Source organism: Microcoleus sp. S13_C3 (genome assembly GCF_036700905.1).
Lineage (GTDB): Bacteria > Cyanobacteriota > Cyanobacteriia > Cyanobacteriales > Microcoleaceae > Microcoleus.
In genome coordinates this window covers 3,715-48,402 of record NZ_JAUBPT010000051.1, presented here as the reverse complement: position 1 = coordinate 48,402, position 44,688 = coordinate 3,715, and the positions used below count along the sequence as shown (strand labels likewise).

Below are 44,688 nucleotides of genomic sequence, written 5' to 3'. Positions count from 1 at the left end.
TTCTGAATTATCCGGGTTTTTGGCTTTTTCGGTATTCTATTTTATCGTACTTCAACTTGAAGTGCGGAATGTGGGTTTTTGGAGAGTGAAAGATATCGTATGAGCCAATACGCTTGGGTGAGTGCTACAAAAACAGATCGTGCGTAGGTTGGGCGGAGTGGAACGAACCCTCGGTTTCACTCCGCCCAACATTTTCGCTACAATTTTCCACGGGCCCAAGCGTATTGTCGTAGGAGCTGGTTAATTGGGGTTGCAATAATAGTGGGAAGATTTTGATTTTTTTTGTAATGGATCCATGAGCCTGAATGCGTGTATTTTCAAAGCAGGCGGGACGCCTAACCCTACTCACCACAATAATCCTCAAATTGTGCAACGCCGATGAATTAATATCTTTAATTCACGTCCAGAGTTCGCTAAACCGAAGGTTTTACCGTCAAAAACGACTTTTTTAAACAATAAAAATGGCGCTCAGCGTATTCTTATTTAAAAACCATAAAATATCGTAAACGAGGCAATTTAAGGGAAAATTAAACCAGTTAAATTTGGAATTTAATCGCGTAGGCTTAGCAGCTTAATTTAAAGCTAATTTTAACTTTAGTGACCAGCCAAGAGGGCTATATCGAATTGCTATCTACGGCAAATGACTCAGGAAAAATCGCCTTATAAAATCGGGTAAGCTGTTGTTCATTTAAATTGCATATTTCGAGTCCCGATCAACAATCGTCAAATCCTCTCCCCCTCTCCTCTTCTCCCCCTCTCCCTCTCTAATACCATAGGCAATCTAGATGCAACACAGCTTATGCAGAGTTAATTTTTTTTATGTCTCTTTGGGGGCGATTAGGAGCGATCGACGGATGAAAGACTGTTTAAAGTTGTGCTGTTTTTAAATTATTAGCAGTGACAGATCTGCTAGGAATTATACAAAATGAGCCGTTACTGGCAATTCTGGCGGAGGAGCGATCGCCCCCAATGAATTCAGGAAACAGATTCACCGCCACACAGCACTAAATATCTGGGTTCACAAGCTGCGAGTCTTCGTTAGCCCGGACATCACAAAGCGGCCTTAATTAACACAAATAAGGGCTTGGCAAGAAAATCCAAAAAATATTTCCTTGAGAAACCAGAATAAAAACTTGCTCGCTTATTGTAGCCCCGGTAACAACACGTATGCCTAAAGTTATAGTCCACAGCCAAGTCTAGGGGACGATCTAAATCAATAGGGTGGTGCGGCGGTGTCCGGGTGTTAAGAGGGGCGATCGAAGAGGAATGTTACCGGAGCGATCGCTTCCCAATCGGGGAGTCTAAAACCTAGGAAGGCAAGGAGTTGGAGACAATGCTGAACTTTTTGAGTTCAGGAAAGCAGCGTTAGCACTAAACTCTGCCGTATGGTGGAAAGCGAGCCAGATTTGTAACAGTTCTTAACTATAAATAATTCTGCCAAAACTGCTAGCATAGTGACACTTTTGCTAGCAAAAACAGATAAAGTAAATAAAGTTGGCTAACTCTAGACGCCCCGATCCCCAGGATGGGGATGTTGAATCAATTTGATTCATACCAAGTGGTTTTAGAGTTACAATCGGAAGCAAAGCATCGCTATTTAACTGAGTTCTTTACTTACTTTTACTTTCAGCTATGAACGTGGATTTTATCAAAGCCCAAGTCAGGTTGCTACAGGGTGCAAGTTCATCGGAGCGAGAAACCCTTATTAAAAACATCGGCGTCTGTGCTGGCGTGATCCGACCGGGAGAGTACGTGACTCCGCAACGGAAACACGCTATCACTCTCTGGCTGCAAACAAATGCGGTTCGCCTCCGGCTTCCCCAACTTCCTCTGGACTTATCAGGCCAAAAGCCTTAACAGGGAAGTAATCAAGAGGTAGCGACAGAATCAAAGAAATTAGTCAATCTTACCTAAAAGTGCATTTTTATTGAGCTGTACAGGATCAATGAAACACGATTAAGATTGAAAAAATGTTTGTAGGGAAAGTTGGGCTCGAAAACACGCCTGTGGACAAGAAGCGGCCGACCGCTTTGATAGAAACAGGAAGTGAACGTCAAACCTGCTCTAAAAGTAGATTTGAGTAAGTTTCACAGAAAGGATTATTCTGCACAACTATAACCTGGGTTATTTGCTTTTAGATTTGAGATTCACGATTTAGCTGGTATTGGATAAATAGGCTATTTGTGGATCGCCTGAAAAATTATCCTATTCAATAGGTATAACTAATTACAGGGGCAGTCATTGAACTGCCCTTACTTTTGAACCCCGATGCGAAACTGCTGCAAGTTACAATAAACGCATCTACTTGCAGATAGAGTTTAGGTGAAGTCTCATGTAAGCTGCTGTGGCTCTATATTATCTGGTATGTTCTAGAGAAGGGGAGAGGGGGAGAGGATTTGACGAGCTTTAATAGGGAATTAATATCATCAAACAGAACGAGTTATAGCAATCTTTGCAGGAGTCGTACAAAGATGTAGGGATAGTGCCTTTCTTTGCCTACCCCGGCCTCATGGGGGCAACCACAGGGGGTTTGCCCCTACAAGAATTACACACAGGATTTAGGATGGCTATATTACAATTCACTTGCTTTCTAATATATTTTTCCACAAAAATACTGTGAGCAAAAAACAAAAATTTCCTTATTTAGTTGGTTCCCGATGGACTTCACACCAAAAAACTTGGGGGTGGCGACACTTTCAAGTCGTCAACCGAAAAAATGAAGGTAAATGGGTATTTGCAGAAATGGTGGCGGCTTGCGATCCAAATGTGCGTTTTTGGCTCAACGCCGCACAGCTCAAAGACCGATCGCTCTGGCAAGCTGGATGGCAGTCTACGCAAGAATTAGAGGAATTAGAAACTGCAGACTAAAAGACAGGGCTGTGGGGTAGAGTCAGCGGAACTTCCGTCGCCTGCTGCTATCGTTGCGATCCAAACCAATACGGAGTGATATCAATTCCGGTTGCACTCATACATGATTGTTGACTGTTGACTGTTGACTGTTGACTGTTGAAGGAGGGGTGGAAAAACTCAATGGTTGAGTATTAACTGTTAACTCGATTTTATTATTTTGATGCAACCGGAAGCGATATGAGACTTTTTCGGTGTTGAAAAATCTTTTACATAACTACAAGTTCTGGAAACCCTTATGTAGCAGCGTTTTTGCTTAAGTAAGTCGGTGGGAAAAATCATCCGTATGTAACAAAACATTAAGTACGGCGATCGCAACTCAATTTAATGCGTTTTGTAGGGTAGTTTCCTTTTTTCCTCTAGGGCGTGTCCTAAATTAAGCCAAATGACAGAAGCTGCTAGATAAATTGCACCTAATAAGTTTGCAGCGCGTTTGTCGTAGCGGGTTGCGATCGCTCGGTACTGCTGAAGATTGACTAAGGTCGATCGTCCCATATTTCCAGCGGCACAGGGCGCAACCTTCCCGCTACTTCTACACTCGGCCAATTCGGATCAAAAGTTAAATTTTCCAAGGTTCCATCGCTGTGAATTACAAACGTATCCTCAATTTTTGCTCCCGACAAACTCGGATTCCAAGCCACAGCCATATTTTCTGCCAAAATATCTGAAGTAGCCGGATTCGCCACAATTTCGCGCGCCAAATATCCGGTAGTTCCGCCTTGATGGTGTTCCCGAATTGCTTGAGGATATCCGTGCTCTTCGTAAGCAGTTTTAAGGGTATCATAAACCGCATTCAGCGTTACTCCCGGTCGGCAAAAATTTAGCGTCGCTGCTTCAATTTCTCTGACTTGTCGGTGCAACTCTGAATGCTTTTCCCCAAGAAAATCGAAACAGACAAATCTAGTTAAATTTGCATACAAACCCCCTCCCCTCGCGCAAAATACTAACATTGCTTGTCGTCCAATTTGTTCGGCGGTTGCTGTGGCGTGGCGGTACAGTGGCAAACGCCTTTCTCCAGCAACTAATGTCAGGGCTGGATGCAAACCTCTCGCCCACAATGCCTCTGCACCGGCTCCCGCTAGCTGATATTCTGTCCATGTGGGTTTGGCGGCGGAAAGTACCTCTGTCATCGCTTCGCTGGCTAAACGCCCGACTCGCCGGTATCGCTCTAATTCGCTTGACATCATTGTCTGTTTGCGAGACTGTAAAGATGCGATTATTGGCATTTCTTGGGAATTTGGCCGATCGCTCATGACGTTACCGCCACCAGTAATTTTTTTGACGAAAGCTTCGCGCTGTGCAACATCAGCCCAAGGATAGATGTGCATTTGAAAGTTGGTTGGCAATTCTTCATCTTGCAAGCGTTGAGCTTCGATTTCATCGGTGAGAACCCAAGCGTTTTCGGCGGTAATTAATATTTCTGCAACTCCGGTTTCTGCGGTTAGCAATACTGTATGGGAACCGCCGGCTGTGGCCCATGCAAACCAGTCAGTGCCTCGCAAGCGAAGGGCGATGGCTTTTGTTTCGGTTAAGGCTTTGCGGATGAATTCGAGTTTGCTTTCAACTTCTGGGTTTAATGAGTTTATCATATATGAAATAAGGAAGAAGGAAGAAGGAAGAAGGAAGAAGGAAGAAGGAAGAAGTAAACTCCCCCCTGCCCCAGTAGGGGGAAGGAAGAAGGAAGAAGGAAGAAAATCACTGATTTTAGTTAACATTTGCTAAATCTAAAATCTACAATCTCTAAAATCTAAAATCTAAAATCTAAAATCGATAGATACTGCTTGCAATTCTTTAGCTTTTTCTTCGGGTAAAGCGTCGTTGGCAAACATTCCGGCGGCGAGTTCGGTTCCTGCTAGGTATTTTAATCGATCGCTCGATCGATAGGGCGGATAAAATTGGGCGTGCAAATGCGCTTCTGGATGGGGTTTCCCGTCTGTGGGCCCTTGAAACCAAGCCATCAAATAAGGGAACGGGCGATGCCACAAACCGTCGTATTTGAGGGTGACTGTTTTTAAGGCTTTAGCGAGTGATTGGCGCTGTTTTTCCGTCAAATCGATAAATGTAGCAGCGGGGGCGATCGGGGCAATCCACACTTCGTAAGGGTAGCGGGCACAAGCGGGGACAAAGGCGATCGCCTCTTCGTCTAAATAAATAATTCGCTGGTTGTCGGAAATCTCTTTTTGAATCAAATCTTGCAGCAAACCGGTACTATTTTTTTGATAGTAAACCGATTGACATTCTAACATCCGTGCCGGCACCGGTGGCACGAACGGATAAGCGTAAATTTGACCGTGGGGATGGTGCAAAGTTACTCCGACTTCGACACCGCGATTTTCAAAGGGCAAGACGTATTCAATTTCGGGATTGCTGCCAATAACGGAAGTGCGATCGGCCCATACTTCTAACAATAATTCCAAATGAGTTAACTCCAAAGAACCCAAGGAAGCCAGCGGATCTTGAGTGAAAACAACGACTTCGCAAATGCCCTTAGCAGGCAAAGTTTCTACAATATTTGCAGGTGCGTTTTTTGCTTGCAAAGTCATCGAGGGAAAGCGGTTGTCAAACACTGCTACATCGTACTCTCCCGGCGGCAATTCTGTCGGAAACTTAGGGTTAATGGTAGCTGCCAGCGGGTTGTATTCCGGTGGTGGCATGAAAGTTCTTCCCTGACGGTGGCTGGCGTATGCTACCCATTCCCCTCGCAAAGGATGCCAGCGAAAGTGCGGGTTCGCCTGTACCGGTTCATTGCTGGGACTTACGGCCGCGATACCTTCTGGGATTGGGTAGCGGCTGTACAGTGTGAGTGGGCGGCCGTCTGGTTTTAGCAATTTTTGGGCGTACATTTTTTGTAGGGGCGGGCGATCGCGTTTAATATATGTTAGGAGTATAACTTCGTGCTTTGAGCATCCGCCCCTACCTAAAGTCGCAAATTATGTTAACAAGTTTAGTTGGCAGTACCAACCTCAGCCGATCGTCCGCAAGTCGGCCAGGGGTTGAAACCCACGGAGTTTTTAGCTAAAGAGCTCGCTATGAGGACTAATGAGTTCTTGAGTCATATCTAAGACGACTTTAGCTTTGACAGGACTTACGCAGACCCACTATATATAGTTTGCCAAAAAAGGAATCTCCTTTTTCTCTGATCAAGAGTTAGCCTAACGAGATTACAAACTTGATGGCTCAAAAAATCACCAATTCTCCTGTTTAACAATATCTAGCAGTAGGAAAGGATACTGGTCAGACTAACTATTGCAGGAGAGATGAGTCAGCATTAGTTTTTTTAATTAGGGCTAAAGTCCTGACTACGATCGCAATTCCCAATTACCCACTATATTTATCGATCGACCATTCGATCAAGCTTTTCCTTAACCAACAAGTCTAACAACGAGCGCAACAGAAACAAGCCACCGAATCCAGAAACCGCAAAAGCTGCGATCGCCCCCGTTTGATATCCGCCCACTAGCAGCACTGCACCCGACAAAAACACAAAACCAGTCAAACAAGCGAAAATTAGAGTTTTCAAAGCTAAATTAATGCGTTTCAAGGCTCTTTCGCTCTCTAGATTTCGCACTCTAATTTGCAGTTCGCCCTCTTCAATTCGCTGCTCCAAACGCTTGAGAAAAACTTGCGATTTGCTCGGCTGCCGTAACTTATATGTAATAAAACTTCGCGCTTGCCTTGCCAATTCTCCGATCGCACTTCCCCGCCCCTTGCTCACCGCAATACTCTTGACAAAAGGCTGAGCGGATGCTAGGAAATTGTAGTCAGGGTCGAGAGTTCTAGCAATGCCGTCGAGAGTCGTTACCGACTTGACAATAAACATCATTTCTGCAGGCAAGCGAAACGGTTGCTGCTCGAACATGATGTAAAGTTCGTTCTTAATTTCATTAAAAGCTTGAAAGTCGATCGGCTTATCAATAAACTTATCCAACAGAAAAGCAATCAACCTGCGTACCGGCATCATATCCGGCATCCGCTCAACTAAGCCGATCGTAATTAAAGTATTGAGTACCTCGTCAGTATCCTTTCTCATCACAGCAAAAAAAGTCTTGACCATTTGGTCTTTAGCCAGAGACTTCACCTCCGCCATCATCCCAAAATCGTAAAAAATCAAGCTACCATCTTCTGTCACCGCCAAATTTCCCGGATGCGGGTCAGCTTGAAAAAAACCGTCAATTAACAACTGTTTCAAATAACAGCAAATTCCGAGTTGATTGAGTTTCACAATATCGACTCCCATCGCCTCTAAACTAATGCGGTCGTCCACTTTAATACCGGGTGCGTATTCTAGAGTTAGCACTTTTTTAGTAGTGTATTGCCAGTAGACTTTCGGGACAATAATCTGAGGATATTCTCGAAAATTATGGCTAAAGCGATCGGAATTTTTACCTTCTTGCAGGTAGTCAATTTCTTGATATAAAATCTTAAAAAACTCGTGATAAATAGATTCCAGGTCATATTTGCGCGTCCCAGGCAAATAGCGATCGCAAAAACGCATCACTTGGCGCACCGCCTTCACATCCAAATCAAATAAACTTTCCAAACCCGGACGCTGCACCTTTACAATCACATCTTCCCCGGTGTGCAGCCTTGCTTTGTGCACCTGTCCCAGACTCGCAGCAGCAATTGGCGACGGATCAAAATCGCGGTACAAAGCATAAATATCCTTGCCTAACTCTGATTCTACAAGAGCGATCGCCTCTTCGGAACTAAACGGAGGAACCCGATCCTGCAACTGTTCGAGTTCCTTCACATACTCAAGCGGCAGCAAATCCGCCCGAGTCGAGAGAGACTGGCCGATTTTAATAAAAGTCGGGCCTAAATTCAGCAAAGTATTGACCAACCAATGAGCGCGAATTCTCCTAGTATGAGGCGAATTATTTTGCAGCAGTGCGTCCCACCACAAAAAAAACATAAACTTTCCCGCCGCTGCAAAAATGTCTATTTGCCGTGCCAGTGGCGAATATTTAGAACGTTGCCAACGCAGGGTTTTAGGTGCAGCTTTTGTGAGCATAATATTGGCGATCGAATTCCATGCACCGTGACAATTTTTAGGGACAATCCAGGACGCACAAACCCGCTGGTACGAAAAGACGGGTTGCAGGCCTTTGAAACAGTTAAAAAACTCAGTTTCTTTGGTCTATACTGCCTAATATCATCTCCGGCTATACAATTATAATTAAGTTCCTAGTCAGTAATGCAAGTCCTGATTAATTCATAAATAGAGGACAGTCGTACTCACTACAAACACGCGCTAATTACGGGTCAATAATCAGACATAATATAAGTTCTGGGGAAAATCAGCAATCTAGAACCGGCAATTTAGACGGCGACCAGAGAAACAATTCAAAACAGAGCACTTGGTAGCGTTTACGACATTTCCAAATCTCCCTCTTCGGGCAAGTCTTCTCGTTTCGCCTGTTCGCTGCCAATTCCCAGCACATTCTCAACCGAACTATTCTTCTACATTACAGAGTTCCGCTGCAAATTGCGGCAGAGTCAGAGTAAAAGATGTGCGCCACAAATTGTCAGCTTCTGAACTTTCGACCGGACAGCTAGACACATCAATAGTACCATTCAAGTGCTGCACTAAACACTTTACCAGAGCTAGACCCAAACCCGTACCTGCGATAGCTTGGTCAGTAATGCCAGTGCCACGGCGGAACTTTTCAAAGATGTGGGGCAAATCAGCCGCAGAAATGCCGGGCCCGAAATTAGAAATGCTCAGGACAATATAGCCGGCTGCCTCAGACACCTCCAAAACTACCGCCGTTCCAGAAGCCGAGTATTTTCCAGCATTCGTCAGCAGTTCCAGCAGTACCCGATTGAGAATGTCCAGGTCGGTTTCCCAGCAAGGGGTCAACTTGGGCAAATCCACCTTGAGAGTCAATTGCTTATTCGCCCATTGTTTTTCAAAATCCCCAGCTAAATCTTGAAATAAACCGTTGATATCGATTTTTATTTGAGAAATCGGGACTTGCTGAGGCTCAAACTGCTTGAGGGCCAGCAAATCGTTAACCAGAGCAGTTTCCTTAGAACACTGCTGCTCTAGAATGTCGAGATACTTAGTTCGATTCGCTGACGGCTGTTCAGCTTGTTTGAGCATCAGAATCGCCAGCTTCATGATGGTTAAAGGGGTACGCAACTCGTGACTCAGAGTGCTGAGAAACTCGTCTTTAATCAGCTTCAATTTCCGCATTTGCTCTAGCTGATTGGCAGATTGTTCGTACAGTTTCCCCTGCAGCTCGAGACTTTGCTGCAACTGAGCGGTTCTGTCTAAGACTACGCTTTGCAATTCCTTAAGCCTTTGAGTTTGGATAATCATCTTGCTCACTTGAGCGCTGACTGATTCGAGAACTTCTAATTCTTCCGGGTTCCAAGTGCGCGGCTCGCAGTGCTGCAAAACTAAGAAACCTAAAACTGTTTCCTGGCAGCTACCGCCCGTGAGGGGAACCAGCAGCAAGCCGCGAATGCCTTGGAGTTTCAAAATTTCTGTGGCTGCTTCTTGTTCTTTGCCGATTAATTCGCCTGCGTCAACGAGGGCTAGGGGTTTGGGTGCGCTGTGGAATGCTTGGTGGCACAAATTAGATTCTGACAGCCAAAAAGCGGGAGAGTTATTGGGTTTTGAGTTGGGGATTTGGGATTGGGAATTAGCAGTTTTATCCTTGTTTTTTGTTTTGGGTGTTGAGCTTTTTTTTCCGATCGCGCTTTGTGATATTACCTGTTTGTTTGGATATTTTTTTACAACATATTCGCCAACTAATTCGACTTTCGCTTTGGGAGTGTGATTGGGGGAGCGAGTTGTAAATAGAGGATCTGTATATTTCAATAGGAGGATTTGGCCTCTATCTACTTCCAGGGTATCGACGGTATTTTCAATAACTTGCTGCAATATTCGATCGACTTCTGAATTTGTGTCGATCGATGCAGCAACTGACCTGAGTAGATTTTTGTATTTAGCTTGTCGCTGTAACTGTTCGTTTAAGCTGGCAATTTCTTGAGTTTTTTGAAGGTGAGAAATCGCGCTGCCGATCGCGTCTGATGCGGATTCAAGGCGCTGCCGATCGGCTACCGACCACTCGTGAGGTTGCGACTTACCAACAATCATCATGCCATTTACAGCCCCTCCAAATCGCGCAGGCCCTGCCAAAATTGCCCGAAAAGGCAGCGCAGTCACAGGGGCATTGGACGATGAAGTTGCCGGAATATCAAGATAGTCGGATATCGTCACTATCTCGCCGTCTGCTAGGACATTTGCCCAAACGGGATGTTCGAGTGATATGCTAGGCGGTTTTAATCTGGTGGTTTGGGGGTGTTCCGGTGTTTCAGTGGAATCGGCAACACCAGCCACATAGAGAAAATCACTGCTATTTTGCCAGTAAGCATTCGGATGTACTACTTTCTGGTCAACCACAGCAGTAACCAAACAGAAATCTGCCTCCCATGCAGCCCCCAAAGTATTGGCTATTTGCAGCAGCAGGATTTCTCGATCGAAGCTGGTGGCGAGAATTTGGCAAATTTGTCGCCCGATAAGGGCAGGATCGACCTGGAACTGCATAAGACGATCCAGAAATTTTGGGACTGATACTGGTTGTGAGATTTGCGGTAAATGCAAAGTGCAAGACTCTGACGGCGATCGGTCGATCGAAGTAAACTCTTGACTTCCCTGGCGATCGATCATGTCAACCAAGCCTTTATTCTAAGATGTTTGAGTCGGCTCCCGCTGCAAATATGGAACCTCTCCATAACTGTCGGCTTGACGGTTATGAGGCTGCTTTCTGTGTTTGTGCAGCCGATCGGCGGGTCGATCGATATGTGAAAATATACCCTGATCTGACCGGGTTCTATTTTCCTGTTTTTTACCCTGCGATCTTTACGGGATGAACTTTACCATCCTTTACCGGATGATTATCAATCCCATTCCCGCTAATTTTGACCCCCTCGCATCTAGGATACCCGCCACGTGATTCATCCGTCCAAAAATAAAAAACCTGTATCCGATGAAACTTGCCGAACGTATTTATCCGTGGGGTCGCCTCTAAAATCTAAAATCTAAAATCTAAAATCGATTGACGGTTATTAGTAGTATGAAGTTTTTCTAGAGACCGCTTAGTGACACCCATCTCCTGACCCTGTGATGTTTCCTCTTTAAGTTTGTGATCTTAACAAATTTTATTTTGATACACATCGGCCGATCGAGTAACGCCGATCGCAAAAATTCAAAATCCCCAAATTATGACTCATAACGCCGGCTGAGAGTTTCCGAGTTTTTACTCAACAACTCATTTTTCACAACACCTAGAGCAGCGCGGCGAACTCTCTTGTTAAATTTATTTATTTTGTGCTTCCTGTTGGGCTTTATCGCTATTTTCGCGGTAAAGTGCCGTCCGGTTCTGAGCCGTTGTGTAGCGGGGATGCTTGGAAGGCACAGCGGCCATCAAATCGGAAGCTTGCTGCCACTTAGCAGCTACGACTAACCAATCCTGGCGAGATTGAGCGGTTTTGCCCTCGGTGGCTGCTTGTTCGGCTACTCGCACTGCTTGGGCAAAAGAGTCAACAGCAGAATTAACAGTCTCCTTAGAAATTTTCAAAGCAGGTTTTGCCTCCGAGGGAGGGGCACTGGCAACTGCTTGGGTGCTGGCTTGGGTGCTGTTTGGCACTTGGGAATTAAGTCCTTTGTAGATGGCGGCCGCTGCTGCAAGCAACAGCACACTCAAACTGATGCCGCCGACGATACCGCGCTGAAATTGCCGCGGTTGCTGCATCGATCGAGGTATAGCCATTCTCGGCAAAGCCCGCTTGCCTGCCACAGCTTGGCGTTCGTGATGGTTGCTCAGAGCTAAACGCTTGAACAAATTCGGCTTTCGGAGTTTAATTTCTTGAGACCACAACAGTTGATTTTCGGGATCGCGGCTAATTTCTTCCAGCCACAGCAGTTGGTGTTCTCGGACAAGCCGGCTGTTGATGTTGACTCGGCGAATATTGTGGGGCGAAATGCGTTCCAAAATTTCTCGGACTCGATCAACCAAACTAGACTCTTCGAGCAGTTGGGGCGTTGCAGCTTCGCACAGCAGTTGCAGCACCCCGTCGGCAAACACGGCTCTGGCCCTTACCCCTACCTGTGCCAGTTCGTCATTAAGGATTTGAATAATCGATGCAACCGAGCCCTCGCGAGCTTGTCGAGCAATGTCATCTATTGGATTTGCCATAAAACTATCTTGACGCTTAGCAATCTGTTAATTGTTAACCCAAAGTCTCGGATCTAATTTTTACTCATCAGAAAATTGGGTAGAAACCTCGTCCTTTTAGGACGGCTTTATCTTACAATATAATTGGTCAACGACCCACCCGAGACGATGGATCAAACAGCCTATACGAGCGAAGTTCAGCCCGAGGTGCTGGCGGCGAAGCAAAATCGGTAGACCGGGATGCATAGGATAGGGCAATGGTAAACATCCCTAGAATCAAAAACGAAGAAGAATTCCGTTTGGTATTCGACACGTAAAAACCGCAGGGCTTGCGGGGTTAGTCTGTGGAGCGAACATAAGACCAAATCTCTTTTAGGGTGGAGGCAGTTGCGAAGAAGCAGAAATTCAAATCGTGAGGTTTGGGAATCCCCGTCCGCGACGGTCGGGGTGGATGTCAAACAGGTTATCACTGACACTGCCAGGTTAAAATGAACAGATGCAAATCTTGCATACCGATCCACTTAAAATTATCACCACAGCATCGAACGAGGCTAACAGGAAATAAACTATGGGTAAAGTAATTAGCGGTCAAATTTTTGTTGTAGACGACAACATCGATACAGATCAAATTATCCCGGCCGAATACCTGACCCTGGTTCCCTCGAAGCCGGACGAGTACGAGAAACTAGGAAGTTACGCTATGATTGGGTTGCCCGATCGCTACGGTAAGTTTATCGAATCCGGTGAACAGAAAACCAGGTATCCGATTATCATAGCGGGCGAAAATTTTGGCTGCGGTTCTTCGCGGGAGCACGCTCCGATCGCTCTGGGGGCTGCCGGCGTCACAGCGGTGGTAGCTTTGTCTTACGCACGCATTTTCTTTCGCAATTGCTCGGCTACTGGCGAATTGTACCCGATCGAATCAGTCGATCGGCTCTGCGACTTGTTTGTAACGGGCCAAGAAGTGACGATCGACTTTACAGCAGAGGTAATTGTCAACCACACTCTCGATCGAACTTTCTCGCTCAAGCCGTTAGGAGAAGTAGGGCCAGTGATTGATGCCGGAGGGTTGTTTGACTACGCGCGCCAAACGGGAATGATTGCGGCTCGCTCTTAACTGTTAAACCCCCTGCAATGTAGGGTGCACGCCCGGGGGCACCTTACAAATATCTCCCTGCTCAAACCCATGCAATGTAGGGTGCGTGCCAATTTTCTCAAATCGAGTCAATAAAATTCAATAAAATACGCTGGTGAGCAATCCCAAAAGGTCGCACATCTCCTGACTGCTCAGAAAAGCATTTTCCCGCCCGAATCTGCTCCGGTGTCAACAACTTCATATCCCAACCCTCAAGCAAAACTAAATCCTTGACATCCGCACTAAGTTGTGCATGAAAAACGTGGCGAACCACATCTTGTTCGACATCGCAACAGAAAAAAGAAACACTTGCAGGAGCATAGCCAATTTCCTCTGATAATTCCCGCAAGACAGCCACTTGGGCAGTTTCTCCCGGTTCCAAGTGTCCGCCAAACAAAGCCCAATGTCCGGGATACCTGATATGAGGAATATCGTCTCGCAACTGACAGAGAAACTTGCCGTCTTGGTATAAAATCGCGATCGCAACGTGAATTTTAGTCATTAGTCATTACTCATTAGTCAGTAGTCAGTAGTCAGTAGTCATTAGTCATTACTCATTAGTCATTAGTCAGTAGTCAGTAGTCAGTAGTCATTAGTCATTAGTCATTAGTTATTAGTCATTAGTTATTTAACAGGAATACACGGATTAATTATCGAGTATGCCTCAGATATTAAATAAATAAGGAAGAGGGAACCAAGAGCAATTATCAAATAACAAATAACAAATAACAAATAACCCATGCCTATTTCCCCTTGTCTGAACTGGGAGTGCGCCTTAATTGTTCCATTTCCTCAACATAAACTTCACCTAAATCTTTTCCGGCCAATTCCTTCAGAGTAATACTCTTGTAGCGGACTTCTCCCTTGAGCAACACTTCATCGCCAAGCTGGGGCAAATCTTGCTTGGTTAAAATCCAAATACTGCCCGTACCATCCTCAAGTTGATAAGCCGCATTCCCTACAAACGGAGCGCGATTTTCTACCTTTCCCCGGAGATAAACTTCAGCATCCACTTGCCGCTTTTGTTGAACGTCGCCAATGCTAGCCACATTAAAACCAAGATTGAGTTGAGACATGGGTAAATTGCCGCAACTGAAGAAACCGCTGGCGAGGATTAGCGACAAAGAGCTGGTACAGAATCTTTGAACCCAAACTTGCTTATTTGCAGTAGTCATTGGTCAACTCATTTGAGATGTGAGATACGACTTACTTTAACAGAATCCCCAGAATCGATCGCAAGTAAGAAATTTCTCTAGTGGAGTCCTTGACGGGGATTAAGCTAAAATCTAAAATCGTCAGCCCCTAACCCAGAGTCTACAATGGATGCCAAAACTGCTCAAATACTAGATGGCAAAGCTTTAGCGACAAAGATTCAAAGCGAGCTGAGCGATCGAGTCCGCGCCCTACAACCCCAAAAGGGGCGTCCTCCGGGACTTGCGGTGCTGATGGTGGGGGACAACCCAGCTAGTGCAGCCTATGTTCGCAATAAAGAGCGAGCCTGCGCTAAAGTTGGCATAGCTTCCTTCGGCCAGCATTACCCCGCAAACGCTACTCAAGCGGAACTAGAACTTGCAATTCGTGCACTCAACGAGGACGATCGAGTAGATGGCATTTTAGTTCAATTACCGCTACCAGAACACTTAGATGCAATTTCGCTGCTGTACCAAATTGCTCCCGATAAAGATGCTGACGGACTTCACCCTGTAAATTTAGGCCGTCTCGTGCGCGGGGAGGAAGGTTTGCGGAGTTGTACTCCAGCCGGAGTGATGCGGTTATTGCAGGAATACCAGATTGATTTAAAAGGAAAAAATGCCGTTGTTTTGGGCAGAAGTATTTTGGTAGGTAAACCGATGGCGCTGATGCTGTTAGAAGCCGACTGCACTGTTACTGTAGCTCATTCGCGATCGCAAAACCTAGAATCGATTACCAATCAAGCCGATATTTTAATAGCCGCAGTCGGCCGCACAGAAATGATTACACCTAATATGGTCAAACCTGGATCAGTAGTAATTGATGTCGGTATTAACCGCGTCATCAATCCAGACGGTACGAGTCGTTTGGCCGGAGATGTTGATTTTAATGCTGTTAAAACAGTAGCCGAATTTATCACGCCGGTACCGGGAGGAATCGGGCCGATGACTGTTGCAATGCTTTTGGAAAATACCGTTTCGAGTTATATTGAATACGGTTCTAATTGAATTATGACCCACTTGTGAGCCAGTATTGGCTCAAGTAGGGTTAGTAATCTACCAACACACACAGATTTTAACTATGGCTTTAAAACCCGATCCATCAGGGGCATTGCGCTTAATTGGCGACAACACCTCGGAATTAATTGTAATTTCTCCTGGAGCTCTAACCAATTTCCCTTTAGGAGCTTGGTTACTCGATGGCAACGATACAGTATATGATAACTCAGGGGGTAGCGAGTTAATCCTGGGAAATGAAGGGGAAGATATTCTCGTAGGTTTTGACGGCAATGATTCTTTATTTGGGGGAAAAGGAAGAGATGGGCTGTATGGAACTTTTGGAAATGACTGCCTCAGTGGTGGTCTAGATGCTGATTACCTTGGTGGACAAGCTGGCGATGATATTTTATTTGGGGGTAGAGGCAATGATGTTTTATCCGGCGCAGGAGGGGATAACACTCTGGTTGGCGGCTTGGGCAGAGACTTATTAAATTGTGAGTTTGGCAATAATTTATGCGTTCTGGGAATAGATCCTGCCAATACAGATATCAATTCTAGTGATCTGATCGCAGGTTTTGATCTTAATTTAGATCGCATTGGATTAGCGAGTAACTTAACGGTCAATGATATAGTGTTGGAGCAGGTACAGGATGTGACACTAACATTGAGGCGAGAGTTGCCACAAGTTATACTACAATCCATCCCTCCAAATGAGCTCAGCGAATTTAGCGGCTCTGCTTCAGGAACTCTAATCAGAGTCAGGAATTCTAACGCGATTTTAGGTTTTGTAGAGGATGTAACGCCTAATGAACTACAAAGCAGGATTGTTTCCGTTCAGGGTTTCTAAATTCAAGACAACCAGTGGAGACCTAAAAAACTTATCATATTGTTAGCCACAAATTAACTCCTGATATTTACAGGACTTACGCAGAAACGCTAGTAGTAGGGTGCGTATTTCGCACCTTACTACTATGAGTCGTGTAAAATTTGACTGTGTAGCCTAAGTCCTGTAAAATTATTTACTCTTTGAGTCCGCATCGGCGGACTAAAGTTGGTGTAGTAGCGATTTCATGCTCGGATCTAAATCACTAATTACTAAAATTTAGCGTGATAAATTATTGATAGCAACAACGCGAATTCGGCGTTGTCAATCCAGACGGTACGAGTTGTTTTGCCCCAGATGTGGACTGTGATGCTGTTAAAACAGTAGCCGGATTTATCACGCCGGTGCCGGGAGGAATCGGGCCGATGACTGTTGCTATGCTTTTGGAAAATACCGTTTCGAGTTATATTGAATACGGTTCTAATTGAATTGGTGCCAACTTGTGAGCCACTATTGGCTCAATTAGTAGGGTTAGTAATCTACCAACACACAGAGATTTTAGCTATGGCTTTAAAACCGGATGCGTCAGGGACATTGCGTTTAATTGGCGACAACACCTCGGAACGAATTCAACTTTTTTCTGGAGATATAACCAGCTTCCCTTTAGGAGCTTGGGCGCTTGATGGCAACGATACAGTAGATGGCTCAGGGGCTAGCGAGTTAATCCTGGGAAATGAAGGGGAAGATTTTCTCACAGGTTTTGCAGGCAACGATTCTTTATTTGGGGGAAAAGGAAGAGATGCCCTGTATGGAAATGAGGGAAATGACTGCCTCAGTGGTGGCCTAGATGCTGATTTCCTTACTGGAGACGCTGGCGATGATATTTTATTTGCGGGGAGAGGCAATGATCTTTTAGGCGGCGGAGATGGGAATAACACTCTGGTTGGCGGCGTGGGCAGAGACTTATTAAATTGTGAGTTGGGCAATAATTTATGCGTTCTGGGAATAGATCCTGCCACTACAGATATCAATTCTAGTGATAGAATCGCACGTTTTGATCCTAATTTAGATCGCATTGGATTAGCGAGTGACTTAACGGTCAATGATATAGTGTTTGAGCCGCTACAGAATGTGACACTAACAGTTAGGTTCGATTTGCCGCAAGCTTTACAAGCATTCTTCCCTCCAGCTTTTCTCAGCGAATTTAGCGGACCTGTTTCAGGGACTCTAATCAGAGTCAGGAATTCTAACGCGATTTTAGGTTTTGTAGACGATGTAACGCCTAATGAACTACAAAGCAGCATTGTTTCCGTTCAGAGTTTCTAAATTCAGGACAACCAGTGGTGGCCTGACAAACTGATCAGAAGTAGGGTGCGTCGCTATGAGATGGTATATCGGATGTAAATTACCCAGCACGCTCCCTGAGTACAGGTACAGTGTGGGCTTTCAATAGCCCTGAAATGATCTTGCACATTGCAAAACAATCTCGAACCTTCGGGCTTATTTACGAAAGCCCCAATAGCAGCAATATTCTTACTGCCGTTTAAGTCGGCATCACCTTTCCATCCACAATGACCACAAGCAAACTTTTTACCGTTTCTATAAGATTCACCCTGTAAAGGGTGAATATGATTGCATTTGTGGCACATTTGGCTAGTGTATCTAGGCTCCACAAACAAAATCTTTACGCTATGCTTTATAGCTTTGTAGATCAGGAATTGGCGCAACTGAAAAAATGCCCAGCTATTGAATCGTCTCCGCTCTTTTTTTGAGCGTGGCTGCTGATTTGTGCGCTCCCTAATTCCCGTCAAATCTTCCAAAGCGATAACTTGATTTTTGTTCTTAGCCTTGGTTACGATACGGTGACTGATAGTGTGATTTACCAAGGTCTGAAAGCGCTTTTCCTTACCCGACAACCGTTTCAACAATTCTCGACATCTACGCCGAGAGCAACGCGAGCCTTTCGTGGCTGTTCGCTGGATATTTGCTCTCAACTTGGCATAATGATTTCTAACTTTGGTAATTTGTTTACCGCTAAATGTATCTCCATCAGAAGTAACTGCTATATCAGTCCTGCCCAAGTCACAACCTAAAACTTGATTGCAAGGTGGAGGCTCTGCGGGTTGAGATTCAAGCTGAATATTAAGATAGTAACTGCCATTTTTGCGTTTGCACAAAGTAGCAGTCTTGGGGTTTTGACTTTTCAGCAATCCAAGCTGGTAGTTTCCGATAGCCAATACAAACCGTTCCCTACCACCAGTAGTGGTCAAACTTACTGTCCAATCTTTTTCCCTAAAAGAAAAGATACGGGTATCGTAAGTGACGCTAGTAGGAGCAAATTTGTTAACAGGCTTCCCATCTTTTTTAGCTGTTTTTCTGTTGCCAGAAACCCGTCTAATAGCATGGATTGCGAGCTGTGCCGAAAGTCCAAACATATCTCTGACATCGTGATATACCTGCATATTGCATCGCCAATTCATTTGTCAGAGTTGGCGGCACAGTTTTATTCACGTATTCACAAGCATTCGCAAACGCCTGAAGGGTTGCATCAATTTTGATGAACTGCTCAGGCGTTACTTGAAGTTTGCAAGATACTGTCAGGACTTGTTTCATGACAAGATTGTATTACGTATCGAAGAAATTCTGTTGTGTTTATAGATAATTTGTTCAGCTCTTGAGCCTCACGCGCATTCCTCCCGACACTCAACGGAGTACCGTTAGAGTGCGGGACTCCTGCTGTTTTAGTTGAATATTTAAGGGTGGCGACGCATCCTACTGCTGTTAATCAACCTTAATGTCGCATTCGCTCGTTTAACCGCCCTCGGAACTTGGCTGTATTCAGCGGGATGGCTCTTAATGCTGTCAATCAAACAACCACTCTCAAGCGTAGCTTACGACAGAAAATACTACGAGCTGCGATGAATGATGACTACATGATGAAAATTCTCCAGTCCTTGTGCCAAGCCTGATTGAGATGCTCTTACCCTGATTGCGGGGAGTTGCATTTAGAAGGGAAACGCTGGAGAACATAACCGCAAATAAATATCCCGTTGATTATCAGAAAAAGCTCTTCGACCATGCAAGATTCTAGTATTGTCAACCATTAGGATATCCCCTGTTTGCCAGGATATCTCTGTAGTTATTCTCTCAGCTACTTCATTAAGCTCAGAAACAATATCATCAGGAATTTCTGAATCATCATCAAAGCAAGGTGTGTTTGGATTTATATGTTTTGCTGCCAATAGACTGTTGATAAAGGTCGGATATTTTCCACATCTACTTGGGTGTATGGCTGGACAAATAAATTGAAGATCGATTGATTCATCTTCGTTTATTTGCCATAGTAAATTATTGTTTCTACAGTTCTGTTCTACTACTCTTAAATCATCGGTTTTGTATTTATTTTGCCAACCCTCCTTATTCAAATGACCAAAATACTTTAATTTTTTATTGCTAAATAACTCTTTGAGTGGACTACTGAGTTCATTAAATAATTGCCTACCATCACATAGTATTGTTTCACCGTCTTGTGATGCTGGATGAGCGCAGAAGAACCAAAGCATCAACGGAATATCTTGCTGATAGTACATTTCTCCATGTAATTTAATCTCGTCCTTAAAATCATTTACGCTTAAAATTGTTGCATTTCCATTAATTACTCGGCGATTAAAGACGCCTCCGGTGTAATCTAGAAAATCTGTACTAAGGGAGTTAGTGAATTGGGTAAAAGTGTCAACACTATTTTCAAACCCTCTAAACAGCAAGAAACCATAAGATTTAAACAGGTTAATAATTTCTTCCCTGTCCAGGTCTAAAATATTGACATTATCCTTATTGATGATTTGTTGACCAACATTTTCTGATAAAAGCGGTGTATTTACCTTCATATCTATCTCCTAGCTATTTTCTATTTTGTACAGAGTGTGGTTGAAACAATCACTGCCGATTCCTGGATCTTTCTCAATAGTCCTATATTCAAAATACATCAAACCTGCTTTACTCCAGCAGTTCAGGTTGTTGATGTACGATTAATTCGTAAAGCGGTTGAAAGCTAAACCAGCCTACCTGATGCGATCCTACCTGGCGCTGCGCCAAACGAGCATTGTCGGAGTCGATGAGGATGGGGGTGCCAGCCGCCTCTGCCATCAACTGCGCCTGACAAGAACGTTCCATTGCCACAAACCACCAAGCCGCTTCATCAACTGAATGACCCACCGTGAGTAGACCGTGGTTGCGGAGGATAATGGCTTTCTTCTCCCCTAGTGCTCTTGCTATGCGCTTGCCTTCCTCAAGTTCGAGAACTACTCCCGTGTAGTCATCAAACAGGCTGTGGTCTTCGTAGAAGGAACAGGCATCTTGGGTGAGGGGGTCGAGGAGACGACCGAGGCTAGACCAGCTTTTGCCGTAAATTGAATGAGCGTGTGCTGCTGCCACCACATCAGGACGGGCTGCATGAATTTGAGAATGGATGGCGTAAGCTGCCGTGTTAATAGGCTTGTGCCCCTCTATAACTTCACCTTGATGGTTCACCAGCAGCAGGTCGCTGACCCGGATGAGACTGAAATGTTTACCCAACGGATTGACCCAAAAGCAATCCAGGTGTTCAGGGTCGCGGACGGTAATGTGTCCCGCGATGCCCTCACTAAACCCAAAATGTCCAAACAGACGTAAGGCGGCAGCAAGGCGCTGCTTGCGATGACGGCGTTCTTCCTCAACCTTAGCAAAGGTCGGAGGCTGGAAGATGGATTGAAGTTCTTTTAAGGTAGACATAGAATGCGTGTCAACTTAATTTGACAGGGCCCGGTTATTTTAACCTAATTTTGCTCTTCATAGAAAATTTCAATAGGAATTTTTTTTGACAGCAACAACGCGAATTCGCCGATAATCTGCAATCCAATTACCATCGCGGTACAGCGCCGATCGCAAACGCTCTGCAACGGAGTTAATTACCTGCGATCGCACATCATCAGACAACCCCGACAAAAACCCACCAGCAAACATCTCAATCCAATTTACCATACCCGCGCTGCCACCTTCTAGGGGAGTCGGGCGATCGAACAAAACCGCATAACCCACATCAAATCCCTGCTTTTCCAAAAGCCCAGCATACTCGCCAATACTCGGAAAATACCAAGGATTAAGCGCTTCAGGCTCCTCACAGCCAATTTCTGACAAAACACTCAAAAGTGCGCGGACGATCGCCTCCACATTCCCCCTACCGCCAAACTCAGCCACAAAACGCCCTCCCGGCTTCAGCCCTTTTTCCACACAATTAATCACAGCATCCGGCTGTTTAATCCAGTGCAAAACCGCATTAGAAAACACAGCATCTAACGGCTCTTCTACTTTAAAACTCCTCGCATCTGCGACAGAGAAGTTAATGTGAGGATAGTTAACTTTTGCCGTGGAAATCATCGACAAAGATGAATCAATACCTTGCACAAAAGCACCAGTTTGAGCAATTTTTTCAGTTAACTGTCCCGTACCGCAGCCCAAATCCAGAATTTGTTCACCAGCCTTCGGAGCGAGTAACTCCAAAAGCGATTCGCCGTACTGCCAAACAAAAGCATGATTTTGCTCATAAAGAGCTGAATTCCAAGAATTTTGTGCCATGATAATTACCCTGAACCTTTCTTCTCTTTCTCTGTGTTCTCTGCGTCTCTGCGGTTAATAAAAACAATCCTTCTTCACAAAACCCACCCACTTATTTGTTAGCGAGTTGGGCTATCGCACTTCCCTCGATTCGGCAAACCCTAATATTTTCCAAAAGCCGCGCTCCCTGCCTTTCATAAAAAGCAATTGCCGGCGCATTGGCAGTATTAACAGTCCATTCAATCCGCCCGCAATTTGTGGACTCAGCAATTTTTGCCAAATACTTTAACAGCGCTGTCCCGACTCCCATACCGCGCATAGGAGCTTGCACAAATAAATCATCAAGCCAAAGACACGGCTGCGCCAATCGATTTTAGATTTTAGATTTTAGATTTTAGATTTTAGAATTGACTTGCGCGAGATAAATGCGGGGGCTTGAGGATTTTCAATTTTCGATTTTGGATTGATTCCACGGATAAATCACGTGGCGGGTACCACCTTTGAAATTCCTGGTCAATAAACTGGAAGAGGAGGAATAAAAAAGAGCAAAGCCTACCGCTGTTCCTGCAACTTCAGCCAACAATACTCGCACTAGGGGAGACTCGACAAATAGTGTTTGCTTCAATTTATCGGCTGTTGCTTCTAAAAGATGTGGAACTCCATCGAATTCTGATTTTTGCGAAATAAAAGCAAGAATTAGTTCCAAATCTACCAGCTCTGCTTCTCTAACTTTGATATCCAAATTTGCCATTGTTTGATTCTCAATTTCGCCTATTAATCACTGTATGAAATATCATCATTAATGTCCAATATATGTTTGAATAACAACTTATACTTTTAAAATATAAATCATTGGGGAGCTATGGAACTTCGGCATTTGCGTTATTTCATTGCAGTTGCAGAGGAACTGAATTTCACTCGCGCAGCCGAAAAACTGCATATTGCCCAACCTCCGCTGAGCCAACAAATCCAGCATTTAGAGGCAGAGTTGGGGTTTCAACTGTTTCGCCGCACCAAGCGGACGGTGCATTTAACGGCAGCGGGACAGGTTTTTTTCGAGGAGGCCGGGAAAATTCTGCAGCAAGTCGATCGAGCAATTCAACTCGGTAGACAAACCAGTCGGGGCGAACTCGGCCAACTGACGATCGGCTTTGTGAGCTCTGCAGCACACAACGTGGTTCCAGCCATTTTGCAGGCCTTTCGCACTCGGTGTCCCGCCGTTAAGCTCGAACTGCACGAACTGACGACCAACGAACAGTTGCAGCGGCTGCGGTTCGGGCAAATTGATATCGGCTTCGTGCGCCCTCCGGTTGAGGAAGACGGGATAAATTCTGAAATCGTTTTTCGAGAACCGCTGATAGTGGCACTGCCAGAAACGCATCCGGCGGCCGATCGCACGCATCTTGAATTACGTGAACTTTCCACGGAACCGTTCATTTTGTTTCCGCGTTCCCAGGCTCCGGGACTCTACGATGCGATCGTCAGTCTTTGTCAGCAAGCAGGTTTTAGCCCTCGCGAGGCTCAAGAAGCCATTCAAATGCAAACCATTGTGAGTCTGGTAGCCGCCGAAATGGGCGTGGCGATCGTCCCGGCGTCGATGCAAAATTTCCAGCGCAGCGGGGTTGTTTACAAAGCGTTACCAGAATCAACCTGCATTGTGGCGATCGCTCTAATTTGGCGCAGCGATCCAACGGCGGCGGTGCAGCGGTTTTTGGAAGTCGCCAGACACATTAGCGGATTTGAGATTTGAGATTTGAGATTGTCAATTTTAGATTGACTGGTAATTTGACAAAGTTATTAAAACTCAAAGATTTTCTGTGCAACAACACCCGTAGAATGATTAATTGATGCTCGGAGTTCGAGCAACTGCTGCCGTAAAAGTCGGTACTATGCGACCCGAACGGCTCACAATATCCCACATAACTATTCAGTACAAGAGAGCAAGGGATGGTATTGGCAACAGAAATGGGTTCGTCCCAACCGGAATCCTCTTTCGATTTATCTACTTATCTAGTCAAGCGAAAAGAGGCGATCGAGGTAGCTCTCGACAGTGCACTGCCGGTCATCTACCCAGAGAAAATCTACGAAGCAATGCGCTACTCGCTGCTAGCGGGGGGCAAGCGCCTGCGTCCGATCCTGTGTCTGGCTAGCTGCGAACTGGCCGGCGGCACTACATCTATGGCAATTCCGACAGCTTGCGCTTTGGAAATGATCCACACGATGTCGCTGATTCACGACGATTTGCCGGCAATGGACAATGACGACTACCGGCGCGGCAAACTGACGAACCACAAAGTCTACGGCGAAGATATCGCCATTTTGGCTGGCGATGGTTTGTTGACCTATGCTTTTGAATTTATCGCGACTAAAACTGAGAACGTACCCCCCCAGCAGGTGTTGCGGACGATCGCCCATTTGGCGCGGGCATCGGGCGCTGCTGGATTGGTAGGCGGTCAGGTGGTTGATTTGGAATCGGAAGGAAAGACAGATGTTTCTCTGGAAACTTTGAATTACATTCACGCTCACAAAACAGGGGCGCTGTTAGAGGCCTGCGTAGTTTGTGGGGCAATTCTGGCTGGGGCGTCGGCTGCCGATTTGCAGCGGCTGTCTCGTTTTGCTCAAAATATTGGGCTGGCTTTCCAGATCATTGACGACATTCTGGATATCACTGCTACCCAAGAACAACTGGGCAAAACTGCTGGCAAAGATGTTCAAGCAGGAAAAGTCACTTATCCGAGTTTGTGGGGAATTGAGGAGTCGCGGCGCCAAGCTTCGCAGCTTGTGGCTGATGCTAAGGCTCAATTGGCAGTGTTTGGGAGCAAAGCTCTACCGCTGCTGGCGATCGCCGATTATATTACCAGCCGCAGTAACTAGAAATACTAAACACTATGCAGGAAATTTGCAGCGGCATTTTAAACAATCATGTACTTGTGGTTGCTTTGCTCGCTTGTCTGGCGGCTCAGATCATGAAGCTGCCGATCGAGTTGGTCAAAAACCGCAAGTTTAATCTTCGGTATTTGGTAACAACGGGGGGAATGCCCAGCGCTCACTCGTCTTTTGTGGGCGCTTTGGCTGCTGGAGTGGGACAAACGATGGGATGGGAAAGTCCGGATTTTGCGATCGCTGCGATCTTTGCAATTATTGTGATGTACGACGCAGCAGGCGTCCGCCAAGCAGCAGGCAAGCAAGCTCGCATCCTCAACCAAATTATTGACGAGTTTTTTGAGGAAGATCACAACCTTAATGAAGCTCGCCTGAAAGAGTTGCTGGGACACACTCCTTTTCAAGTGCTTGTCGGTTTGGGGCTGGGAATCACTATTGCTTGGATCGCAGGGCCTGCATATTAAGTTTTAAGTACGGAGTAAATTTGGGGCTGTGGTGTTTTTTGACGAGTAGGAGGTAAAAGTTGGCGGCGGGGATTAATTGTTCGGCAACTCATCCCTCTCTAGCTCAGAAAACCACCCGAACTTTTTGGAAGTTTATGGCAATGCCTATTCCCTAATTAAGCACTTCAAAAAGTTCAAAAAGTTTTTTAACTTCCCACTCCTTGGAATTGTTTTGCTATGCTCCAAAGACTATATGTACACAACTTCAGATGCCTAGAAAACTTTGAACTGCCCATAAAGGGGATGCCATCTGCTCTCTTGATTGGAAAAAATGGTGCAGGTAAATCAACTACTGCCTCTGCATTAGAAGTCCTTCAGAAGATTTGTCGAGGCATCAATAGAATGCGCGACCTTGAAAAACTTAACCTTATTAGCTCGAAAGATTTCGCTCGTGGAAGGTCTGATGTTCCCATCCGGTTTGAAATAGAAGTATTACTCGAAGATAAATTATACAAATATGTCCTTGCCTTAGATTTACCAGAAAAATTTAGAGAGCTTCGAGTTTTTGAAGAGCAACTGCTAGTTGCAGGAGATCCAATTTACTCTCGAAAAGAAGCCCAAGTCACTCTTCACACCAGCTCCCCCAATCGTGAAGCTCAGTTTCGGGTAGATTGGCATCTTGTTGCCCTGCCAGTAATTCAGGAGCAATCTGAGACTGATCCGCTTCATATTTTCAAGACTTGGCTGGCTCGCACGATCATTTTAGCCCCGATTCCCACCTTAATGACGGGAGACTCAAACGGTGAAACTTTGGAGCCAAAGCGAGATGGTTCAAACTTTGGGGAGTGGGTTTCGGGCTTACTGAGTCGCTATCCTGCGGCCTACACACAGGTTGATAAATATCTCCGAGAAGTGATGCCTGACATTCAGGATTTTCTGAATGAACTAATCGGCAAAGACTCGAAAAGTATGATTGTTCGGTTTGAAGCAAATAATGCGAATCTGAGTATTGAATTTAATGACTTATCTGACGGGGAGAAATGCTTTTTTCTTTGCGCTGTTGTCTTGGCTGCCAACAAATTTTATGGCCCACTTTTTTGCTTCTGGGACGAGCCAGATAACTATCTATCCTTATCGGAGGTGGGATATTTTGTCATGTCTCTGCGACGCTCATTTAAAAATAGCGGTCAAATCTTAGTGACATCGCATAATCCTGAAGCAATCCGCAAGTTTTCAAATGAAAATACCTTTGTATTAGATCGCAAAAGCCACTTAGAGCCAACTTTAGTCAGACCGCTGAGTGAGATATCTGTTAAAGGCGACCTGATAAATGCCTTGATTGGTGGCGACATAGAGCTATGAGTAATAAGTATCAACCGCACATTCATGTGTTGGCCGAAGATGATGCTAATCGCCAGATTGTCAACGGATTTCTTCTGGCGCCAAACCTTAATAACCGTGCTGTTAAAGTCCTGCCACTTCGTGGTGGTTGGATAAAAACTGTGGAGGAATTCACGAAGGAGTATGCGTCTGAAATGCGACAATTACCACAAAGAATGATGGTTTTGCTCATTGATTTCGATGATGATGAAAATCGGTTGAGTTATGTAGAAAGTCATATTCCAGATGATATAAAAGCAAGAGTATTCGTGCTGGGAGTGCTATCTGAACCAGAGAATCTAAGGACAGACATCAAAAAGACTTTTGAGGAGATTGGAGAAGGTCTTGCAAAAGATTGTTCTGACAACACAAATGAGTTATGGGGACATAATCTTCTCAAACACAACAAAGGAGAATTAGATCGTATGGCTTCATCTGTAAAACCATTTCTATTTAAATAAAGAGACCCAAAACTCGCGCACGCTACTTGAATGTCAGGTGCGCGACGGCCAATAATTTAGCGGAGTGTGGCTCGCTCAAAAGTCGCGCACCCTAATGACTACTGACCGAATTCTGCTTGCAAAATATCGTCATTATCATCGGCGATCGTGGCGACAATAGTAATAACCCGAGAAATTTCCCCGGCCGAGATTTCCGCCATCGTCCGAGTCGATACTACGGCAACTTGATTATCAACAATGGCAAAATGAGATTCTAAAGTAGACAGCCAATTCATTTCTAGAATTTTCCGCATTAATTGAGCTTCATTCTTCGCTGGCAACTGCAGTACAAAAGCCCAAACAGCCAAAGTATCATCTTCGGTTTCGCCCGTAAGTTGCACGAACACTTCGACACTGCCGTACTTGAACTTCCAAAGATGTCCGCCAGCTTCACTTTGACCAACCATCACTTTTTGGTCTACAGCCATGCTGGCGATGACAGTTTCAATTTCTTCTGCATAGGTGACGGCTGTGGCTTTTTCGACCTGCTCGGAGGCGATCGCACTTTCACTTGAGAGGCTTTCTGCGGAAGCTGTTTGTATGTTCGGCTCGCTGGTAGTCATCAGAAATATGGGTTTGAAACCCCGTCCTTTTAGGACGGCTTTACATTGAGTTAAAACATGCAGCGGGATGGAGGGGTATGGTTGCCCCTCCGATGAGGTATGGTTGCCTCAATCTCCTTTCGGAGTAAAGTTAGCTTCGCCAATGTTTTGAGAGCTTGTTAGGCTGAAAGCACTGTAAAGCGTGACCTTAGAACTGTTTAACCTTCAGCGACAGAGCAAGGAACTAGCTACGCATTCTCCCGGTGTCGTGACTCAAAAAACGTAGTCAGTTAAGACTTAGGCTGGTCAGAACGGCTTGTTAGATTTCTCCTTCAAGCCTCATGCCGTCAGGGCTGAGGTTCCTGACGATTATATTTAGATGGAAAACTATTCCAATAATCAGTTTACTGGCTAAAGCTTAAAATTATGACTTTAAATAACTGGTTCCGAGGCTATGCCTCGGAACCAGTATATCTCGCTTGTTTGCGGAGGCAGACGCAAGTTTGACTGGCAAAGCGGTTTCAACCAGGTGCGCGATCGAATTTAAGCCTTGGGCTTAGTCGCCGCCGGCTTCTTCTCAATGGTATTCAAGCCGTTGAGGAACATCGGCACAAATTTCTCCACAAATGCCTGCGGGTCGCGGTTCCAGGCGCGCTGAGCTACATCGACTCTGGTCATTTGCAGGTCGGGGGCGAGCAGGGTTCTGGGTAAACGTTCCATCAGGTATTGCGGGCGTTCCCACATCGGCATGGTGTTGGCAATGTCCACGAGGCGGGTGACGCGGCGCAGTTCTGCCCCCAGCATGATATCCATTCCCGATTCAAATGCTGCTTGTTCGATCGCCACATACTTGCGCTTTGCCTGTTCCACCTTCTGGCGGTGTTCCGGGCTTTTGTCGGCAATTTGGGCCAGCCAGCGGTTGCCCCAGCGGACGTGACCAGCTTCTTCGGGAAAAATCTTTTCGATGGTTTCGCGGATTTTGACGTTTTCGTCGGTTTGGGGAGCCTGTTTGAGGGCGTGGATGTGCGCTGAGAAATATTCGCATCCCCGCTTCTCGGTGACGTTAATCGCGGCGAGGGAAGAAATTACAAAGTCTTCGCGGTCTTTGGTGGGGTCTTTTTGCTCGCTGTCGAGCAACCTTTCAAATTCGTCAATATAGGAGACTCCCGGCGGCGTTCCCACATTTTGGCCGATGTCTACCAGCAAGTCGGTGAGCCACATGGCGTGCCGCGCTTCGTCGGAAATGTGCCGGGAGAGGTCGCGCACGAGTTCGGCGGGTTCCCCGTCTAGCCGTTCGATCAAGTCGGTGAGGTCTTTGCAACTGCGCTGTTCGCTGTAGCGATAGCGGTTGAGGGTGATCAGGTGAATTTCGCGATCGCGCACTACATTAGCTAAAATTTCGCGCGCTCCCATAGCGTTCCGCAGCTTGCGGGGATAGGCAACAGTCATGCTTTTATGTTGTTTTGTAAAGATACCTATATAAGTGTAACGCAGTTTTTCGGCTTCCTAATTCACTCGCAAGGCAGAAAGTTATTGTTTAGCACGGAGATTGAATTTTATACAGACAAGTTTTTTACTAGCTCAACCAATGACAATAGTTTTGAGTTGCGAGTCATACCATTTGAGATTTTAGATTGTAGATTTTAGATTAAAAATGACTGATGACTATCAGGGTTTGGAGCTTTTCTATAGTTTGATTATTTTTTTAAACTGCTATCACGCAAGGGGGAGCATCTCATAATTGTAAAAACACTTCTTCTGGCTCCTTCCTTCTTCCTCTTTCCTCCTGCCTCCTGCCTCAAAACTCCTGCCTCAAAACTCCAATTTCTAGGTTGGCTGCTTTCATTGAGATGCTATCACGCAAGGGTTACGCGGATCGCAGAAAGCAACCTCATACACTCAAAACTTTTCAGGTTCCGTCGAGTCTTGGGCCTCAACACTAGCAGACTCTTGTTGAAATTTTCGCGCCTCTTCTACTTCTAATCTAGCCAGAGTTGTCGCCACATCGGCTAACTGTAAAGCCAGATTCATCCGACAAATGGGGTTTTTTTCCCTCCAGAGGTCTTTTGCCAAGAAATGTACTCGATAGCGAAACATTTTAATTGAATTTGGCGGAGTAACTTTCACAGTCATAGTCTTTCTTCTGTTGAAGTTTGAATGCCCAGCAGCACCCGTTCTAGTTCCAAGTAAACAAATGTCAGCATGATTACTTTATCTTCATCGGTGATTGTAACACTACAGGTTGCCGATCGAGGTTCAACGCCTTCGTGCCTGACAACTACAGTATATTTTCCCTGCGTCAGGTTATCAAAATTCACATCTGCCTCAAACAGGTCAACTGTCTCCTCGGCGAGCACTCGTCCTTCTTGAGTTAGTAAAGTGACAAAGGCAATGCCCTCAACTGAAGTCATGGCGACGTTACTCTGATTGCGGATCATCACAAAAATATCGGACATTGTTTAGTCATTGTTAATTGCTAATTGCTAATTTAGAATGAGTGCAGAATCTTACAAACAAAGGAGCATAAATATAATGAATCATTTCAAGTTTTTGCTAATTTTGATGGCTTTTGCAGCGGTTCTAGGTTTGGAAAAAAGTGTGGCGCTAGCTGGTGTCTTGAATATCTCTGAGAGAGAGTCTTGTGTACAGATTCATAGTCTGCAAGCAGAAAAGAGCGATCGCAATTTAAGCAACTCGAAAGGTACATTAAAAGAAGGCAGTGCCATTTCTGTCGATCCAGATGATGTGGTTGGCATACCAAAAGCTGAGGCGCGGCAGCGTTTCATTCTGAATAAGATATATCGGGTTCAGGAAGGCACTACCGCTGACGATTTGTTTATTGTTGATGAGAAAGCAAATAAATGGGCTGTAGAGGATGTCTCTGAGGCTACAATGGGCCCTACTACTAACAGCGTTGCCCAGATAGTGTCGGGTAACGGGAGAGTCTGGGCGTTAATCCAGAAGTTCTAAACTCGAAAAAAACGCCGCTTTTAAGGGCGGCGTTCTTATTAATTAAAAATTCTCGGTTAAAAATGGTATAATTACCAGTTTTAACTTTTAATTTTTAATTTTTAATTTTCTAACAGTCGTAGTAGAGAGCAAACTCGTAGGGGTGAGGACGCAGCCGCATTGGGTTGACTTCATTATCGAGTTTGTAGGAAATCCAGGTTTGGATGAAGTCTTCGGTAAATACGCCGGTTTCAGTTAAGAAACTGTGGTCTTTTTCTAAAGCTTCTAAAGCGCCTTCCAAGGAACCGGGAGTAGAAGGAATTTTGCTCAATTCTTCAGGGGAAAGGTCGTAGATATCCACGTCCAAAGGTTCGCCCGGATCGATTTGATTCTTGATGCCGTCTATGCCAGCGCACAGCATGGCTGCAAATGCTAAATAGGGGTTGGATGTGGCATCGGGACAGCGGAATTCTAACCGCTTGGCTTTGGGGTTGGTTCCCGACAACGGAATCCGCACTGATGCCGATCGATTCCCTTGAGAGTAAGCTAAGTTTACAGGGGCTTCAAAGCCCGGAACTAAACGCTTGTAAGAATTGGTCGTGGGGTTGGTGATTGCCAAAAGTGCCGGTGCGTGCTTGAGAATGCCGCCGATGTAATGCAGTCCCATTTGACTGAAACCAGCATATTGATCGCCTGCAAATAGAGGTTTGCCGTCTTTCCAAATCGACTGGTGAACGTGCATCCCGGAACCGTTGTCGTTAAACAGCGGTTTGGGCATGAAGGTGATGGTTTTGCCGTATTTTTTGCCGACGTTTTTGATGACGTATTTGTAAGTCAGCAAGTAGTCGGCTGCTTGTACTAAAGTGGCAAAGCGGAAACCGAGTTCGCATTGACCGCCGGTGGCGACTTCGTGGTGGTGCTTTTCAATGGGTACGCCGCATTTGGCCATTGTCAGCAGCATTTCCGTTCTCATGTCTTGAGAGGTATCGGTTGGTGCTACTGGGAAATAACCTTCTTTGTAACGCGGTTTATAGCCGAGGTTGCCGCCTGCTTCTTCTTTGCCTGAATTCCAACGACCTTCGATCGAATCTACGTAATAGTAGCCGGAATTTTGGGTTTGGTCGAAGCGAACGTCGTCAAAAATAAAGAATTCTGCTTCCGGGCCAAAGAATGCTGTATCGCCGAGACCGGTCGAAAGCAAGTAGTCTATGGCTTTTTGGGCAATGGTGCGGGGACAGCGACTGTACGGTTCGCCGGTGCGGGGTTCTTTGATGCTGCAAATGAAGCTGATGGTCGGTTCTGCCATGAACGGGTCCATCCAAGCGGTGGTCGGATCGATGACCATCGTCATGTCTGATTCGTTGATGGCTTTCCAGCCCCTTATGCTGGAACCGTCGAAGGGTACGCCGTCGGTGAATGCGGTTTCGTCGATTTGGTCGTGGTACAGGGAAAGGTGCTGCCAGATCCCCGGCATATCGATGAATTTGAGGTCAACGATCTGGATTTTATTTTCTTGTATGTAGTTTAAGGCTTCTTGGGGTGTCTGGAACATGACTTACTCCTGATATTGGTTGTGTCTTGGCGATCTGCCGATTTCAGACTGTTTGGGCGATCGTAGGCCTTCAGTAGCCACTATTTTGTATCTATGGCTACAAAATTTAGAAATAGGGGCCCAGTGCGGCCCGGCAGTTTGAGATGCTTGCCCTGTGGATTATTTTTCGGCTGAACATACAAGGCAAACGGCTGAATTTTACGACTGTTTGCCGGGGATAGACTACCCTTGGTGAAAATCCTATCTCAAATCTTAATCAAACGCCGATTTGTAGTAGTCTACAATAGGCGGTCTGTCTCAGATAGCAAAGTATTGATAAAGATTTTTGGGAGAGAAACTTATGCGCGATGCAGTGACGAGCCTGATTGAAAATTATGATGTTGCTGGTAGGTATTTAGACCGAGATGGTATCGATCGGTTGAAATCTTATTTTGCAACGGGCACGGCACGGGTACAGGCGGCGGCTGCGATTAACAGCAATGCTGCGGCAATTGTCAAGCAAGCTGGTATCCAGCTATTTGCTGAACAGCCGGAACTGATCCGTCCCGGGGGAAATGCCTACACGACTCGTCGCTACGCGGCTTGTCTGCGGGATATGGACTACTACTTGCGCTATGCTACTTACGCCCTGGTGGCTGGAAGTACGGACGTGCTCGACGAGCGCGTGCTGCAAGGTTTGCGAGAAACTTACAATTCTCTAAGCGTTCCCATTGGCCCGACGGTGATGGGGATTAGCATTATGAAGGAGATGGTTAAGGCTCAGGTGGAAGCGGCTGGCTTGTCTGTGGGGCCTTTTTTGGATCAGCCTTTTGATTACATGATTCGCGAATTGAGCGAACAAGATATTTAAGTCAATTTGCTAGTTATTTTAGTAGCAAATTGCGCTTGTTGCTTGCACTTAGCAGCAGTTGGATCGATCGCTTTTTTTGGCCTCACAGCCTCCAAGCGATCTTTTTTTATGGGTTAGACAATTTTAGATTAAAGATTTCAGATTAAAAATTATATAGCCTTTCTCAGAAAGATGAGGTACTCATGGGCATAGGGCATAGGGCATAGGGCATAGGGCATAGGGCATAGGGCATAGGGCATACCTCACCACGCTTGAGAACCGCTATAGATTAAAAATTAGAGATTAAAGATTTGAATAATTGGGAATGGCTGATGAATTAAGGGTTTGGAGCTTCCCTATAATTGCATTCTTGTTTGAAACTGGTGTTAAAAATCGCCAACACATCCCCAGACGAGGCATTTGTCTAGGGGATTTTTGGTTTGGCGCCGATCGATTTGTGCGGTGGTTGTTGCTTCTACTTCGCCATTGGGGTAAAGAATGTGGATGATGTCACCGCTAACGAAGGCGAGGGGATTTTCTTGACAATTGCCAGAATTTCTGATAGGAAAGTTAATTGTTTTCATTGTCGATCGCCCTGATGGTATTTGTAGCGCTGTTAGCTGCATATAAATCATCCGCTAGTCGCAAAAATTATTGTGTGATTCTACGGATGTTTATTTGTGATAAAACTACACAATCAGAGCGTTCTCAGTCACATCATGTGAGGTGGGGCGATCGCCCCGCAACGATCAAAAAACCAAAATAATTGCCAAAAATTAGCAGTCGGGCTTGTGCGTAATATCAAATCCACTCTTCATCGGAATAGTAAATCCGAGTTCACTGTTCACTGTTCACTGTTAACTGTTCACGGCGTCAACAGTCAACAGTCAACAGTCAACCGTCAACATCATGTATGAGTGTAACCGGAAATGATATAAGTGCTAATCTGGTACTGTTCTTAACCCTATCCGTACAGATTAAAAACCTTGGCTAAACAGCGACTAGACACTTTATTGGTCAGCCTAGATTTGTGCAGTTCCAGACAGCAAGCTCAGGCCTTGATTCGGACTGGGAAAGTCTCCATCAACCAACAGATAGTTGACAAACCTGGCACTGAGGTCGATATTTCAGCAAAGATTCAGATCAAAGAGCGATCGCGCTATGTTTCTAGAGGTGGCGACAAATTAGCCAAAGCTTTAGAAGTTTTTGCGATTCCCGTTGCAGGCAGAATTTGTCTCGACGGCGGCATTTCCACAGGCGGTTTTACCGACTGTTTGCTGCAAGCCGGCGCAGCCTTAGTCTACGGTGTAGATGTTGGCTACGGTCAAGCAGATTGGGGCTTGCGTAACGATCCGAGGGTAATTTTGAAAGAACGCACCAATTTGCGGTACATGACTGCTGCTGAGCTTTACGGCAATTCACCCCCCCCAGCCCCCCCTTGTCAAGGGGGGGAGCAAAATTCACCCCCCCCAGCCCCCCCTTGTCAAGGAGGGGAGCAAGATTCTTTGCCCAGAGGGGTTTATGCAGATTTGGCGGTAGTAGATGTGTCGTTTATTTCGCTGGATAAGATTTTACCCGCGCTGTGGGAATTGTTGGTACCACCGCGAGAAGCAGTGTTGCTGGTAAAACCGCAGTTTGAGGTAGGGCGCGAGAGAGTCGGGAAAAAAGGGGTAGTGCGAGACTCAGCAACTCAAGCTGATGCGATTTTTCAGGTGTGGAAGGCAGCCACAGCTTTAGGATGGCAGCAACGTGGTTTAACGTGGTCGCCTTTACTTGGCCCGGCGGGTAATATCGAGTATCTTTTATGGTTGGGGATCGATCGCGAACAAGAACCAGACCATAGGGCGATCCTCTTCGAGGGCTGCGCTAACGAAGAGGATGTTGTGAAGGAACGGATCGCACAAGTCACCAAAGCGGCGGCGCGGGAACTTGTCGATCGATTGTAGATTTTAGATTTTAGATTGATTTCAAGATGTCAAGCTAATCTATTTTAAAAGTCAAATTAGGAACTCCAGATTGCTCTAAAATTTCAAGTTTTTTTGTCAATCGGACTCCTCAACTTTCACAAGAGTGAATAATTCCATGCAATCATTCAAACAAGCCAGTTCGATTTTACTGTACGTTCTAGGTGGCATCGGATATGTAGCAATTGTAGCTACTATTGTAGGCGTTTCAATTCTAATCAAGTGGGCAGCTCTGCTACTGGCAGACAAATTATTATATACTATTCTGATTATCGGGGATTTGTTGAGGGGAATAGAAATTATTGAACTGTTAAATATATTGGTATTTGCATTTATCGGTATGGGAGTGGGTGTGGCGACAAGGCTTCTACACCCTAAATACGGCCGCCAAATTAGTGCGGCTTTATTGATAGTTATAGTTCCCTTAGTTTTTATGATTACGCCAGCTATCAGATATAATTCTTGGCTGGAAAAAGTAGAGGAATCGGATAAATTATCGCCGCCGCAAACTGCAACATTAACTAATTCATTTTTGAATAGAAAAGTAGGATTGCCGGGTTTTATCGGTTATTACGTATATACTGGTCAGTTTCCCGTTATTCCGACTAAACAATCGGAGATGAAAGACCTTGACAGCTTTGAAAAAAAAGTTAATTCCAGATTTGTACAGCTAACAGGTATGGCTCCGACTATTGTTACTTGGTCAATGCGGGTTTGTTTTTGGCTGATTAGAATATTTTACTTTTCTATAGCGGTAATTGCGACCATCGCTCATTTTAGAGAAGGTGTTAGAATCGCGAGACGGTAATACGATTTTAGATTTTAGATTTTGGATTTTCGATTTTAGAATTGGGAATTACTGATGAGTATGGTGGTTGGGAGTTTACCTACAGTTGCATACTTTTTTGACCATTGTGTAAGAAGAAAAGCATTAGGGTGACTCAGATGCTAGCTCTTCGATTATTAAGAAATAACCATCTGCTGACGTACCCTACTCAACTACTAGGGCAATTTTTGATTGCCAATTTTAAACTCTTGCTGCAGGCGATCGATAATTGTATTACGCTCGATGGTGGCGAGAATTTCTTGAATTACCGTATCTTGTCCCAGGGGGCCCCAGGTGCAGCCTTTTTCTAAGTAAACTTGGGCGGCGCGACCGACAGCGTAGGTGCCGTAAGCTGCTAAACTAGCTTGAGTGACAGCAACTCCGGCAAAAGTAGAAAAGCCGATGTGCGGGGCCGCAGCGGCCGCAGTTTTGCCAAATCCCAACAGAAAACTGCTACCCAATTCTCCCAAAAGTACGCCGCCAGCGCTGGAGAAAATAGTCTGCCAAAGTTTCCCGGCTTCGTAACCAGTCATAGGTAAGCCGTAAAGTCTCGATAAAGAGCGAATTAACGCTAAATCTGCGACACTTGCTCCCATTACATCCAAGAAGGCCACGGGATTTAAACCCACAGCCAAAGCTTTATATTTTGCAAATTGCCAGATTAAATCTTCGGCTTCTGTTTGTCGCAATTTGAGAACGTGACGGGCAATGTTTGCTTCGGCATCTCTAGCTTCAACTAAAGCATTTAGAGCGAGGAGCGATCGACCTTCTCTGTTAAGAATTGTCAAAATTTTATGTTTTAGTTCGTCTATCTGCGCGGGCGGCGACTCCCATTCGTGACTGACTCTTCCGTCTGGCCATTCCACCCGCACTTGCACCGGCGCTGGTTCGGCGGCTACCATGACTATTTCTAAAGATTTGGAAGTTTTAGGCGGTGATTTTACAGTAGATTTATGGGAGGAGTTGTTTGGGCGATCGGACAAATTTTCGCTATCTGTTTCCTCTATTACCGCAGCGGCTGCTAACTCTTCAGAATTTCCCAGCGCTTGCAAACTTTGGTAAATAGCTTTTCTGTCTAATTCTGGATACAGGTCAATTTTATTAAAAACTAAAATCACCGGTTTTTGAGCTGTTTGCAATTCGCACAGCGCTTGATATTCAGTCCGGGTGATATCGCCTGCAACGACAAACAGAATTAAGTCAGCTTGGCGAGTTACTTGTTTCGCCATTTCGCCGCGCACTTCGCCGCCAACTTCATCAAGTCCCGGAGTATCGATTAATTCTACTTGCACCCCTCCTTTCCCCCCTTTGCCAAGGGGAGGTTCCATAAGCCCCCCCTTGCCAAGGGGGGGTTGGGGGGATTCCTCGTTGTCAAGGAAGGATAAAGGCACACTCCAACGCACGGAACGCGGCCACTGAGTCACGCCGTTTAGAGGGCCTGTTTGCAAAATTTTATGACCTAAAAGCGCGTTTAATACGGCTGACTTGCCACGGCTGACTAAGCCGAAAGTAGCAATGCGGATTATGTTGTGGTCTAGTTTTTCTGAGGTGGAAGTTAAGATATCTAACTGATATTGCAGCGCCGCTTCTAATTCTGTATTATTCGAGTTTTTTTTCCCTTGGCGCAGGTGGGAATAGCGCGCCAGGGCTTCGCGCAAACTGGCGCGGGCAAGAGATAAGCGATTTTCTTGAAGGGAATTGTCAGCCATTGGCGATCGGCTTGTTTAAGCAGGTATAATTGATCGTCGAATTATAAATCCTATTTCTTATTTTAATACAATTTTTCATAAATTTATAATTTTTTATTGGTAAAATTTCCAAAAAATATTGAACGGGCAAGATGCCCGTTCCACAATAACAAAAAATTTTTTGTGGAACAGGCATCTTGCTTGTTCTTCCACAATAACAAAAAAAATTTGTGGAACAGGCATCTTGCCTGTTCTTCCACAATAACAAAAAAATTTGTGGAACAGGCATCTTGCCTGTTCTTCCACAATAACAAAAAAATTTTTGTGGAACAGGCATCTTGCCTGTTCTTCCACAATAACAAAAAATTTTTGTGGAACAGGCATCTTGCCTGTTCTTCCACAATAACGGGCAAGATGCCCGTTCCACAATAACAAAAAAATTTTTGTGGAACAGGCATCTTGCCTGTTCTTCCACAACAAAAAAACTGTCTTGTGGAACAGGCCGGAAAGCCTGTTCCTTGATTTTACTTAATTGACCGCCGACTTAACGGTTTCGGGCCCAGATACCTGAGAGGAAAGGCGACTCGCCACTTGGTTGATGAAAGATTGCAAGAAAGAAACTTGCTGATTTTGGGTAAATACGGCTTGCAAAGTTTTAGTCAACTGGTCGATATTTAAAATGCCTATTGCAGCATTTTCCCCTTCTCGACTTTGGAAATATTCAATTAAACTTAGTCCAGCTATTCTGGTAAAATAGGCTGCACTAATTCCCTGCACCGCGCCTCCTGCTACATAGGTGACGGCATTGCTTTTCAGCAGTCCAGTAATAGTTTGAGTAGACAGTTCTACTAATCCCAATTTAAACATTTGACTTGCCAAAGTTGCCGCTACTGTCTTAGCTTGCTCTAAGGAAAACTTTTGCTGGTAGATAGCGCCGAGGTCGATTACGAGTTGGGTACTGATGGCGGTTGTTGCTAGCAAGTCTAAAGCGGGAACCGGGTTAGTAAAGACGGCGGCGGCGGCGATGTACTGATATTGTTCGATAATCGGAATTGCCCGATCGCGCCTGACTGCATTTAATAAGGTTTTCGCCTCTAGCTTGATACTTGCAGCCTCGCGCACTGCACTCGCCCAGACCAACTGTTGCCGTTCTTCAGTTAAGATTTTAGTCAATCTTTCCGTCAGCCCGTCGAGTTGAGAGACTTGATTTTCGATGCGTTCTTGAACTGTGCCGTCCGCTTGGTGCTGCCGCACTTTAATAGAATTGGGAGAAGCTGCGATCGCAATTATATCTTCTGTCCCCAACATTCCTTGCATTTTCTGCTGCAAAGAGTGCAATACCTGCGACTGCTGTTCTGGCAAATATTGGTCTTGTTTGTTCCAGACTAGCAGCACGCGCTGACCTGCAGACGCTAGCTGAGATAATGTTTTAAATTCGGAATCTGTGATGTCGCCCGCTGTCACAAACAGCACTAAATCACCGCCGATTTTGGCATCGGCATTTGTATTAGCAAACAGCGCTGCTGTTTCTTGTAAACTAAGCTTTTGCGGGTGTTGAGAAGCCCAATTAGAATTTAAAACTTGAATTAAGGCAGTTTTGCCGACAGCTTTGCCGCCAGTTACGGTAATCCGTAAATCTTGTCTATCTAATTCGCTTCTGAGCCGATCGAGCTTTGCTGTTAGATTAGCAGGATCGGCGGAGTTTTGAGCTTCTGAGGCTAGCAATTTAATTGCCGCTTCGGAAGCCGCGATCGCTTTTTCGGCTGCTTCCCTGTTGGCCAAGGGTTGCGGGAGTGCGAGTTCCAGTTTGGGGGATTGTTGTTTCCACCACCAATACCCCGCACCGGCAGCCGCCAAGCCGATGAGTGCCGTTTCGCCCATTTCTGAACCCGAATGCTGTAGAGTTTCCAGCAGCCACAGCGCTGCTGAAAGTCCTATTCCGCCTATCAAAATCGGTCGCCGCAAGTTAAGTGTCATTTTTCCCTTCCTGTGGGTATTGTCGCCAAGCTTAACCTTACCGGGCTTGGCCTCCCTCCCTCTATTCCATCGTACCTCTGCGGCATCCAAACTGGCAGGCGGGCGATCCGACTTTTTGCGATCGGGATTTCCGGCCCCGGCGACAATCAACTTTTTGTACTTCTACAAAGGCGGAATGAATGGCTGAAGCCCTCACTACAAACCCAGAGATTTTTACAGGATGTTGCCAACAGAATAGTTGATTTTGGCTTTATGTTGGTAATGCTTGAAACTGCGCTTTAAAAATATCAATTATTTGTTTAGGAATTGCTCGCGGGCGCATGGTGGTCACTTCAACCCAAACCCAAAGCGCCTCTGCTTTTAACAATATTTCGTCACTTCCAGCCAAGCGAATTTCGTAGCGGCGGACAGCGCGCGGGCCTCGCATTTGTTCGATCCAAGTGGATATCTCCAATCGATCGCCCGAGGCTGCAGATCGCAAATAGTCAATCTCTATCCGTCGCATTACAAAGACACCGCCCAATTCCCGGTAGCGATCGAGAGTAAATCCCAAATGTTCTAAATGTTCGATCGCAGCGTGTTCTAAATAATGCTGGTAAACAGCATTATTTACGTGACCGAGAGCATCCATTTCATAATGTCGCACTCTAATTTCTGTAGTAAATGGTGTCAATTTCTCACCTTTCCACTTGTTGCGGTATTTTGTAGTTCCGAGTGCGATCGCACTCTGGGTCGATACTCGCTCGGAACTGATTGCAAGTTACACTAAAGAGTTGAAACGTCACTGCTTCCAGGTTAATATTAGTCCTGGAAGCACAGACGGTCAATCGATTTTAGATTTTAGATTTTAGATTTTCGAGGCGACCCCACGGATAAAAGCGGGGGCTGGAGGATTTTCGATTTTCGATTTTGGATTGATTCCACGGATAAATCACGTGGCGGATACCACATGAAGAAATTCTTGGTCATCACCTTGGTTTTTTTACGACAATACACTGGCTTAAAACCCTCAGTCTCGGTAGAAAAACCCGGTTTCTTGGTTCTGAGTGCGTCCCGGACTAAATCTTTGAGAAATCGGACGGGTAATTGTTTAGTCTCCCAGACAAATTCCCAAACCGCGAGCCGTTTTAACTAGAGTACCATCGAAGTCTACAGGTCTGTATTTGGCGATCGCATCTTCCAGAGGAACGCTCACAACTTCCCGTTTTTGCCAAGATACCATGCAGTCGTATTTCTCTTCGGCAATTAAATCAACTGCTGCGACGCCAAAAGCAGAAGCAACTAATCTTTCTAGCGATGAAGGAGTTCCTCCGCGTTGAATATGTCCCAAAACAGTGACGCGAGTTTCTGCACCGCTGCACTCAGAAATTGTATCAGCTAAATACTGACCAATTCCGCCTAATCGACTTTGACTTAAGCGATTTGTGTGCATTATTAACTCGCCTTCTTCAGTGCGAACGGCCTCCGCTACTATAATTAAACAGTAGTTTTTTCCCCGCTCTTGGCGTTCTTGGATTTGGGCACAGATTTTGGAAATTGTGTAAGGGATTTCTGGAATCAGAATTATATCAGCTCCCCCAGCAATTCCGGCACTAATCGCAATATGTCCCGCGTCGCGTCCCATGACTTCAACAATCATGACGCGACTGTGACTTGCCGCAGTAAAATGCAAGCGATCCAGTGCTTCAGTCGCAATATTGACCGCAGTATCAAAACCGATGGAACGCTCGGTAATTCCGACATCATTATCTATAGTTTTAGGAATAGCCACTAAATTCAAATTGCCGTGTTGAGCAATCTTCCTCAGAATGGCGAGACTGCCGTCGCCACCAATGCCAATTAAGGCATCCAGGCCTAGTTGATGATAGCCTTCGATGATGTCGTCAGAACGATCGCGTAGAGTCCCATCCGGCATGGGGAAAGCAAAAGGATCGCCCTTATTTGTCGTGCCTAGCATCGTACCGCCAATGGTGAGCCACGAGTCTACTTTCTCAATATCCAACGGAATTGCTTGAGGGGGACGACTCATCAATCCGTTGGTAGCTTGACGAATCCCCATCACTTTCCAATTGTAAGTTCCCGTTGCGCGGTAGACAACGGCTCTAATAACTGCGTTTAAGCCTGCACAGTCACCCCCGCTAGTGAGGATACCGATACATTTTTGTTCTCCCATAATTAATGTCCGACTTTTGTTACTCTGAATATGAGTTGATATTTTTAGATGTCGATCGTCCAATCCTGATTTTAGACGTAAATAGGTAGGCAAAAATAAACTTTACTCTGTAACAGAATGTAAAGCTATCATAACTTTTGTGATTGCTTTCATAAGATATCGCTCCTTTGGGGAGCGTTTCACTCGTTTTTGACTACTTAATGTATTTTCAAGCTTCATCGACCTAATTGAGTGCGTCATCTCTGACCAGGAATTTCAAAGGTGGTACCCGCCACGTGATTTATCCGTGGAATCAATCCAAAATCTAAAATGGAAAATCCTCCAGCCCCCGCATTTATCCGTGGGGTCGCCTCTAAAATCTAAAATCGAAAATCTAAAATCGATTGACGCACCCTACAAGTTCGATCGCCCACTTGCGTAGCATCGCTAATCACCGTCTCCAACAAAACATCAATTTTACTTGGGATTGAGGCGTTTAGAAACTTGGTTAATTATACCGCTGAGAATAGCACCGCCCATAAGAATTCCCAGGGCGGGATTAAATACGGGCTGCCAGAGACTGTACCACAAATCAAAACCGAGATTCACCCCGGTCGATCGACCCGCTACTGCGATCGCAAACCACGCAAAACTGGCAAAGACGAAAAATACATCAGCTACTAAAAGCAAGTTAAGCAAGTTAAGAAATTTATCTTTCATAGTGGAGCGTTCCTTTTGAGTGCATATCTGTCAACTTTTGGCAAGCGGTTGGTAATGGAGCGGATTGATAGCTGCAACTGGCGATCGAATAAAGATAAAATATCATTCAATTGTTTTCGCGCACAGGCTGTCAAAATATGGTTCGCTATACACTTCCTCAAAGCCCCGAAATTATTTTAACTGTCAAAGGGAAAGATTCAGCCAAAGCCCGTGAAGAAGCGATGGATCGGCTGATGGATCTCATGGATGAGGGAAAGCTGCCTACGGAACTCGTGGAGGGATTTGGGCCCAAGCAGTTTGTTGAAGTTAAGGATATCGAAGATGCTGCGTCTGACGGCGAGGACGCGATTACTGAAGCCGTGCAGATTTTGAGCAATTTGGCAAGTCTCAAATTGAAAGTGATGGAATCCCGCGAAGAAGCACTCAAAATCCGGGCGGCGATCGACATTTTGTTTACAGATGAGGCTGTGACGGCAGAGGAAATTGGTCGTTTGAAAGATGGTTTCAAGGTTCTCAAAAACTTTGCTCAAGCTAATGTCCGCTATCGAGAAGCTAGAAGTAAAGCCGAAGAAGCGCGGGCAATTCTCGACGAAGCTTTGCAATCTGTCGAACCGGAAAACAAGGCGCAGAAATCCGCGAAATAGTAGCAGGTTGCATTGACACTCCCATCTTGCACAATTCTCAAGAACAGGCAAGATGCCTGTTCCACAAGAAAATTTACTATATATTGTGGAACAGGCATCTTGCCTGTTCCTAAAAAGCTTATTGACAATGGTGCAACATCTGAGTTAAAACTGAGATATTGCACCATTCTCAATTAGCCGTAGGGGCGGGTTCGCCAACAGCCTTAAAGCTTGCAAATAGGTTCTATAAACCCGCCCGACCCCACGAAAAATCCTCTTATTGATATTGCTGCAAGATGTCAGTTAAAACTGAGATATTGCACCATTCTCAATTAGCCGTAGGGGCGGGTTCGCCAACAGCCTTAAAGCTTGCAAATAGGTTCTATAAACCCGCCCGACCCCACGAAAAATCCTCTTATTGATATTGCTGCAAGATGTCAGTTAAAACCTATTTCTGTCATTGCCATCCGCAACGAAGCAATAAGCAATCGCCGAGGTTTGCAATTGCTTCGTTTCATTATTCGGACATACAATAACTCTGCTGCAAGACATAATATTAACTTTATCCACATTGAAATCAGGAGAAAAATTGTGAGCCAACAAACAGGAATTCTCAGAAACTCGATGTCAGGCAGCTTGCTGCTGGCTAAAAAGTTAGGTTTTCAACCAAGAACTGTGATTGATGTCGGTGCCGCCTTGGGAACTTTTAACCTTTACGAAACTTTCCCCAATTCGCGACATTTGCTAATTGAACCCATCGCCGAAAATGAACCTTACCTCGCCAAAATTTGCCGCAAGCTCAAAAGTGCAGAATACATTATTGCAGCAGCGACCAAAGAATCGGGAGTTTTCACCCTCAACGTCAGTCCCGGTATGGTGCATTCTTCACTTTCTAAAAATCGAGTTACTGACAACAGCAATCCTTACGTGAGAAACATACCAGCAATTACCCTGGATGGAATATGCAGGGAAAGAAATTTGCCCGGCCCGTATTTAATTAAAGTTGATGTAGACGGACAGGAAGTAGATGTTTTAGCGGGAGCAACTGAGATTTTGCAGCAGACTGAATATGTAATTGTAGAAGTTGCTTTGTTCGGTCAGATGTATGATGTAATCAGTTTTATGAAGTCCCAAGGCTTCGCAGCTTACGATATTGTTGATTTGTCATATCGCCCGATTGATTCAGCTTTGTGGCAAGTTGACATGGCTTTTGTTAAGGAATCCGGTCACTTCCGAAAAGAGAGGGGTTACGCGACAGGAGAACAGGATATCGAAGCACTTAACTCGCATCTCAAAGCTTATCGGGAAAGTTTCATCCAACACATTGAGACTCATTACAGCGACCCAATAGAGCCGGAACCACAGGTAAGTCAAGCTGTTGTGGGCGAAGATTATGTCATCATTTAACTCAAGTTCCTTCCATCTGATATCAACTCCGGGTCGCACTTCGCACGCTTCTTTAATTTATCCTCAACATTTAAAAAACTGGTTTTCTAAATGCTGCTATTGTCGTCTATAAGCTTGCAATCTGCTGTAAATTGGCTTTCATTGGATATCAGAAAGTGGGAATGCCCTAATGCGGCATGGCTGTTTCATTTTCTTGTAGGGGCAAACCCCCCGTGGTTGCCCCGATGCCTGAAATGCCCATGACATCATCTGTGGGTGAGGGCGGGCACTCTTGGCACCGCCCCTACAAAAGCCTGATTTTCCGTAGGGGCAATCCGACCCCTACTCCCCGTGGTTGCCCCGAAACTACAAAAGCCTGATTTTCCGTAGGGGCAATCCGACCCCTACTCCCCGTGGTTGCCCCGAAACTACAAAAGCCTGAT

Annotated in this window: 45 protein-coding genes and 1 pseudogene; 19 read left to right on the top strand and 27 right to left on the bottom strand. The window is 45.4% G+C overall.

Annotation, left to right across the window (positions count from 1 at the left end; genetic code table 11):
* The first annotated feature begins 1,632 nt into the window (after nt 1–1,632).
* Both QUA16_RS15905 and QUA16_RS15900 read left to right on the top strand, forming a co-directional pair.
* Nucleotides 1,633–1,857, top strand: coding sequence for a hypothetical protein (locus tag QUA16_RS15905; protein WP_006635912.1), 225 nt, complete (start codon nt 1,633–1,635; stop codon nt 1,855–1,857).
* Between the two features lie 759 nt (nt 1,858–2,616).
* A complete protein-coding gene (locus tag QUA16_RS15900) occupies nt 2,617–2,868 on the top strand; it encodes a TIGR02450 family Trp-rich protein (RefSeq protein ID WP_242725377.1) in 252 nt (83 codons plus the stop codon).
* 363 nt (nt 2,869–3,231) lie between these two features.
* Here QUA16_RS15900 and QUA16_RS15895 read toward each other — a convergent pair whose 3' ends face one another.
* From QUA16_RS15895 to QUA16_RS15875, 5 genes are all read right to left on the bottom strand, one after another.
* Complete coding sequence (locus QUA16_RS15895) at nt 3,232–3,402, bottom strand: hypothetical protein (RefSeq protein ID WP_333104884.1); 171 nt, start codon at nt 3,400–3,402, stop codon at nt 3,232–3,234.
* Nucleotides 3,384–4,496 (bottom strand): M24 family metallopeptidase, encoded by a 1,113-nt coding sequence (locus tag QUA16_RS15890; protein ID WP_333104878.1) that lies wholly within the window; start codon nt 4,494–4,496, stop codon nt 3,384–3,386. The genes QUA16_RS15895 and QUA16_RS15890 overlap by 19 nt, the downstream gene beginning before the upstream one ends.
* Nucleotides 4,497–4,661: 165 nt before the next feature.
* On the bottom strand, nt 4,662–5,750 hold the full coding sequence (gene galT / locus QUA16_RS15885; protein WP_333104876.1) for a galactose-1-phosphate uridylyltransferase: 1,089 nt from the start codon (nt 5,748–5,750) through the stop codon (nt 4,662–4,664).
* Between the two features lie 488 nt (nt 5,751–6,238).
* Nucleotides 6,239–7,918, bottom strand: coding sequence for an AarF/ABC1/UbiB kinase family protein (locus QUA16_RS15880; protein WP_333104874.1), 1,680 nt, complete (start codon nt 7,916–7,918; stop codon nt 6,239–6,241).
* A 441-nt stretch (nt 7,919–8,359) separates the two neighbouring features.
* Nucleotides 8,360–10,462, bottom strand: coding sequence for an ATP-binding protein (locus QUA16_RS15875; protein ID WP_333181227.1), 2,103 nt, complete (start codon nt 10,460–10,462; stop codon nt 8,360–8,362).
* A 99-nt stretch (nt 10,463–10,561) separates the two neighbouring features.
* On the opposite strand from QUA16_RS15875, the gene QUA16_RS15870 reads away from it, so the two are divergent.
* Entirely contained in the window at nt 10,562–10,723 is a 162-nt protein-coding gene (locus QUA16_RS15870; protein WP_333181225.1) for a hypothetical protein, read from the top strand.
* A 511-nt stretch (nt 10,724–11,234) separates the two neighbouring features.
* Here QUA16_RS15870 and QUA16_RS15865 read toward each other — a convergent pair.
* A complete protein-coding gene (locus QUA16_RS15865; protein WP_333104872.1) occupies nt 11,235–12,113 on the bottom strand; it encodes a hypothetical protein in 879 nt (292 codons plus the stop codon).
* A gap of 547 nt (nt 12,114–12,660) precedes the next feature.
* Between QUA16_RS15865 and QUA16_RS15860 the strand changes: the two genes are divergently transcribed.
* The gene (locus QUA16_RS15860; RefSeq protein WP_333104870.1) at nt 12,661–13,209 is read left to right on the top strand and encodes a LeuD/DmdB family oxidoreductase small subunit; all 549 of its coding nucleotides are present in this window, start codon (nt 12,661–12,663) and stop codon (nt 13,207–13,209) included.
* 97 nt (nt 13,210–13,306) lie between these two features.
* On the opposite strand, the gene QUA16_RS15855 is transcribed toward QUA16_RS15860, so the two are convergent.
* Nucleotides 13,307–13,729: an NUDIX hydrolase gene (locus QUA16_RS15855; protein ID WP_333104868.1), complete on the bottom strand. Its 423-nt coding sequence runs from the start codon at nt 13,727–13,729 to the stop codon at nt 13,307–13,309.
* Nucleotides 13,730–13,970: 241 nt separating this feature from the next.
* Nucleotides 13,971–14,402 (bottom strand): DNA-binding protein, encoded by a 432-nt coding sequence (locus tag QUA16_RS15850; RefSeq protein ID WP_333104866.1) that lies wholly within the window; start codon nt 14,400–14,402, stop codon nt 13,971–13,973.
* Nucleotides 14,403–14,546: 144 nt separating this feature from the next.
* Here QUA16_RS15850 and folD point away from each other — a divergent pair, with 144 nt between their 5' ends.
* The 4 genes and pseudogenes from folD to QUA16_RS15830 all read left to right on the top strand — a co-directional run bounded on the left by folD (nt 14,547) and on the right by QUA16_RS15830 (nt 17,565).
* Nucleotides 14,547–15,425, top strand: a complete 879-nt coding sequence (folD, locus tag QUA16_RS15845; RefSeq protein WP_333104864.1) for a bifunctional methylenetetrahydrofolate dehydrogenase/methenyltetrahydrofolate cyclohydrolase FolD — start codon at nt 14,547–14,549, stop codon at nt 15,423–15,425.
* A 73-nt stretch (nt 15,426–15,498) separates the two neighbouring features.
* The gene (locus tag QUA16_RS15840; protein WP_333104862.1) at nt 15,499–16,263 is read left to right on the top strand and encodes a calcium-binding protein; all 765 of its coding nucleotides are present in this window, start codon (nt 15,499–15,501) and stop codon (nt 16,261–16,263) included.
* A gap of 308 nt (nt 16,264–16,571) precedes the next feature.
* Nucleotides 16,572–16,727: pseudogene (locus QUA16_RS15835) on the top strand (bifunctional 5,10-methylene-tetrahydrofolate dehydrogenase/5,10-methylene-tetrahydrofolate cyclohydrolase); the annotation flags it as partial.
* Between the two features lie 76 nt (nt 16,728–16,803).
* Nucleotides 16,804–17,565 (top strand): calcium-binding protein, encoded by a 762-nt coding sequence (locus QUA16_RS15830; RefSeq protein WP_333104860.1) that lies wholly within the window; start codon nt 16,804–16,806, stop codon nt 17,563–17,565.
* A gap of 53 nt (nt 17,566–17,618) precedes the next feature.
* Here QUA16_RS15830 and QUA16_RS15825 read toward each other — a convergent pair whose 3' ends face one another.
* From QUA16_RS15825 to QUA16_RS15800, 6 genes are all read right to left on the bottom strand, one after another.
* The gene (locus QUA16_RS15825) at nt 17,619–18,719 is read right to left on the bottom strand and encodes a transposase (protein WP_333181223.1); all 1,101 of its coding nucleotides are present in this window, start codon (nt 18,717–18,719) and stop codon (nt 17,619–17,621) included.
* A 525-nt stretch (nt 18,720–19,244) separates the two neighbouring features.
* Nucleotides 19,245–20,126, bottom strand: coding sequence for a TauD/TfdA family dioxygenase (locus QUA16_RS15820; protein WP_333104856.1), 882 nt, complete (start codon nt 20,124–20,126; stop codon nt 19,245–19,247).
* A gap of 109 nt (nt 20,127–20,235) precedes the next feature.
* Complete coding sequence (locus QUA16_RS15815) at nt 20,236–21,009, bottom strand: class II aldolase/adducin family protein (protein WP_333104854.1); 774 nt, start codon at nt 21,007–21,009, stop codon at nt 20,236–20,238.
* Between the two features lie 69 nt (nt 21,010–21,078).
* On the bottom strand, nt 21,079–21,852 hold the full coding sequence (locus tag QUA16_RS15810; RefSeq protein WP_333104852.1) for a methyltransferase domain-containing protein: 774 nt from the start codon (nt 21,850–21,852) through the stop codon (nt 21,079–21,081).
* A 91-nt stretch (nt 21,853–21,943) separates the two neighbouring features.
* Nucleotides 21,944–22,198, bottom strand: a complete 255-nt coding sequence (locus QUA16_RS15805; protein ID WP_333104850.1) for a GNAT family N-acetyltransferase — start codon at nt 22,196–22,198, stop codon at nt 21,944–21,946.
* Nucleotides 22,199–22,276: 78 nt separating this feature from the next.
* Entirely contained in the window at nt 22,277–22,582 is a 306-nt protein-coding gene (locus QUA16_RS15800) for a hypothetical protein (protein WP_333104849.1), read from the bottom strand.
* A gap of 111 nt (nt 22,583–22,693) precedes the next feature.
* On the opposite strand from QUA16_RS15800, the gene QUA16_RS15795 reads away from it, so the two are divergent.
* The 5 genes from QUA16_RS15795 to QUA16_RS15775 all read left to right on the top strand — a co-directional run bounded on the left by QUA16_RS15795 (nt 22,694) and on the right by QUA16_RS15775 (nt 26,998).
* Complete coding sequence (locus QUA16_RS15795; protein ID WP_333104847.1) at nt 22,694–23,581, top strand: LysR family transcriptional regulator; 888 nt, start codon at nt 22,694–22,696, stop codon at nt 23,579–23,581.
* Nucleotides 23,582–23,778: 197 nt separating this feature from the next.
* Nucleotides 23,779–24,705 (top strand): geranylgeranyl diphosphate synthase CrtE, encoded by a 927-nt coding sequence (gene crtE, locus QUA16_RS15790; protein WP_333104845.1) that lies wholly within the window; start codon nt 23,779–23,781, stop codon nt 24,703–24,705.
* A 14-nt stretch (nt 24,706–24,719) separates the two neighbouring features.
* Nucleotides 24,720–25,178: a divergent PAP2 family protein gene (locus QUA16_RS15785; protein WP_242722198.1), complete on the top strand. Its 459-nt coding sequence runs from the start codon at nt 24,720–24,722 to the stop codon at nt 25,176–25,178.
* A gap of 216 nt (nt 25,179–25,394) precedes the next feature.
* Nucleotides 25,395–26,519 carry an AAA family ATPase gene (locus tag QUA16_RS15780; RefSeq protein WP_333104842.1) on the top strand — a complete coding sequence of 375 codons (1,125 nt, stop codon included), beginning with the start codon at nt 25,395–25,397 and terminating at the stop codon, nt 26,517–26,519.
* The gene (locus QUA16_RS15775) at nt 26,516–26,998 is read left to right on the top strand and encodes a hypothetical protein (RefSeq protein WP_333104840.1); all 483 of its coding nucleotides are present in this window, start codon (nt 26,516–26,518) and stop codon (nt 26,996–26,998) included. The genes QUA16_RS15780 and QUA16_RS15775 overlap by 4 nt, the downstream gene beginning before the upstream one ends.
* A gap of 98 nt (nt 26,999–27,096) precedes the next feature.
* Here QUA16_RS15775 and QUA16_RS15770 read toward each other — a convergent pair whose 3' ends face one another.
* The 4 genes from QUA16_RS15770 to QUA16_RS15755 all read right to left on the bottom strand — a co-directional run bounded on the left by QUA16_RS15770 (nt 27,097) and on the right by QUA16_RS15755 (nt 30,035).
* Nucleotides 27,097–27,600, bottom strand: coding sequence for a YbjN domain-containing protein (locus QUA16_RS15770; protein ID WP_333104838.1), 504 nt, complete (start codon nt 27,598–27,600; stop codon nt 27,097–27,099).
* A gap of 522 nt (nt 27,601–28,122) precedes the next feature.
* Complete coding sequence (locus tag QUA16_RS15765; RefSeq protein ID WP_333104837.1) at nt 28,123–29,028, bottom strand: ferritin-like domain-containing protein; 906 nt, start codon at nt 29,026–29,028, stop codon at nt 28,123–28,125.
* Nucleotides 29,029–29,478: 450 nt separating this feature from the next.
* The gene (locus tag QUA16_RS15760) at nt 29,479–29,712 is read right to left on the bottom strand and encodes a hypothetical protein (protein WP_333104836.1); all 234 of its coding nucleotides are present in this window, start codon (nt 29,710–29,712) and stop codon (nt 29,479–29,481) included.
* A complete protein-coding gene (locus tag QUA16_RS15755) occupies nt 29,709–30,035 on the bottom strand; it encodes a hypothetical protein (RefSeq protein ID WP_333104835.1) in 327 nt (108 codons plus the stop codon). The genes QUA16_RS15760 and QUA16_RS15755 overlap by 4 nt, the downstream gene beginning before the upstream one ends.
* A gap of 76 nt (nt 30,036–30,111) precedes the next feature.
* Here QUA16_RS15755 and QUA16_RS15750 point away from each other — a divergent pair, with 76 nt between their 5' ends.
* Nucleotides 30,112–30,549 (top strand): hypothetical protein, encoded by a 438-nt coding sequence (locus tag QUA16_RS15750; RefSeq protein WP_333104834.1) that lies wholly within the window; start codon nt 30,112–30,114, stop codon nt 30,547–30,549.
* Between the two features lie 109 nt (nt 30,550–30,658).
* Here the strand turns inward: QUA16_RS15750 and glnA are convergent, their stop codons facing one another.
* A complete protein-coding gene (gene glnA / locus QUA16_RS15745) occupies nt 30,659–32,080 on the bottom strand; it encodes a type I glutamate--ammonia ligase (RefSeq protein ID WP_333104833.1) in 1,422 nt (473 codons plus the stop codon).
* A gap of 340 nt (nt 32,081–32,420) precedes the next feature.
* Here glnA and apcB point away from each other — a divergent pair, with 340 nt between their 5' ends.
* A complete protein-coding gene (apcB, locus tag QUA16_RS15740) occupies nt 32,421–32,930 on the top strand; it encodes an allophycocyanin subunit beta (RefSeq protein ID WP_293258696.1) in 510 nt (169 codons plus the stop codon).
* Between the two features lie 365 nt (nt 32,931–33,295).
* Here the strand turns inward: apcB and QUA16_RS15735 are convergent, their stop codons facing one another.
* Nucleotides 33,296–33,535 (bottom strand): hypothetical protein, encoded by a 240-nt coding sequence (locus QUA16_RS15735; protein WP_333104831.1) that lies wholly within the window; start codon nt 33,533–33,535, stop codon nt 33,296–33,298.
* Between the two features lie 360 nt (nt 33,536–33,895).
* Between QUA16_RS15735 and QUA16_RS15730 the strand changes: the two genes are divergently transcribed.
* Entirely contained in the window at nt 33,896–34,855 is a 960-nt protein-coding gene (locus tag QUA16_RS15730) for an SAM-dependent methyltransferase (RefSeq protein ID WP_333104830.1), read from the top strand.
* Between the two features lie 136 nt (nt 34,856–34,991).
* The gene (locus QUA16_RS15725) at nt 34,992–35,681 is read left to right on the top strand and encodes a hypothetical protein (RefSeq protein ID WP_333104828.1); all 690 of its coding nucleotides are present in this window, start codon (nt 34,992–34,994) and stop codon (nt 35,679–35,681) included.
* Nucleotides 35,682–35,875: 194 nt separating this feature from the next.
* Here the strand turns inward: QUA16_RS15725 and QUA16_RS15720 are convergent, their stop codons facing one another.
* The 7 genes from QUA16_RS15720 to QUA16_RS15690 all read right to left on the bottom strand — a co-directional run bounded on the left by QUA16_RS15720 (nt 35,876) and on the right by QUA16_RS15690 (nt 42,236).
* Nucleotides 35,876–37,408: a DUF697 domain-containing protein gene (locus QUA16_RS15720; protein ID WP_333104827.1), complete on the bottom strand. Its 1,533-nt coding sequence runs from the start codon at nt 37,406–37,408 to the stop codon at nt 35,876–35,878.
* Between the two features lie 93 nt (nt 37,409–37,501).
* Nucleotides 37,502–37,822 (bottom strand): hypothetical protein, encoded by a 321-nt coding sequence (locus QUA16_RS15715; RefSeq protein WP_333104825.1) that lies wholly within the window; start codon nt 37,820–37,822, stop codon nt 37,502–37,504.
* A gap of 93 nt (nt 37,823–37,915) precedes the next feature.
* Entirely contained in the window at nt 37,916–39,364 is a 1,449-nt protein-coding gene (locus QUA16_RS15710; protein WP_333104881.1) for a slr1306 family protein, read from the bottom strand.
* 250 nt (nt 39,365–39,614) lie between these two features.
* Nucleotides 39,615–40,037, bottom strand: a complete 423-nt coding sequence (locus tag QUA16_RS15705) for a thioesterase family protein (RefSeq protein ID WP_333104824.1) — start codon at nt 40,035–40,037, stop codon at nt 39,615–39,617.
* A 4-nt stretch (nt 40,038–40,041) separates the two neighbouring features.
* On the bottom strand, nt 40,042–40,191 hold the full coding sequence (locus QUA16_RS15700) for a hypothetical protein (RefSeq protein WP_333181222.1): 150 nt from the start codon (nt 40,189–40,191) through the stop codon (nt 40,042–40,044).
* A 263-nt stretch (nt 40,192–40,454) separates the two neighbouring features.
* Entirely contained in the window at nt 40,455–41,537 is a 1,083-nt protein-coding gene (locus QUA16_RS15695) for an ATP-dependent 6-phosphofructokinase (RefSeq protein WP_333104879.1), read from the bottom strand.
* Nucleotides 41,538–41,993: 456 nt separating this feature from the next.
* On the bottom strand, nt 41,994–42,236 hold the full coding sequence (locus QUA16_RS15690) for a hypothetical protein (RefSeq protein WP_333104823.1): 243 nt from the start codon (nt 42,234–42,236) through the stop codon (nt 41,994–41,996).
* 137 nt (nt 42,237–42,373) lie between these two features.
* Between QUA16_RS15690 and QUA16_RS15685 the strand changes: the two genes are divergently transcribed.
* Nucleotides 42,374–42,880: a hypothetical protein gene (locus tag QUA16_RS15685; RefSeq protein WP_333048859.1), complete on the top strand. Its 507-nt coding sequence runs from the start codon at nt 42,374–42,376 to the stop codon at nt 42,878–42,880.
* A gap of 570 nt (nt 42,881–43,450) precedes the next feature.
* Nucleotides 43,451–44,266: an FkbM family methyltransferase gene (locus QUA16_RS15680; protein WP_333181220.1), complete on the top strand. Its 816-nt coding sequence runs from the start codon at nt 43,451–43,453 to the stop codon at nt 44,264–44,266.
* The last annotated feature ends 422 nt before the right edge of the window (nt 44,267–44,688 follow it).

Coding starts and splice junctions, on each gene's coding strand:
- QUA16_RS15905 (WP_006635912.1), top strand. CDS start 1,633: ATGAACGTGGATTTTATCAAAGCCCAAGTCAGGTTGCTACAGGGTGCA.
- QUA16_RS15895 (WP_333104884.1), bottom strand. CDS start 3,402: ATGGGACGATCGACCTTAGTCAATCTTCAGCAGTACCGAGCGATCGCA.
- QUA16_RS15890 (WP_333104878.1), bottom strand. CDS start 4,496: ATGATAAACTCATTAAACCCAGAAGTTGAAAGCAAACTCGAATTCATC.
- galT (WP_333104876.1), bottom strand. CDS start 5,750: ATGTACGCCCAAAAATTGCTAAAACCAGACGGCCGCCCACTCACACTG.
- QUA16_RS15880 (WP_333104874.1), bottom strand. CDS start 7,918: ATGCTCACAAAAGCTGCACCTAAAACCCTGCGTTGGCAACGTTCTAAA.
- QUA16_RS15875 (WP_333181227.1), bottom strand. CDS start 10,462: ATGCAGTTCCAGGTCGATCCTGCCCTTATCGGGCGACAAATTTGCCAA.
- QUA16_RS15865 (WP_333104872.1), bottom strand. CDS start 12,113: ATGGCAAATCCAATAGATGACATTGCTCGACAAGCTCGCGAGGGCTCG.
- QUA16_RS15860 (WP_333104870.1), top strand. CDS start 12,661: ATGGGTAAAGTAATTAGCGGTCAAATTTTTGTTGTAGACGACAACATC.
- QUA16_RS15855 (WP_333104868.1), bottom strand. CDS start 13,729: ATGACTAAAATTCACGTTGCGATCGCGATTTTATACCAAGACGGCAAG.
- QUA16_RS15850 (WP_333104866.1), bottom strand. CDS start 14,402: ATGACTACTGCAAATAAGCAAGTTTGGGTTCAAAGATTCTGTACCAGC.
- folD (WP_333104864.1), top strand. CDS start 14,547: ATGGATGCCAAAACTGCTCAAATACTAGATGGCAAAGCTTTAGCGACA.
- QUA16_RS15840 (WP_333104862.1), top strand. CDS start 15,499: ATGGCTTTAAAACCCGATCCATCAGGGGCATTGCGCTTAATTGGCGAC.
- QUA16_RS15830 (WP_333104860.1), top strand. CDS start 16,804: ATGGCTTTAAAACCGGATGCGTCAGGGACATTGCGTTTAATTGGCGAC.
- QUA16_RS15825 (WP_333181223.1), bottom strand. CDS start 18,719: ATGAATTGGCGATGCAATATGCAGGTATATCACGATGTCAGAGATATG.
- QUA16_RS15820 (WP_333104856.1), bottom strand. CDS start 20,126: ATGAAGGTAAATACACCGCTTTTATCAGAAAATGTTGGTCAACAAATC.
- QUA16_RS15815 (WP_333104854.1), bottom strand. CDS start 21,009: ATGTCTACCTTAAAAGAACTTCAATCCATCTTCCAGCCTCCGACCTTT.
- QUA16_RS15810 (WP_333104852.1), bottom strand. CDS start 21,852: ATGGCACAAAATTCTTGGAATTCAGCTCTTTATGAGCAAAATCATGCT.
- QUA16_RS15800 (WP_333104849.1), bottom strand. CDS start 22,582: ATGGCAAATTTGGATATCAAAGTTAGAGAAGCAGAGCTGGTAGATTTG.
- QUA16_RS15795 (WP_333104847.1), top strand. CDS start 22,694: ATGGAACTTCGGCATTTGCGTTATTTCATTGCAGTTGCAGAGGAACTG.
- crtE (WP_333104845.1), top strand. CDS start 23,779: ATGGTATTGGCAACAGAAATGGGTTCGTCCCAACCGGAATCCTCTTTC.
- QUA16_RS15785 (WP_242722198.1), top strand. CDS start 24,720: ATGCAGGAAATTTGCAGCGGCATTTTAAACAATCATGTACTTGTGGTT.
- QUA16_RS15780 (WP_333104842.1), top strand. CDS start 25,395: ATGCTCCAAAGACTATATGTACACAACTTCAGATGCCTAGAAAACTTT.
- QUA16_RS15775 (WP_333104840.1), top strand. CDS start 26,516: ATGAGTAATAAGTATCAACCGCACATTCATGTGTTGGCCGAAGATGAT.
- QUA16_RS15770 (WP_333104838.1), bottom strand. CDS start 27,600: ATGACTACCAGCGAGCCGAACATACAAACAGCTTCCGCAGAAAGCCTC.
- QUA16_RS15765 (WP_333104837.1), bottom strand. CDS start 29,028: ATGACTGTTGCCTATCCCCGCAAGCTGCGGAACGCTATGGGAGCGCGC.
- QUA16_RS15760 (WP_333104836.1), bottom strand. CDS start 29,712: ATGACTGTGAAAGTTACTCCGCCAAATTCAATTAAAATGTTTCGCTAT.
- QUA16_RS15755 (WP_333104835.1), bottom strand. CDS start 30,035: ATGTCCGATATTTTTGTGATGATCCGCAATCAGAGTAACGTCGCCATG.
- QUA16_RS15750 (WP_333104834.1), top strand. CDS start 30,112: ATGAATCATTTCAAGTTTTTGCTAATTTTGATGGCTTTTGCAGCGGTT.
- glnA (WP_333104833.1), bottom strand. CDS start 32,080: ATGTTCCAGACACCCCAAGAAGCCTTAAACTACATACAAGAAAATAAA.
- apcB (WP_293258696.1), top strand. CDS start 32,421: ATGCGCGATGCAGTGACGAGCCTGATTGAAAATTATGATGTTGCTGGT.
- QUA16_RS15735 (WP_333104831.1), bottom strand. CDS start 33,535: ATGCAGCTAACAGCGCTACAAATACCATCAGGGCGATCGACAATGAAA.
- QUA16_RS15725 (WP_333104828.1), top strand. CDS start 34,992: ATGCAATCATTCAAACAAGCCAGTTCGATTTTACTGTACGTTCTAGGT.
- QUA16_RS15720 (WP_333104827.1), bottom strand. CDS start 37,408: ATGGCTGACAATTCCCTTCAAGAAAATCGCTTATCTCTTGCCCGCGCC.
- QUA16_RS15710 (WP_333104881.1), bottom strand. CDS start 39,364: ATGACACTTAACTTGCGGCGACCGATTTTGATAGGCGGAATAGGACTT.
- QUA16_RS15695 (WP_333104879.1), bottom strand. CDS start 41,537: ATGGGAGAACAAAAATGTATCGGTATCCTCACTAGCGGGGGTGACTGT.
- QUA16_RS15690 (WP_333104823.1), bottom strand. CDS start 42,236: ATGAAAGATAAATTTCTTAACTTGCTTAACTTGCTTTTAGTAGCTGAT.
- QUA16_RS15685 (WP_333048859.1), top strand. CDS start 42,374: ATGGTTCGCTATACACTTCCTCAAAGCCCCGAAATTATTTTAACTGTC.